The sequence below is a fragment of the Streptomyces sp. NPDC001443 genome, from assembly GCF_053597355.1.
Map to the genome: position 1 here is coordinate 193037 of NZ_JBSFIA010000002.1, position 57671 is coordinate 250707.

The 57671-nt window shown below is 71.7% G+C and carries 44 protein-coding genes and 1 tRNA gene (1 of these 45 cut by a window edge); 31 read left to right on the top strand and 14 right to left on the bottom strand.

Going from position 1 to position 57671, the window contains the following annotated elements; genetic code table 11:
* The first annotated feature begins 101 nt into the window (after positions 1 to 101).
* The 8 genes from ACWC24_RS03730 (at position 102) to pstB (ending at position 16278) form a co-directional block, all read left to right on the top strand.
* The gene (locus ACWC24_RS03730; protein ID WP_450661418.1) at positions 102 to 4976 is read left to right on the top strand and encodes a DNA repair ATPase; all 4875 of its coding nucleotides are present in this window, start codon (positions 102 to 104) and stop codon (positions 4974 to 4976) included.
* 261 nt (positions 4977 to 5237) lie between these two features.
* Positions 5238 to 6284: a phosphate ABC transporter permease subunit PstC gene (gene pstC, locus ACWC24_RS03735; RefSeq protein ID WP_450661200.1), complete on the top strand. Its 1047-nt coding sequence runs from the start codon at positions 5238 to 5240 to the stop codon at positions 6282 to 6284.
* A 10-nt stretch (positions 6285 to 6294) separates the two neighbouring features.
* Positions 6295 to 7788 carry a phosphate ABC transporter permease PstA gene (gene pstA, locus ACWC24_RS03740; protein WP_450661201.1) on the top strand — a complete coding sequence of 498 codons (1494 nt, stop codon included), beginning with the start codon at positions 6295 to 6297 and terminating at the stop codon, positions 7786 to 7788.
* A complete protein-coding gene (gene pstS / locus ACWC24_RS03745; protein ID WP_450661202.1) occupies positions 7788 to 9560 on the top strand; it encodes a phosphate ABC transporter substrate-binding protein PstS in 1773 nt (590 codons plus the stop codon). Before pstA ends, pstS begins: the two co-directional genes overlap by 1 nt.
* The gene (locus tag ACWC24_RS03750; protein WP_450661203.1) at positions 9557 to 12196 is read left to right on the top strand and encodes a hypothetical protein; all 2640 of its coding nucleotides are present in this window, start codon (positions 9557 to 9559) and stop codon (positions 12194 to 12196) included. Before pstS ends, ACWC24_RS03750 begins: the two co-directional genes overlap by 4 nt.
* Before the next feature lie 122 nt (positions 12197 to 12318).
* Positions 12319 to 14310 (top strand): Ig-like domain repeat protein, encoded by a 1992-nt coding sequence (locus ACWC24_RS03755; RefSeq protein ID WP_450661204.1) that lies wholly within the window; start codon positions 12319 to 12321, stop codon positions 14308 to 14310.
* A gap of 163 nt (positions 14311 to 14473) precedes the next feature.
* Positions 14474 to 15382 carry a sortase gene (locus ACWC24_RS03760; protein WP_450661205.1) on the top strand — a complete coding sequence of 303 codons (909 nt, stop codon included), beginning with the start codon at positions 14474 to 14476 and terminating at the stop codon, positions 15380 to 15382.
* Between the two features lie 89 nt (positions 15383 to 15471).
* Positions 15472 to 16278 carry a phosphate ABC transporter ATP-binding protein PstB gene (gene pstB, locus ACWC24_RS03765; protein ID WP_450661419.1) on the top strand — a complete coding sequence of 269 codons (807 nt, stop codon included), beginning with the start codon at positions 15472 to 15474 and terminating at the stop codon, positions 16276 to 16278.
* Positions 16279 to 16338: 60 nt separating this feature from the next.
* Here pstB and ACWC24_RS03770 read toward each other — a convergent pair whose 3' ends face one another.
* Complete coding sequence (locus ACWC24_RS03770) at positions 16339 to 16914, bottom strand: TerD family protein (protein WP_450661206.1); 576 nt, start codon at positions 16912 to 16914, stop codon at positions 16339 to 16341.
* A gap of 204 nt (positions 16915 to 17118) precedes the next feature.
* On the opposite strand from ACWC24_RS03770, the gene ACWC24_RS03775 reads away from it, so the two are divergent.
* A complete protein-coding gene (locus ACWC24_RS03775; RefSeq protein WP_450661207.1) occupies positions 17119 to 17589 on the top strand; it encodes a BlaI/MecI/CopY family transcriptional regulator in 471 nt (156 codons plus the stop codon).
* Between the two features lie 3 nt (positions 17590 to 17592).
* The gene (locus ACWC24_RS03780; protein WP_450661208.1) at positions 17593 to 18579 is read left to right on the top strand and encodes a M48 family metalloprotease; all 987 of its coding nucleotides are present in this window, start codon (positions 17593 to 17595) and stop codon (positions 18577 to 18579) included.
* An 18-nt stretch (positions 18580 to 18597) separates the two neighbouring features.
* On the opposite strand, the gene ACWC24_RS03785 is transcribed toward ACWC24_RS03780, so the two are convergent.
* Positions 18598 to 19671, bottom strand: coding sequence for a sporulation protein (locus ACWC24_RS03785; protein ID WP_450661209.1), 1074 nt, complete (start codon positions 19669 to 19671; stop codon positions 18598 to 18600).
* 360 nt (positions 19672 to 20031) lie between these two features.
* Here ACWC24_RS03785 and ACWC24_RS03790 point away from each other — a divergent pair, with 360 nt between their 5' ends.
* The 3 genes from ACWC24_RS03790 (at position 20032) to ACWC24_RS03800 (ending at position 24711) form a co-directional block, all read left to right on the top strand.
* Positions 20032 to 22416, top strand: coding sequence for an ATP-binding cassette domain-containing protein (locus ACWC24_RS03790; protein ID WP_450661210.1), 2385 nt, complete (start codon positions 20032 to 20034; stop codon positions 22414 to 22416).
* A gap of 175 nt (positions 22417 to 22591) precedes the next feature.
* Complete coding sequence (locus tag ACWC24_RS03795) at positions 22592 to 23212, top strand: hypothetical protein (protein ID WP_450661211.1); 621 nt, start codon at positions 22592 to 22594, stop codon at positions 23210 to 23212.
* Between the two features lie 149 nt (positions 23213 to 23361).
* Positions 23362 to 24711 carry a hypothetical protein gene (locus ACWC24_RS03800; RefSeq protein WP_450661212.1) on the top strand — a complete coding sequence of 450 codons (1350 nt, stop codon included), beginning with the start codon at positions 23362 to 23364 and terminating at the stop codon, positions 24709 to 24711.
* A 117-nt stretch (positions 24712 to 24828) separates the two neighbouring features.
* Here the strand turns inward: ACWC24_RS03800 and ACWC24_RS03805 are convergent, their stop codons facing one another.
* Positions 24829 to 25602, bottom strand: coding sequence for a polysaccharide deacetylase family protein (locus ACWC24_RS03805; RefSeq protein ID WP_450661213.1), 774 nt, complete (start codon positions 25600 to 25602; stop codon positions 24829 to 24831).
* Between the two features lie 448 nt (positions 25603 to 26050).
* On the opposite strand from ACWC24_RS03805, the gene ACWC24_RS03810 reads away from it, so the two are divergent.
* A complete protein-coding gene (locus ACWC24_RS03810) occupies positions 26051 to 26944 on the top strand; it encodes a hypothetical protein (protein ID WP_450661214.1) in 894 nt (297 codons plus the stop codon).
* An 88-nt stretch (positions 26945 to 27032) separates the two neighbouring features.
* Here the strand turns inward: ACWC24_RS03810 and ACWC24_RS03815 are convergent, their stop codons facing one another.
* Positions 27033 to 30083, bottom strand: a complete 3051-nt coding sequence (locus ACWC24_RS03815) for an FG-GAP-like repeat-containing protein (RefSeq protein WP_450661215.1) — start codon at positions 30081 to 30083, stop codon at positions 27033 to 27035.
* A 252-nt stretch (positions 30084 to 30335) separates the two neighbouring features.
* Here ACWC24_RS03815 and ACWC24_RS03820 point away from each other — a divergent pair, with 252 nt between their 5' ends.
* Positions 30336 to 30806, top strand: a complete 471-nt coding sequence (locus tag ACWC24_RS03820) for a hypothetical protein (RefSeq protein ID WP_450661216.1) — start codon at positions 30336 to 30338, stop codon at positions 30804 to 30806.
* 261 nt (positions 30807 to 31067) lie between these two features.
* On the top strand, positions 31068 to 32534 hold the full coding sequence (locus ACWC24_RS03825; protein WP_450661217.1) for an ATP-binding SpoIIE family protein phosphatase: 1467 nt from the start codon (positions 31068 to 31070) through the stop codon (positions 32532 to 32534).
* A 796-nt stretch (positions 32535 to 33330) separates the two neighbouring features.
* Here the strand turns inward: ACWC24_RS03825 and ACWC24_RS03830 are convergent.
* Positions 33331 to 33404 (bottom strand) — tRNA-Gly (locus ACWC24_RS03830).
* A 248-nt stretch (positions 33405 to 33652) separates the two neighbouring features.
* On the opposite strand from ACWC24_RS03830, the gene ACWC24_RS03835 reads away from it, so the two are divergent.
* The 3 genes from ACWC24_RS03835 to ACWC24_RS03845 all read left to right on the top strand — a co-directional run bounded on the left by ACWC24_RS03835 (position 33653) and on the right by ACWC24_RS03845 (position 35080).
* Positions 33653 to 33841, top strand: coding sequence for a hypothetical protein (locus ACWC24_RS03835; RefSeq protein WP_450661218.1), 189 nt, complete (start codon positions 33653 to 33655; stop codon positions 33839 to 33841).
* Between the two features lie 151 nt (positions 33842 to 33992).
* Positions 33993 to 34568, top strand: coding sequence for a dCTP deaminase (gene dcd, locus ACWC24_RS03840; protein ID WP_450661219.1), 576 nt, complete (start codon positions 33993 to 33995; stop codon positions 34566 to 34568).
* Positions 34565 to 35080 (top strand): phosphoribosyltransferase, encoded by a 516-nt coding sequence (locus ACWC24_RS03845; RefSeq protein ID WP_450661220.1) that lies wholly within the window; start codon positions 34565 to 34567, stop codon positions 35078 to 35080. The genes dcd and ACWC24_RS03845 overlap by 4 nt, the downstream gene beginning before the upstream one ends.
* A 70-nt stretch (positions 35081 to 35150) precedes the next feature.
* On the opposite strand, the gene ACWC24_RS03850 is transcribed toward ACWC24_RS03845, so the two are convergent.
* The 3 genes from ACWC24_RS03850 to ACWC24_RS03860 form a co-directional block, all read right to left on the bottom strand.
* Entirely contained in the window at positions 35151 to 35684 is a 534-nt protein-coding gene (locus ACWC24_RS03850) for a hypothetical protein (protein ID WP_450661221.1), read from the bottom strand.
* Positions 35685 to 35824: 140 nt separating this feature from the next.
* Positions 35825 to 36763 (bottom strand): Yip1 family protein, encoded by a 939-nt coding sequence (locus ACWC24_RS03855; protein ID WP_450661222.1) that lies wholly within the window; start codon positions 36761 to 36763, stop codon positions 35825 to 35827.
* A gap of 286 nt (positions 36764 to 37049) precedes the next feature.
* Positions 37050 to 39341, bottom strand: coding sequence for a heterodisulfide reductase-related iron-sulfur binding cluster (locus ACWC24_RS03860; RefSeq protein ID WP_450661223.1), 2292 nt, complete (start codon positions 39339 to 39341; stop codon positions 37050 to 37052).
* Between the two features lie 283 nt (positions 39342 to 39624).
* Between ACWC24_RS03860 and ACWC24_RS03865 the strand changes: the two genes are divergently transcribed.
* The 6 genes from ACWC24_RS03865 to ACWC24_RS03890 all read left to right on the top strand — a co-directional run bounded on the left by ACWC24_RS03865 (position 39625) and on the right by ACWC24_RS03890 (position 46457).
* Positions 39625 to 40644 carry an MraY family glycosyltransferase gene (locus tag ACWC24_RS03865; protein WP_450661224.1) on the top strand — a complete coding sequence of 340 codons (1020 nt, stop codon included), beginning with the start codon at positions 39625 to 39627 and terminating at the stop codon, positions 40642 to 40644.
* Between the two features lie 94 nt (positions 40645 to 40738).
* The gene (gene dnaK / locus ACWC24_RS03870) at positions 40739 to 42583 is read left to right on the top strand and encodes a molecular chaperone DnaK (protein WP_450661225.1); all 1845 of its coding nucleotides are present in this window, start codon (positions 40739 to 40741) and stop codon (positions 42581 to 42583) included.
* Positions 42580 to 43236, top strand: a complete 657-nt coding sequence (grpE, locus tag ACWC24_RS03875; RefSeq protein WP_450661226.1) for a nucleotide exchange factor GrpE — start codon at positions 42580 to 42582, stop codon at positions 43234 to 43236. Before dnaK ends, grpE begins: the two co-directional genes overlap by 4 nt.
* A gap of 36 nt (positions 43237 to 43272) precedes the next feature.
* A complete protein-coding gene (dnaJ, locus tag ACWC24_RS03880; RefSeq protein WP_450661227.1) occupies positions 43273 to 44454 on the top strand; it encodes a molecular chaperone DnaJ in 1182 nt (393 codons plus the stop codon).
* A 5-nt stretch (positions 44455 to 44459) separates the two neighbouring features.
* Positions 44460 to 44912: a heat shock protein transcriptional repressor HspR gene (locus tag ACWC24_RS03885; RefSeq protein ID WP_450661420.1), complete on the top strand. Its 453-nt coding sequence runs from the start codon at positions 44460 to 44462 to the stop codon at positions 44910 to 44912.
* Positions 44913 to 45359: 447 nt separating this feature from the next.
* On the top strand, positions 45360 to 46457 hold the full coding sequence (locus ACWC24_RS03890) for a sugar ABC transporter substrate-binding protein (RefSeq protein ID WP_450661228.1): 1098 nt from the start codon (positions 45360 to 45362) through the stop codon (positions 46455 to 46457).
* A 65-nt stretch (positions 46458 to 46522) separates the two neighbouring features.
* Here ACWC24_RS03890 and ACWC24_RS03895 read toward each other — a convergent pair whose 3' ends face one another.
* On the bottom strand, positions 46523 to 47086 hold the full coding sequence (locus ACWC24_RS03895) for a DUF4352 domain-containing protein (protein WP_450661229.1): 564 nt from the start codon (positions 47084 to 47086) through the stop codon (positions 46523 to 46525).
* Positions 47087 to 47370: 284 nt separating this feature from the next.
* Between ACWC24_RS03895 and ACWC24_RS03900 the strand changes: the two genes are divergently transcribed.
* Positions 47371 to 48408, top strand: coding sequence for a LuxR C-terminal-related transcriptional regulator (locus tag ACWC24_RS03900; RefSeq protein ID WP_450661230.1), 1038 nt, complete (start codon positions 47371 to 47373; stop codon positions 48406 to 48408).
* 24 nt (positions 48409 to 48432) lie between these two features.
* Here ACWC24_RS03900 and ACWC24_RS03905 read toward each other — a convergent pair whose 3' ends face one another.
* Positions 48433 to 49470: a helix-turn-helix transcriptional regulator gene (locus ACWC24_RS03905; protein WP_450661231.1), complete on the bottom strand. Its 1038-nt coding sequence runs from the start codon at positions 49468 to 49470 to the stop codon at positions 48433 to 48435.
* Between the two features lie 86 nt (positions 49471 to 49556).
* Between ACWC24_RS03905 and ACWC24_RS03910 the strand changes: the two genes are divergently transcribed.
* Together ACWC24_RS03910 and ACWC24_RS03915 are read left to right on the top strand one after the other, a co-directional pair.
* Entirely contained in the window at positions 49557 to 49766 is a 210-nt protein-coding gene (locus ACWC24_RS03910) for a hypothetical protein (RefSeq protein ID WP_450661232.1), read from the top strand.
* 40 nt (positions 49767 to 49806) lie between these two features.
* A complete protein-coding gene (locus ACWC24_RS03915) occupies positions 49807 to 50103 on the top strand; it encodes a Rieske (2Fe-2S) protein (protein ID WP_152886910.1) in 297 nt (98 codons plus the stop codon).
* A gap of 176 nt (positions 50104 to 50279) precedes the next feature.
* Here ACWC24_RS03915 and ACWC24_RS03920 read toward each other — a convergent pair whose 3' ends face one another.
* Positions 50280 to 50693, bottom strand: a complete 414-nt coding sequence (locus ACWC24_RS03920) for a pyridoxamine 5'-phosphate oxidase family protein (protein WP_450661233.1) — start codon at positions 50691 to 50693, stop codon at positions 50280 to 50282.
* Positions 50694 to 50823: 130 nt separating this feature from the next.
* On the opposite strand from ACWC24_RS03920, the gene clpB reads away from it, so the two are divergent.
* Complete coding sequence (gene clpB, locus ACWC24_RS03925; protein ID WP_450661234.1) at positions 50824 to 53421, top strand: ATP-dependent chaperone ClpB; 2598 nt, start codon at positions 50824 to 50826, stop codon at positions 53419 to 53421.
* 34 nt (positions 53422 to 53455) lie between these two features.
* Here clpB and ACWC24_RS03930 read toward each other — a convergent pair whose 3' ends face one another.
* Complete coding sequence (locus tag ACWC24_RS03930; RefSeq protein ID WP_450661235.1) at positions 53456 to 53905, bottom strand: hypothetical protein; 450 nt, start codon at positions 53903 to 53905, stop codon at positions 53456 to 53458.
* Positions 53906 to 54028: 123 nt separating this feature from the next.
* On the opposite strand from ACWC24_RS03930, the gene ACWC24_RS03935 reads away from it, so the two are divergent.
* Positions 54029 to 54565 carry a YbjN domain-containing protein gene (locus ACWC24_RS03935; RefSeq protein ID WP_450661236.1) on the top strand — a complete coding sequence of 179 codons (537 nt, stop codon included), beginning with the start codon at positions 54029 to 54031 and terminating at the stop codon, positions 54563 to 54565.
* Positions 54566 to 54607: 42 nt separating this feature from the next.
* On the opposite strand, the gene ACWC24_RS03940 is transcribed toward ACWC24_RS03935, so the two are convergent.
* Positions 54608 to 55843, bottom strand: a complete 1236-nt coding sequence (locus ACWC24_RS03940; RefSeq protein ID WP_450661237.1) for a hypothetical protein — start codon at positions 55841 to 55843, stop codon at positions 54608 to 54610.
* A gap of 374 nt (positions 55844 to 56217) precedes the next feature.
* The gene (locus tag ACWC24_RS03945; RefSeq protein WP_450661238.1) at positions 56218 to 57408 is read right to left on the bottom strand and encodes a pyridoxal phosphate-dependent aminotransferase; all 1191 of its coding nucleotides are present in this window, start codon (positions 57406 to 57408) and stop codon (positions 56218 to 56220) included.
* 181 nt (positions 57409 to 57589) lie between these two features.
* On the opposite strand from ACWC24_RS03945, the gene ACWC24_RS03950 reads away from it, so the two are divergent.
* A protein-coding gene (locus ACWC24_RS03950) for a hypothetical protein (protein WP_450661239.1) crosses the window boundary here: on the top strand, positions 57590 to 57671 show its beginning. It continues 791 nt past the right edge of the window; 82 of the gene's 873 nt are visible here — the first part of the coding sequence; its start codon is at positions 57590 to 57592; its stop codon lies beyond the right edge, outside the window.

Genomic DNA, 57671 nt, shown 5'->3' on the forward strand with positions numbered 1-57671 from the left:
CCGCTTCTGACTCCGTCGCGGACTCCGGCTCGAGGACGGCTTCTGACTCCGCCGCGGGCCTCGGTCCGAAGAGCGCTCCGGACTCCGCCGCGGGCCCCGGCCTGGACGCCGGCACGTACGAGGTGCTGCGCGACCGGCTGGCCGCGCAGGCCGAGGACCTGGCCCGCCGAGCGCGGGCGCTCGACTCCCGCCGGGTGGAGGAGTTCGGCGCGACCCGGCTCGCGCTCGCCGGGACCGGACAGCTGCGCACCGGACGGGCCTGTCTGCCCGCCGACGTCGTGGCCGTCGGGGACCGGCTGCTGTTCGGTGCCCACTCCGTCCTCGGACTGCGGGCCGAGGCGTCCGTCGGCGACGTCCTCACCCTGCGCGACCGCGACCTGAACCGGCTGCCCGAGGACGCGGTGCCCGGGCTGCTGGACGACCCCGGCTTCGTCCGCGAGTTCGCCGCCCTGCACCGCTACTACCGCGACACCCGTCTGCTGCGGCTGCGCCAGGTCGACGGCCGGCTGCTCGCCGTCTTCCGCACCGGGGAGAAGCCGGACGACATCCGGGTGCTGCGCTGGGCGCTCGCCGACGACGGCCGGGTCTCGTTCCTCGACGCGCGCGGCGAGCGCGACCACGTCTTCCCGCCGTCCCACGACTTCACCTGGACCGCGACCACCCGCGAGGACCACGTCCCGGGCCGCCGCCCGCACGTGTCCGTCGAGGGCGAGGTCTTCGTCGCGACCGTCGGCGGCAGCCTCACCGTCAAGACCGAGGACGACACGGAGACGGACCGGGCGATCCACACCGAGCCGGTCGACGAACCCCTCCAGTCGCTCGCCGACGCGGACATCCGGTACGCGCGGGTGGGCGCCCTGCTCCTGCTGCGGGTGCGCCCCTACAAGGAGACCGCCTGGCGCCACTTCGTCTTCCACACCCTGACGAGGACGGTGGTCCGGCTCGACGCCGTCGGGCAGTCCTGCCGTCGGCTGCCCGAGGACCAGGGCATCGTCTTCCCCGGCGGCTACTGCCTCGCGGCGACGGGCGCGCACCGGACCTTCGACCTCGACACCGAGGGCCTGGAGTTCGAGCGCGAGGTGCGCTCGCCCAACGGCGAGGACGTGCTGTACGCGTACCACGCGCCCGGCGCCGGACGCAGCCTCCTGCTGCCGTACAACCTGATCCGCAAGGAGATCTCCACCCCGCTGGCCTGCCAGGGCTGGGCGCTCTTCGACGACGGATCGCTGACGGTGCTGCGCACGGACCCGGCCGGCGCGGAACCGGCCCGGGTGCACCCGCTCCAGGTGTGGACGTCGCCGTACGAGTCCGACACCCGCGCCGCCGCCCGCCCGGCCGGTTCCGGGCCGCTGTCCCGGATCGGCAACGCCGACCTCGTGCGGGGCGTCTCCGACTGTCTGACCCTCGCCGCGTCCGTCGCCGGGACGCCTCCCACGACCGAGGTGTACGAGGCCCTGCGCGCCGCCTGCGTCCGGGCCGCCGACACCCACCACTGGCTGGCCGAGCCCGAACTCGGCGATCTGCGCACCCCGTTGGACGCGGTCCGGGACACGGCCGAGCAGGTCGTCACCGAGTTCGAGACGGTCCGGACGCTGACCCGCCGGGCCGCCGACGCCCTCGACGAGTCCGCCGAGCGGATCACCTCGCTCGTCCGGCGGCTGCGCGGCGAGGCACCCCGCGACGCCGCCTCCTGGGTCACGGGACTGACCGAACTGCGGCGCGCCCAGGGCAGGTTGCTGAACCTGAAGGAGCTGAGGTACGCCGACACCGCCCGTATCGACGAGCTCGCCGCCGGGGTCGGCGCCGACCTCGCCTCCTTCGGGCAGCGCGCGGTGGCCTTCCTGGCCCGCGAGGACGCCCTGGCCGGTCACCACCAGGAGATCGAACGGCTGCTCGCGGCCGCCGAGGCGATCCCGACGGCCGCCGAGGCCGCACCCCTGACCGGCCGGCTCGACGAGCTCGACGACGGCCTGCGCACGGTCACCGAGGTGGTCGCCGGACTCGACATCGGCGACGCCACCGTGCGCACCTCGATCCTGGAGCGCGTCGCCGAGGTGCTGGGCGGCGTCAACCGCGTCCGCGCCACGCTCGACGCCCGCCGCCGCGAACTGCGCGAGCACGAGGGGCGCGCCGAGTTCGCCGCCGAGTTCGCGCTGCTGGGGCAGTCGGTCGTCGGCGCCCTCGCGGCGGCCGACACCGAGGAGGCGTGCGACACCGGGCTCGCCGCGCTGCTCGTACAACTGGAGAACCTCGAAGCCCGCTTCTCCGGGTTCGACGACTTCCTCGGCGAACTCGCGGACCGGCACACCGAGGTGTACGAGGCGTTCTCCGCCCGCAAGCAGACCCTCGCCGACGCCCGCGCCCGCCGCACCGAACAGCTCGCGGCCGCCGCCGCACGCGTCCTCGCGACGCTCGCCCGCCGCGCCGCCGCACTGGACACCGCCGACGCGATCAGCACGTTCTTCACCTCCGACCCGCTGGTCGAGAAGGTCCGGCGCACCGCCGACGAACTGCGCGCACTCGGCGACCCGAGCAGGGCGGAAGAACTGGCGGGGCGCCTGAAGGCGGCCCGCCAGGAGGCGGTGCGGGCGCTGCGCGACCGTGCCGACCTGTACACCGACGGCGGCCGCACCCTGCGCCTCGGACGGCACACCTTCGCCGTCAACACCCAGCCCCTCGACCTCGCGCTAGTCCCCCACGGCGACGGTCTCGCCCTCGCGCTCACGGGCACCGACTACCGCGCCCCGGTCACCGACCCGGACTTCGCCGCCACCCGCCCCTACTGGGGCCGGCCGCTGCCCTCCGAGTCCGCGACCGTCTACCGCGGCGAGCACCTCGCGGCCCGGCTGCTGGCCGAGCACGGCCCCGCCGCCCTGGCCGACGCCGACCTGCCCGCACTGGTCCGCCGCGCGGCGCAGGCGGCGTACGACGAGGGCTACGAGCGCGGGGTGCACGACCACGACGCCACCGCGATCCTCACCGCGCTGCTGCGGCTGCACGCGGGCGCGGGCGTGCTGCGCCACGAGAGCGCCGCCCGCGCCGCCGCCCAGCTGTTCTGGGCGCACGGCGTCGGCGCCGCCCGGCGCCAGAGTCTGACCCGGCGGGCGGTGTCGCTGGCCCGGGCCGGGGAGGTGTTCGGGACCGTGCCCGCGATCGCGGACCTCAAGGCGGAGCTGGCGGCCGAGATCGGCGCGCCGGCGGCCGCGTACCTCTTCGAGGAGCTGACGACCGGCCCCGAGGGCTTCGTCATCGGCGCGGCCGCCCGCACCCTCCTCGACAAGTTCCGCCGCGCGGCCGGCACCTCGGCCTACGAGCAGGACCTCGCCGCCCTGGACGCGCTCGACGACCGCCGGCAGCTCGTCGAGGGGTGGCTGTCGGCGTACACCGCCGCCACCGGCGCGGACACCGGCCCGGGGGACCTCGCCGAGGCCGTCGCCGCCGAACTCTGCCCGGGGCTGGTGCGCCACGACAGCGAGGCACCGCTGACCGCGGCCGTGACCGGACTGCTCGGCACCCACCCGCGCATCACCCGCCGCACCCTCGCGCTGCGCCTCGACGAGTTCCTCGCCCGCACCGACGACTTCCGCGCCCACGCCGTCCCCGGCCACCGCGCCTACACCGCCCGGCGCACCGCGCTGCTCGCCGCCGAGCGCGCCCGGCTGCGGATCGACGAGCTACGGCCGCGGGTGATGACCACGTTCGTGCGCAACCGTCTCGTCGACGAGGTCTACCTGCCGCTCGTCGGCGACAGCCTCGCCCGGCAGATCGGCACCTCGGACGAGTCCAGGCGCACCGACACCGGCGGTCTGCTGCTGCTCGTCTCCCCGCCCGGCTACGGCAAGACGACCCTCATGGAGTACGTCGCCGACCGCCTCGGCCTCGTCCTGGTCAAGGTCGACGGCCCCGCGCTCGGTCACGGCGTCACCTCGCTCGACCCGGCCGAGGCCCCGAACGCGACCGCCCGCCGCGAGGTCGAGCGGATCAACTTCGCGCTGGCGGCGGGCGGCAACACCCTGCTCTACCTCGACGACATCCAGCACACCTCGCCCGAACTGCTCCAGCGGTTCATCCCGTTGTGCGACGCCACCCGCCGGATGGAGGGCGTACACGACGGCGAGCCCCGCACCTACGACCTGCGCGGCAAGCGCTTCGCCGTCTGCATGGCGGGCAACCCCTACACCGAGTCCGGCAGCCGCTTCCGGGTGCCCGACATGCTCGCCAGCCGGGCCGACGTGTGGAACCTCGGCGACGTGCTGACCGGCAAGGCGGACGCTTTCGCCGTCAGTTTCGTGGAGAACGCCCTCATCGCGAACCCGGTGCTGGCCCCGCTGGCCGGCCGCGACCGTGCCGACCTCGACCTGCTGCTGCGGCTGGCCGCCGACGACCCCACGGCCCGCGCGGACGGCCTCGTCCATCCCTGCGCCCCGGCCGAACTCGACCGGATCCGCGCCGTCCTGCGCCATCTGCTCGCCGCGCGCGAGACGGTCCTCGCCGTCAACTCCGCCTACATCGCCTCCGCCGCGCAGAGCGAGGACGCCCGCACCGAGCCGCCGTTCCGGCTCCAGGGCTCCTACCGCGACATGAACAAGATCGCCCAGGCGATCCGGCCGGTCATGAACGACGCCGAACTCGACGCCGTCGTCCAGGACCACTACCGCGCCGAGGCCCAGACCCTGACCACCGGCGCCGAGGCCAATCTGCTGAAACTGGCAGAGCTGCGCGGCACCTTGTCCGGTGCGCAGGCCGCGCGCTGGGCCGAGGTGAAGGCGTCGTACCTGCGTGCCCGGGGGCTCGGCGGCGGCCCGCTCCCCGGGACGGAGGCCGGGACGGCGGCCGAGGCGACGGCAGGGGCGAGGGCCGGGGCACTGACCGGTGCGCTGACGGAGGCGGTGGCCGCTCTCGGGCTGCTCGCCGAGCGGGTCGCCGCCGTCGAATCGGCCATCACCCGGACCGGCACGCCCCGCCCGCCCGTGTGACCTGCGGAGTCCGGCAGGTCGCCCGGGAGCCACGGGATCTGTCGGGCGATGTCCGTCAGGACTCGTTCTGTCAGGGGGAGTTCACGTCCGGCGTGATGTGAGTCCGCGCGCACAACTAGCCCACTGAAATGACATGAACGATTCACTCTGTATCCACAATTGACGCGTCGGGACGACAGGATCCGGCCATTGACTCTCCCCGCGCAGCCGTCTTCCGGCACCGCGCGGGGAGAGTCGTTTCCGGGTGAGGGGCGTACATACGTGGAGTCCGAGCAGGAAGAACCCGACAGACCCGGGGGAGACATACCCGGAGATGCCGAGCCGGACGGGAAAGAATCGTTTCCCCGGCGTCCCCACGCAGGGCGGGGCCTCGGTGACCGGATCTTCCGGGTCCAACTGACGGCCACCGGGGTCACGGTTCTGGCCATCATGGCGGCCGTGGGCCTGTTCCTGCTGATGAGAGCCGGTCAGGCGCTGCGTGCCACCGGCCTCTCGTTCCTCACCACCCCCGAATGGCAGCCGGACGTCCACCGGTTCGGCATCGCGGCCGTGCTGACCGGGACGCTGCTGATCGCCGCCGTGGCCGTGACCATCTCCGTGCCGCTGGCCCTCGGGACCGCGCTGTTCATCTCCGACGTGGCTCCGCGCCGGCTGCGCCGCACCCTCGTCACCCTGGTCGACCTGATGGCCGCCGTGCCCTCGGTGGTCTACGGGCTCTGGGGGCTGTTCTTCCTCCAGCAGCACGTGATCGGCCTGTCGCGCTGGCTGTCCGACTGGTTCGGCTGGATCCCCCTGTTCACGGTGGACGGCACCCAGCCCGGCGATCCGCTCGCCACCGAGAGCGTCTACACCGCCTCCACCTTCGTCGCCGGGATCGTCGTCGCGCTGATGGTCGCGCCGATCCAGTGCTCGGTGATGCGCGAGGTGTTCGCACAGGCCCCGGCGGGCGAGCGCGAGGGCGCGTACGCGCTGGGCGCCACCCGCTGGGGAATGATCCGCGCGGTGATCCTGCCGTACGGCAAGGGCGGCATCATCGGCGGCACGATGCTGGGCCTCGGCCGGGCGCTCGGCGAGACGATCGCCGTGTACCTGATCATCTCGCCGGTCTTCACCGTCCAGCCGCACATCCTCCAGACCGGCTCGAACTCGGTGTCCTCGCTGATCGCCCTGCACTACGGCGACGCGTCCCCCTTCGGCATGTCGGCGCTGATGGCCGCGGGCCTGGCCCTGTTCCTGCTGACGCTGGCGGTCAACTTCACCGCCTCCTCCATCGCCACCCGCTCGCGCTCCGGCGCGCAGAGCGACTGAGAGGCCCGACATGACCGTCGTAGAAGACAACGTCGTAGAAGACACCAGGCCGCTGCCCGCCGCGGTCCCGGAAGCGGCCGGAGCCGGTGCCGCCGCCGACGCCGTGGAGTTCCCCGACCGGCCCCGGCCCATCGGCGGAGTCACCCGCTCGGGTGTGCTGTCGCTGGTCGGCGCCGCCGCCTCCGGGCTGTGCACGACCGTGTTGCTGTTCGGCGAACTCGCCCCGCTCTCCGGAGGGTTGGGCTTCACCGTCACGGCGTACCTGTCCTTCCTGCTGATCTACGCCGTGCTCACCGGCCTGGAGGAGGACCGCCAGGCCGTACGGGACCGGGTGATGACCGTCGTGCTGTGGACGGCGGCGCTGCTGATGCTCTCGGCGCTCGTCCTCGTCGTCGGGTTCACCGCCTGGCGCGGGCGCGAGGCGCTGCTGCACGGCAACTTCTTCACCCAGGACATGCAGGCGGCGGGACCGCTCGACCCGCTCACCAACGGCGGTATCGCGCACGCGATGCTCGGCACCCTGATCATGATCGCCATCGCGCTCACGATCACCGTGCCGCTCGGTATCGCCTGCGCGATCTACCTCAACCAGATCCCGGGACGCTTCTCCCGGTTCGTGCGGACCATCGTCGAGGCGATGACCGCGCTGCCCTCGATCGTGGCCGGTCTGACCGTGTACGCGACCTGGATCCTCTACCTCGGTATGCAGAAGTCCGGTCTGGCGGCGGGCTTCGCGATCAGCGTGATGATGCTGCCGATCGTGATCCGGGCGTCGGACGTGGTGCTGCGACTGGTGCCGGGCACGCTGACCGAGGCCGCGGAGGCGCTGGGCGCGCCACGCTGGCGGACCGTGTGGCACGTGGTGCTGCCGACGGCCCGTTCCGGGCTCGCCACCGCCGTCATCCTCGGCACCGCGCGGGGTATCGGCGAGACCTCGCCGGTCCTGCTCACCGCGGGCTTCACCGCCGCGCTGAACGCCGACCCGACGAGCGGGCCGATGATCTCGCTGCCCCTCGCCGTCTTCAACTTCGTGAAGTCGCCGGAACCGACCATGATCGCCCGCGGCTTCGGCTCGGCGGCGGTGCTGATGGCGCTGGTACTGGTGCTGTTCGTGGTCGCCCGGGTCATCGGCGGGCGCGGCCCCGGCCACCAGAGCCGCCGCCAGGCCCGCCGGTCCGCCCGCGTCTCCCGCCGGGACGCGGCCCGCTTCGAGGAACTGCACGCGCCCCCGCTGTCGCTGTTCAAGGACACGGACGGGTCCGAGGACGTCGAGTACGCCGCCGCGGTACAGGACACCGCGGACGCGTCGGTCGCCGAGGACCCCACGGACACGGCACCCGCCGAGCGCACCGAGTACGTCACGACCACCCCGGCCGGGACGGCCGGCCCGGTCGCCACCGCGACCGACGCCGGCGCCGTCCCCGCCCCCGAGGCGCACCGCACCACCCCCGCCGCCGAAGTCCAGTGCAACGCTCCCGTCGAGGACACCGGAGAGACCGACTGATGTTCAGCCACCTCATCTCTCGTCTGAGTCGCCTGCGGGCGCCGGCCACCCTCGGCGCGGTGTTCGGCGTGCTCGTGACGCTGCTGGCCGGCCCGCTCGCCGCGCCCGCCGCCGCCGAGAGCTACACGCCGATCGCCGGAGCCGGCTCCACCTGGGCGGAGAACGCCGTCGACGAATGGCGCCGGGCCGTCAACCAGTACGGCATGCGGATCAGCTACGCCGGTACGGGATCCTCCGACGGCCGTCGTCAGTTCCTCAGCGGCACCGTCGACTTCGCCGTCTCGGACATCCCGTTCCAGACCCACCCGACGGACGGCTCCGCGGCCGAGCGGCCGGGCGCCGGATCGTACGCGTACATGCCGATCGTGGCGGGCGGCACCGTCTTCATGTACCACCTGACGGTCAACGGCAAGCGGGTCACCAACCTGCGGCTCTCCGGGGACGTCGTCACCAAGATCTTCACCGGGGTCGTCAAGAGCTGGGACGACCCGGTGATCAAGGCCGACAACCCCGGGGTGCAGCTCCCGCACCGCACCATCGTCCCGGTGGTCCGCTCGGACGGCTCGGGCTCCACCGCGCAGTTCACGATGTGGATGGCGAACCAGCACAAGTCGCTGTGGCAGGCGTACTGCGGGCGCGTCGGACGGTCCGGGGCCTGCGGGCAGACCTCGTACTACCCGACCGTCACCGGCATGATCGCCCAGTCCGGCGACCTCGGCGTGGCGGGCTACGTGGCCCAGAACTACGGCGAGGGCGCGATCGGGTACGTCAACTACTCGTACGCGCTCAACGCGCACTACCCGGTCGCCAAGGTCCTCAACCACGCGGGCTACTACACCGAACCGACCCCGCAGAACGTCGCGGTGTCGCTGCTCAAGGCGAAGATCAACACCGACAAGGGCTCCGCGGACTACCTCACCCAGCAGCTCGACGGCGTCTACAACGACTCCGACAAGCGCAACTACCCGCTGTCCAGCTACTCGTACATGATCCTGCCGCTGAAGGTGCAGGGCACCTTCACCAAGGCCAAGGGCAAGACGCTGGGCGCGTTCTCGTACTACTTCATGTGCCAGGGCCAGCAGTCGGCTCCCCAGCTCGGCTACTCGCCGCTGCCGATCAACCTGGTGAAGGCGGGCTTCGAGCAGATCCGCCGGATCCCCGGGGTGACGGCGAAGAACATCAACGTCCAGGGCTGCAACAACCCGACCTTCACCGCGAACGGCCGTAACAAGCTCGCGGAGACGGCCCCCTACCCGGCGGCCTGCGACAAGAAGGGCGCCGCGCCCTGCGGGACCGGCAGCGGAGGTGCCACGACCAACGGCAGCGGCGGCGGTTCCGGCGGCACCTCCGGGAGCTCGGCCGTCGGCGGCACCTCGGGCGGCTCCGCCGGCACGGGCACGGGCGGCACCGCGACGAGCGGCGGTACGACGGGCTCGGCCACCTCGGCGGGCGGCGCGTCCGGCGGAGCGCAGCCGTCCGTCGACCCCGACACCGGGCAGACCATCGCGGCGGCGAACACCGGCTCCGGCGGCTCCGGCGGCTCCGGCGGCGGGGCCGGCGACGACACCGTCGCCCTCGCCCAGCCGATCACCGTGGCCGCGCAGCACGGCTGGACCGGCACGCAGACGCTGATGGTTCTGGCCGCGCTCCTGGTGCTCGGGCTGGTGCTGCTGCCCTCCCTGGTGTCGCGGCTGATCACCGGCGGCGCCGACACCCGCGCCGCCTCCTCGGCCTCCTCCGGTTCCTCCGGCACGGACGGGGGTTCGCGATGAAGCGTCTGCGCGACACCCTCGTCCGGCTGGTGGCCGGCGCCGCGGTCGGCGCCCTGGCCGGTCTCGCCGTCGCCCAGGCGGCGCCGAGCGCCACCGCGGCGGCCGCCACCGGCTCCGCCGTCACCGTCTCCGGGCGCGGCGAGTTCAAGGACATGAGGTTCACGGTGAGCCAGACGAAGCGGCTCACCAGCCAGGCCATCACGGTGAGTTGGTCGGGCGGCACGCCGACCACGTTCGCCGGCACCTTCTTCAACACCGACTTCGTGCAGATCATGCAGTGCTGGGGCGACGACGACGGCACCGTGCCGTCCAACCCCGGCCCGGCCCGCACCCAGTGCCAGTACGGCGCCTCCCCGACCACCGACCGGGGCAGCTGGCCCGGCAACGAGTACGACGACACCCGCAAGGTCTTCTACAACGCCGACCCGGCCAACTACGGGCAGGACGACCGGTACGGGGCGGCCGGCGCCAACGGTCTGGGCGAGGTGCCCTTCAAGTCCGTCGACGGCACGGTGATCACCAGCGGCACCCAGAACAACGCCTTCTTCAACCGCAACACCACCAACGAGGTCGACTTCGCCCGCACCGGCGCCGACGGCAGCGGCAAGGAGTACTTCGAGGTCCAGACCGCCAACGAGGCACCGCACCTCGGCTGCGGCACGCCGGTCAGGACCGGCTCCGGCACCAAGCCCCGCTCCTGCTGGCTGGTGATCGTCCCGCAGGGCCGGCTCGACCTCGACGGCAAGCCCTACGCGGACACCAGCACGGTCAACGCGGGCTCCCCGGTCTCCTCCACCAACTGGAAGAACCGCGTCGCCGTCAGGCTCGACTTCAACTCGGTCGGCACCAACTGCGCGCTCGGCTCCGACGAGCGCCCCACCACCGGCAGCGAGCTCGTCGCCGACGCCATGACCAGCTGGCAGGCGGCCCTGTGCCCGACCGGCAAGGTCTACGGCTACACCGAACTCGGCGAGCCCGACACCCGGGCCCGGCTGATCGCGGACGGAACCGCCGGGCTGGCCTTCACCACCCGTGCCCTGGGCGCCGACGAGGGCAGCACCGCCCCGTCCGACACCACCACGTACGCGCCGGTGGCGCTCTCCGGGACCGTCATCGGCTTCACGATCGAGCGCAGACCCAGGTCCGGAGCGCCGGACGACATCCGCAGACAGGCCGGCACCAAGGTCGAGTCGATCGACCTCACCCCCCGGCTGGTCGCCAAGCTGCTCACCGAGTCGTACCGCAACTCCGCCTGGGGCGCGGTGCTCGGCGGCACCGCCGCCAAGGGCTACGAGTGGGCGAGGACCAACCCGGCGGGCCTGGCCAGCGACCCCGAGTTCATCGCGCTCAACCCCGAGTTCGCCTATCTGTCGGTCGCCGAGACCCCGGCCACCGACACCGACCTGATCACCTCGCTCGGGCACACCGACACCGCTCGCGCCCTGTGGCAGTGGGTCCTGTCCGACGCCGACGCGCGCAGGTTCCTGTCCGGGCTGCCGGACGGCTCGGGCATGGTGGTCAACCCGTACTACTCCACCAACCCGGACCTGAACCCCACCGGCTCCGCCTTCGAGGCGGCCCGCGCCGACGACTACCCCAAGAGCGACCCCTGGTGCACGGTCCCGCCGGGCACCGACGCCACCCTCAAGCAGTGCATGACCGACTTCCACCCGTACGTGGACGACCTGCACTCCGGCGCGCTGCACACCCGGCGCGCGGACACGCTGTGGAAGTCGACCTGGGACCCGCTGGGCAACCCGCCCGCGTTCAAGAGCCCCGGCCCGCAGACGGTCGGCTCCCGGTTCGTGATCACGGTGACCGACGCGGCGTCCGCCGCCCGCTACGGGCTCCAGACCGCCCGGCTGCGCAACGCGGCGGGCAACTTCGTCGCCCCCGACGACGCGTCGCTGAGCGCCGCGGCCACGAGCGCGACCGGCACGGACGCCCCCGAGATCGACCCGGCCAAGGTCACCGACGCGGGCGCCTACCCGCTGGCCCAGCTCGTCCACGCGGTCGTACGGCCCGGCTCGCTGAGCGCCGCGGCCCGCAAGGACTACGCGGCACTGCTGCGGTACGCGGCCGGTGCCGGCCAGGTCAGCGGCGCCGACCCGGGCCGGCTGCCGGCCGGTTACGCCCCGCTGTCCAAGTCGCTGCGCGAGCGCGCCGTGCGGGCCGCCGACGCCCTGGCGAAGTACACCGGCCCGTCCGGTTCGGGCGACGGTTCCGGGTCCGGCTCCGGCGGGACGGACGGGGGCAGCGGCCAGGTCGGTTCCGGCAGTGACCTGGGCGGCGCGGGCGGCGCGGCCTCCGACGGCACGCCGAACAACCTCGGCCAGTCGCCCGCGGCGGCCGGCGGCACGGGCGGCACGCCCACCGTCAAGGCGTCGTACGACGGCGGCAAGGCCGTGCAGACCACGGCCGCCGGCACCACCCCCGCCGACCCGGCGAACTCGCTGCGCTACGCCGTCCCGGTCGGGGCCGCGCTCGGCGCCGTCGCCGCCCTGGGCGCGCCCTTCGCGGGCGGCAGCAGGCCGCGGCTGCCGCTGCGCATGCCGCTACCGGGAGGCCGCACCGTGACCGTCCTGCCGCAGCTCAGGCTGCCGGAGCGACTGCGCCGGCCGCTGCCGCCGCGGTGACACCCCGGAGCCCCCTGCGGGGAGCTCCCCACAGACGGCCGTCCGCCCCGAAAGGCAGTCGGGGCGGACGGCCGGTACCACCCTGCCAGATCCACCCGCGCACGATCCTCAGGAGAACCTCCATGCGCTCTTCGCGCTCTACGGCCGCGCTCGTCGCCGCCGCTGTGGTGGCCGGCGGCCTGGCTCTCGCCAGCCCTGCGTACGCCGACCCGACCCCCGCCGGGACCTACCGCTCGCTCGTGGGCGTCGGCTCCGACACCACGCAGGACGTGCTCAACGCCCTCGCGGGCGACTCGGTGAACGGCACCACCTACGCCGCCGTGAAGGCGGCGAGCGGGGCGGGCATCGCCTCCTACGACGCGATCGAGCCTCTCACCGGCTCCACCACCTCCAGCATCCAGACCCGCTCGGCCGGGCCCTCCTTCCTGCGCCCGAACGGCTCCGGCAAGGGCCGTCTGGCGCTGAGCCAGGCGCTGACCGGCGACAAGTACCCGGACAGCTCCGGCGTCGCCATCAAGGGCCAGGTCGACTTCGCGCGCTCCTCCAGCGGTCCGAGCACCTCCGGCACCGCGCTGACGTACATTCCGTTCGCGCGCGACGCGGTCGGTGTCGCGGTCAAGGGCTCCGCCCTGGACAGCCTGACGGTCGACGACCTGCACGACATCTACGCCGGCACGACCACCGTGGTGAACGGCCAGACCGTCCACCCGAAGATCCCGCAGTCCGGCTCGGGCACCCGCAAGTTCTTCCTGAGCGCGATCGGCCTCACCGACGCCACGCTCTCCCCGAACATCCCGACCGTCCAGGAGAACCAGGCGAACGACGGCCTCACCGAGGACGGCGCGCTGGAGCCGTTCTCCGTGGGCAGCTGGATCGCCCAGATCAACGGGGTCGCCCCCGACCACAGCAAGGACGCCGCGGCGGCCGGCGGTCACCTGGCGAGCGTGCAGCTCCCCGGCGACACGGGCGGCGCCACCACCCCGGTCGCCACGGCCAACGGCAAGCTGGTGCCGGTCAACTACTACTACGAGAACGCCACCTTCGGCCGCGACGTCTACAACGTCGTCCCGACCCGGGCGATCGACCCGACGAGCGTCTTCTTCGACAAGGACCTCTACGACGTCTTCGTCACCAGCGGCAGCCACACCGCCGCCCTGGCGTCCGACACCGCCGAGCAGACCATCGCGGCCTTCGGCTTCGTGAACGAGTCCTACAACGGCTCGGTCAACCCGGCCAAGCACGCCAAGCTCGGCGGCCTGGAGGAGTCGGGCATCGACCTCTCGACGCCCGCCGCGCCCGTGCTGAAGGCCGCCCTCGGCGACGCGGGCGTCAAGCTCACCTGGACCGCGCCCGCGCCCACCGGCCTGCCGCTCACCGACTACCGGGTCACGCTGACCGGCTCGGACGGCGCCGTCGTGGCGACCAAGGACGTCCCGGCCGGCACCACCTCGTACTCCTTCACCGGCCTGGCCGTCGGCACCTACACGGCCACCGTCTCCGGCGCCAACCTCAACGGCACGGGCGCCGGAGCCACCTGGACCGGCGCGGTCAAGTACGCCAGCACCACGAAGGCGGCCGTGGCGACCGCCGCCTACGGCCAGACGCCCAAGGTCGCCGTCACCGTCACCGGCACGCACGGCGTCGTCGCCTCCGGCAAGGTCACGGTGAAGGAGGGCAGCACCGTCCTCGGCACCGCCACCCTGAGCAGCACCGGCAAGGCCACCGTCGCCCTCTCGAACCACCTCAAGGTCGCCACCCACGCCCTGTCCGTCTCCTACGGCGGCGCCGCCAAGCTCAACACCTCCGCGGCGACCGTCTCGCTGAAGGTCGTCAAGGCGACCCCGGCCGTCAGCGTCAGCGCGCCCACCTCGGTCAAGCACACCGCCCGGGGCAAGGTCACCGTCAAGGTCACCGCGACCGGCACCACGCCGACCGGCACCGTGCGCATCTACGAGGGCAGCAAGATCATCGCCACCGGCACGCTGAGCGCCGGCAAGGTGACCGTCACCCTGCCGAAGCTGCGTGCCGGCCGGCACACGCTGCACGCGTACTACGCGGGCTCGACGACCGTGAACACCCGCAACGGGGTGAACTTCGTCGTCAAGTCGGTCTGATCCGGCACCCGTTGTCCCGCCCCGCCGGGACGGCCGCCCGCCGCGGCCGCCCCGGCGGGCCCGGGCGCCGGGGCGGCCGCCATCCGCGCCGGCACCGCCCACCGCGTCGGCCACCCCGTCCGGCACCACCCTCAGTACCCATCCAGCGAAGGAGGCGGGCCCCGTGACGGTCGCCGTACAGACACCCCTCGCGCCGACCGCGGTCCTGCCGCGCGTGCGGAGCATCACCGCGGTACGCCACCTCGCCCGGGGCGGTCTGCTGAGCCTCGCCGCCCTGCTGCTCGGCATCACCGCGCAGCTGCTGCTGCTCAGCGGGGCACAGGAACACTCCGCGCAGCAGACCGCGTTCGACGAACTGCGCAATCGACTCGCCCTCGGCACGGCCCCGGTGGCCCAGACCGACCAGCAGGGCGACCTGCTGACGCCGGGCAGCCCGCTCGCCCTGATCAAGGTTCCCTCGCTCGGCCTCCAGCAGGTGGTCCTGGAGGGCACCGACTCCACCGTCCTGACCGGCGGCCCCGGCCACCGCCGTGACACCCCGCTGCCCGGACAGGCCGGCACCAGCGTGCTGATGGGGCGCGCCGCGGCGTACGGCGCACCGTTCGGACGGCTGGCCGAGCTCGCCGAGGGCGACCGGATCACGGTGATCACCGGGCAGGGCAAGGCCACCTACGAGGTCCTCGACGTCCGGCGGGCCGGCGACCCGGCGCCCGCCCAGGTCGCCGCGGGCGAGGGCCGTCTCGTCCTGGTCACCGCCACCGGCCCCCGCTTCATGCCGGGCGGGCTGCTGCGGGTGGACGCCGACCTGGTCTCCGCGGCCTTCCCGACCCCGGCGGCCGTCGTCCGCCCCGGCACGCTGCCCGAGGCCGAGCAGCCGCTGGCCCGCCCGGCCGGCGTGCCCTGGCCGCTGGTGCTGTGGCTCCAGGCGCTGCTGGCCGCCGCCGTCGCCGCCGTATGGGCGTGGCACCGCTGGGGCCGGCACCAGACCTGGATCGTGTTCGCGCCGGTCGTCGCCGTGCTGGGCCTCCAGGTCGCCACGCGCACCACCGAACTCCTGCCCAACCTGCTGTGACCGACCTCCGCCCGAGCCCCGCAGTGAACCCGCGAACCGAGGTACCCGACGTGACCGACACGACCCTCTCACCCACCGACACCGTCGTCCTGCCCTCACCGGCCGACGCCGCCGCCGTCGGCCCCGCGACCCTCCAGGCGCGTGCCGTGTCGGCCTGGTTCGGCAACCACAAGGTCCTCGAACGGGTCTCCCTCACCATGCCCGCCGGGCAGGTCACCGCCCTGATCGGCCCGTCCGGCTGCGGCAAGTCGACGTTCCTGCGCACCCTGAACCGGATGCACGAGCTGATCCCGGCGGCGCAGTTCGCGGGCGAGGTCCTCTTCGAGGGCGAGGACATCTACGGCCCCGCGCGGCGGCTGACGGACGCCCGGCGGCGCATCGGCATGGTCTTCCAGAAGCCGAACCCGTTCCCGGCCATGTCGATCTACGACAACGTGGTGGCGGGCCTGAAGCTGACGGGCACGCGTGCGAACCGCCGGGAGAAGGACGTACTGGTGGAGGAGTCCCTGACCCGGGCCGGCCTGTGGAAGGAGGTCCGCGACCGGCTGCGGCAGCCCGGCGGCGCGCTCTCCGGCGGCCAGCAGCAGCGGCTGTGCATCGCCCGCGCCCTCGCCGTACGGCCGCGTGTGCTGCTGATGGACGAGCCCTGTTCGGCGCTGGACCCGACCTCCACCCGGCGGGTCGAGGAGACCATCCACGAGCTCGCGGGCGAGGTGACCATCGTGATCGTCACCCACAACATGCAGCAGGCGGCCCGCGTCTCCGACCAGTGCGCGTTCTTCCTCGCCGAGCAGGGCACGCCGGGCGGGATCGTCGAACAGGGCCCCACCGAGCGCATCTTCGGCACCCCCGAGGACCCGCGCACCGCGGACTACGTGGCGGGCCGCTTCGGCTGACCCGCGCGGCCCCCCGGCCCCGGGCGCGACGCCGGGGCCGGACCGGACACGGGCGTCGGGTCAGACGTTGACGCCGAAGTCGGAGGCGATGCCGGCGAGCCCGGAGGCGTAACCCTGGCCCACGGCGCGGAACTTCCACTCCGTGCCGTTGCGGTACAGCTCGCCGAAGACCATCGCGGTCTCGGTCGACGCGTCCTCCGACAGGTCGTAGCGGGCGATCTCCTGGCCGCCGGTCTGGTTGACCACGCGGATGAAGGCGTTGCGGACCTGGCCGAAGCTCTGTCCGCGGTTCTCGGCGTCGTGGATGGACACCGGGAAGACGATCCGGTCGACCCCGGCCGGCACCGCCGCGAGGTTCACCTTGACGGACTCGTCGTCGCCCTCGCCCTCGCCGGTGAGGTTGTCGCCGGTGTGCTCGACCGAACCGTCCGGGCTGCGGAGGTTGTTGTAGAAGACGAAGTGCTGGTCGGACAGGACCTTGCCGGACGCGTCCAGCAGCAGGGCCGAGGCGTCGAGGTCGTAGTCCGTGCCCGTGGTCGTGCGGACGTCCCAGCCCAGGCCGACCAGGACCGCGGTCAGCCCCGGCGCCTCCTTGCTGAGCGAGACGTTGCCGCCTTTGGAAAGGGAAACTCCCACGCTGCTCTCCTCTGCTCCGCCGGTGGCCGGGCGGTCCGGACCGGCGCCGGATGGACTGCGATGCGAATCTACAGCACTGTAGAAGATGTGGGGAGGCCGCTCACCGCTCAATACGATGGGCCCTCGTCGTCGACGACGACGAGGCGCACGACGGGCGGGAGGCGTACGGCGCGTCGGACGAACCCCAGGGCCCAGGGAGGCAGCGTGACGGAGCGGTACGAGGACAGGGCGCGGCCGGACGCCCCCGGGCGCAGGCGCGGCCAGGGCGAGTTGGAGGCCCAGGTGCTGTCCGCTCTGAAGTCGGCGCCGGAACCGGTACCGGCGGGCTGGGTGCGCGAACGCCTCGGCGGCACCCTCGCCTACACCACCGTCATGACGATCCTCACCCGGCTCCAGGCCAAGGGCGCGGTCACCCGGGAGCGGGCGGGCCGGTCGTTCGCCTGGACGGCGGCCGCGGACGCGGCGGGGCTCGCCGCCCACCGGATGCGCCGGGTCCTGGACGGCGAGAGCGACCGGGAGGCGGTGCTGGCCAGCTTCGTCTCCAGCCTCCCGCCCGGCGACGAGGAGCTGCTGCGCAGGCTGCTGCACGAGACCGACGAGACCGACGAGACCCACGAGGGCGACGAGGGCGACGAGGGCGACCGGGGCGCGCCGGGAGAGGGCCGGGCGGGCTGAACCGTGGGCGTGTTCGTCTTCCTCCCGCTCGTCCTGCCGCTGACCGCCTGGCCCGTCGCGCGGCTCGCCGAGCACCGGCTGCATCCGCGCGCGGCCACGCTGCTGCTCGCCGGTGCCGCCGCCGTCCTGGGCCTGTGCAGCACCCTGTGCCTGGGTCTGCTCGCGATCGTCGGCACGGCCCAGCTCCCCGGCAACCCGCTGCCGGACGGCTGGGCCGATCCGGAGGTCCGCGCGGCGGTGCCGCACGACGAGGTGGTGGGCAAGGCCGCGGTGGGCGCGCTCGCCTTGGCGTGCACCGCCTGCGTGGGTCTGCTGCTGCGACATCACCGCGTGCGGCGCCGTGCCGTACGCGCCCTGCGCGGGCTGCCGCCCACCGAGGTCGCCGTCCTCCCGGACGCCCTCCCCTACGCCTACGCACTGCCCGGCCGCGGGCCCGGACGCGGGTACGGGCGTACGTACGGGTACGGACGCCGTCCCCGACGGCCGGGCCGGGTCGTGGTCTCCACCGGGATGCTCGCCGCGCTCACCTCCCGGGAGCGGCGCGTGCTGTTCGCCCACGAACGCGCCCACCTGGCCGGCCACCACCACCGCTGGCTGCTGCTGGCGGGTCTGGCAGCCCGCGCGAACCCTTTCCTGCGCCCGCTGGGCACCGCCGTCGGCTACACCGCGGAGCGCTGGGCGGACGAGGAGGCGGCCGGGGCGGTCGGCGACCGCCGGGTGACGGCCCGGGCAGTCGCCAAGGCGGCCCTCGTCTCCCGCCCGGCGCCCGCCCCGACCCTGGCCGCCCTCGCCGCGGCACCGGGACCCGTGCCGCGCCGCGTGGCCGCGCTGCTCGGTCCGCCACCGGCCGCCCGGGCCTGGCCGCCCCTGTTCACGAGCGCGGGCATGGCCGCCTGGACCGCGGCCGGGGGAGCCGCCCTGTCCGCGATGTCCTCGGCGAACTCGGCGGTCACGATGTTCATGATCCTCAAGGCGGCCACACCGCTGTAGCGCGCCGCCCGCCGGGACTCAGTCCTCGTCCCCGCCCTCGTCGTCATCGTCGCCCTCGAAGAAGTCACCGATCTCGTCGACGACCTCGGCCGCCACCAGCCCGCCGACGACGCCGACGGCCAGCCCCGCCGCACCGGCCGCGACGGCGGTGCCCAGGCCGGGGCCGGAACGGTGGTGCTCGTCGTGACGGCCGTGCTCGCCGTACCCGTGCCCGCCCCCGTACGAGTCGTCCTTGTACCCGCCGGCGTACGGACCCCCGTGCGCGTGCGGATCCCCGTACCCGGCACCGTGCCCGTACCCCGCGCCGGAGCCGTGGGCCGCCCGGTGCTCGACGAGCTGCCGGATCCAGCCGTCGACCTCGGTGTTCCAGTCCCGGTGGAGGGCGTCGTCGTGGCCGACGGTGAAGCGGACCAGCGCGTCGTGTCCTTCGGAGAAGAGACCGCCGCGCCGGTCGGCCTCCAGGATCACCTCCATCCGGTCGTAGCCGGCCAGGAAGGTCACCTCGACCTCGTCGACGGCGTGCGCGTACTGCGGCGCCGGGGTCAGCTCGATCTCCTGGTAGAAGGGCAGCCGCTGGTCCGTGCCGCCGATCCGGCCGTATTCGAGGTCCGCGGACCTGAAGCCGAAGCCGAGCTGCCCGAGCGCCTCGAGGACCGCCTCCTGGACGGGCAACGGCCGTACGGCGAGCGGGTCGAGGTCGCCCTTGTCCCGCGCCCCGGACACCGCGAGCTCGGTGCGCACCCCGAGCACGATCCCGAGCCGCTGCCCGTACAACTCGCTGACCGGTGTCTCCCACGGCAGCGTCACCTGGAACGGGACGCTGTACCGCGCCTCCTCGCCGAGCCGGAACGCACCGCCCACCACGAACCGTTCGAAGACGACGAAGCCCTCGCTCTCGCCCTCCTCGTGCTCGGCCTCGACCCGGGCGACGAGCTCCAGGGCGATGTGCTCGACGTCGACGGCCGAACCGCCGCCCCGCAGGTGCACCTGTCCGGACAGCACCCCGCCGGGCGCCACCGCGCCGTGGTCCAGAACCGTGTCCACCGAGGGGCCGTCCACACCGATGGCCCCGAGCAGCCGTTTGAACACCATGCCGGTGTCGCTCCTTCACTGATCGCCGCGTCGTTCCGCGGCCCGGCGCGGGTCGCGACGGGCCGTCGCCACCAGAACTACCGCACCAGGTAAAGAAGTTCCCAAGGCGCGTCCGCACGGGTGACGCCTTCGCCGCCCGCACGCCGGCACGTGCAGGACGCCCGGGACGGGCAGTTTTCGAGAAGCGCCGGACGGCGGTCCGCGCCTAGCCTGAACGCCGCGGCCGTGGCGGTGGCCACGCGCCCGCGCGGCACGACGGCGCGGGACGTCGTCCCGGATCGTCCCCGCCCGCCCGGGGCGATCAGGTAGACAGGGGGACCGCGAAGGCGGCCCGCACGACAGTATGGAGAGAGGACGAGCATGGCCAGGAGGACGGACGCGCAGTCGTCCGCGCCGCACGGCGCCGACAGCCACGATCTGATCCGCGTGCACGGTGCGCGCGAGAACAACCTCAAGGACGTCAGCGTCGAGATCCCGAAGCGTCGGCTGACGGTGTTCACCGGCGTCTCCGGCTCCGGCAAGAGCTCCTTGGTGTTCGACACGATCGCCGCGGAGTCGCAGCGGCTGATCAACGAGACCTACAGCGCCTTCGTGCAGGGCTTCATGCCGACCCTGGCGCGGCCCGAGGTCGACGTCCTCGACGGGCTGACCACCGCGATCATCGTCGACCAGCAGCGGATGGGCTCCGACCTGCGCTCCACGGTCGGCACCGCCACCGACGCCAACGCCATGCTGCGCATCCTCTTCAGCAGGCTCGGCCGGCCGCACATCGGCTCGCCCAAGGCGTACTCCTTCAACGTCGCCTCGATCAGCGGCGCGGGCGCGGTCACCCTGGAGCGCGCCGGGCAGACCGTGAAGGAACGCCGCTCCTTCAGCATCACCGGCGGGATGTGCCCGCGCTGCGAGGGCCGGGGCTCGGTCACCGACCTCGACCTCACCCAGCTCTACGACGACTCCAAGTCGCTCAACGAGGGCGCGCTCACCATCCCCGGCTACAAGTCGGGCGGCTGGAACTACCGGCTCTACACCGAGTCGGGCCTCGTCGACCCGGACAAGCCGATCCGCAAGTACACCAAGAAGGAACTGCACGCCTTCCTGCACCTCGAACCGACCCGGATGAAGATCGCGGGCATCAACATGACCTACGAGGGGCTGATCCCCCGGGTCCAGAAGTCGATGCTGAGCAAGGACAAGGAGGCGATGCAGCCGCACATCCGGGCGTTCGTGGAGCGCGCGGTCACCTTCACCGCCTGTCCCGACTGCGAGGGCACCCGGCTCACCGAGGCGGCCCGCTCGTCGAAGATCGGGGGCGTCAGCATCGCCGACGCCTGCGCGATGCAGATCAGCGACCTCGCCGAGTGGGTGCGGGGCCTGGACGAGCCGTCGGTGGCACCGCTGCTGGCGTCCTTGCAGCAGACCCTCGACTCCTTCGTGGAGATCGGCCTCGGCTACCTCTCGCTGGAGCGGCCCTCGGGCACCCTGTCCGGCGGCGAGGCGCAGCGCGTCAAGATGATCCGCCACCTCGGCTCCTCGCTCACCGACGTCACCTATGTCTTCGACGAGCCCACCATCGGTCTGCACCCCCATGACATCCAGCGGATGAACGGCCTGCTGCTGCGGCTGCGGGACAAGGGCAACACGGTGCTCGTCGTGGAGCACAAGCCGGAGACGATCGCGATCGCCGACCACGTCGTCGACCTCGGCCCCGGCGCCGGCACGGCGGGCGGCACCGTCTGCTTCGAGGGCACCGTCGAGGGGCTGCGCTCCGGCGGCACCATCACCGGGCGCCACTTCGGCGACCGGGCCTCGCTGAAGAAGACGGTGCGCGAGCCCACCGGCGCGCTGGAGATCCGCGGCGCCTCGGCGCACAACCTGCGCGACGTGGACGTCGACATCCCGCTCGGGGTGCTGTGCGTGGTCACGGGCGTCGCCGGGTCCGGCAAGAGCTCGCTGATCCACGGTTCGGTCCCCGCCTCCGCCGGCGTGGTGTCGGTGGACCAGGCGCCGGTACGCGGCTCCCGGCGCAGCAACCCGGCGACGTACACCGGACTGCTCGACCCGATCCGCAAGGCGTTCGCGACGGCCAACGACGTCAAGCCCGCGCTGTTCAGCGCCAACTCCGAGGGCGCCTGCCCCACCTGCAACGGGGCCGGCGTCGTCTTCACCGACCTGGCGATGATGGCCGGGGTCGCCACCCTCTGCGAGGAGTGCGAGGGCAGGCGGTTCCAGGCCGCGGTGCTGGAGTACCACCTCGGCGGCCGGGACATCAGCGAGGTGCTCGCGATGTCGGTGACGGAGGCCGAGGAGTTCTTCGGTTCCGGTGAGGCGAAGACCCCGGCGGCGCACCGCATCCTCGGTCGGCTCGCCGACGTCGGCCTCGGCTATCTCAGCCTCGGCCAGCCGCTGACCACGCTGTCCGGCGGCGAGCGCCAGCGGCTCAAGCTGGCCACCCACATGGCCGACAAGGGCGGTGTCTACGTCCTCGACGAGCCGACCGCGGGCCTCCACCTCGCCGACGTCGAGCATCTGCTCGGCCTGCTCGACCGGCTCGTCGACTCCGGCAAGTCGGTCATCGTCGTCGAACACCACCAGGCGGTCATGGCGCACGCCGACTGGATCATCGACCTCGGCCCCGGCGCGGGCCACGACGGAGGCCGGATCGTCTTCGAGGGCACCCCGGCCGACCTCGTCGCCGCCCGCTCCACCCTGACCGGCGAGCACCTCTCGGCGTACGTCGGCGGCTGACGGCGCGAGCCGCCGCGTATGTGAAACCGAGACCCTCCCGAGGGGCGGCTCGTGCAACCGCCGAGCCGCCCCCGGTGGTCGTAAGGGTCAGGTCGGCGGCCCTTCCCGCGCCGGCCTCCCACCTCGGTCACACAGGTCGTGAACGTGATGTTCCCGGCCGAAGAAGGGATTCGCCATGCCCGCTCCCAGAGGCACTTCGGTGGCAGCGCTGTTGAGTGGCCTCCTGTTGCTGACGGCATGTCAGGGCGGTTCGGACTCCAGCGCCTCGAGCTCGTCCGCCCCGCACGCCTCGGCCACGAAGGCCACCGCTTCGGGCGCCCCGGCCGCCGGTGCGCCGTCCGGCTCCGCCGCCGCGTCCACCGCACCGGCCGCGTCCACCGCCGAGCCGTCGACCGCTGCCGCCGTCCCGGCCAAGGTCACCGCCCCCGCCTTCACCGGCTGCCGCAACCTGGCGGTGAGCGCCGAGGTGAAGTCCGCGGTGACGGCGGCCTACCGGCGCACCGTCCCCGTCCTCACCCACCTCGAGCCGGTACCCGGGCAGTTCTTCTACGGCCAGTGCGGCTCCGTCCGCTACGCCGCCACCCGCTTCCGGCCCACCGCCGGGGCCACCGACGCCGAACTCGTCAACCTCCAGGACGAGGGCAGCGCAACCAAGTACTTCCGCGCTGCCGCGGGAGGCGGCTGGGCCTACCTCGCCACCGACGGCTTCCCCAGGAGCGCGCACGGCTGCGGCGACATCCCGGAGATCCCGAAGGCCCTGGCCAAGGCCTGGCACAACTGCCCGGACGGCCACTGAGGATCCTCGTGTCCGGTTGATCAGAAAGAGATCGGGAACACACCCGCCACGCGCGCCCCGGCCGCAACCCTCCGTCCCGACAGATCGTCCAACTCCCGTCCGGTGCAAGACAGTTGCCGGAATCTCTTCTGTCCCAGATGGGGGATGACATGAGTTCTGTCTCCGTTCGGCGCGTGCTGCGCCACGGGGTCCGTGCCGGTGCCGTGGGCGCGTTGGTCGTGGCCGGGCTCGGCAGCGGGGCCGCCTTCGCCGACGACGAGTCGCAGCAGACCGACCGGTTGTGGATCGAGGCGCCGTACGAACAGGCGGTCACCGTCGCTCCGCAGGACGGCGCGGCACGGTACCGGTCGCTGGACCTCGGCCTGTACCACGACAACGGCAACTTCGCCGTGACCGACGGGCGGGTGACCGTCGACGTCTCCGGGCTCGCCGGGGTCGCCGAGGTGGCCTGGCCCGACAACTGCGCGCCGGACGAGGCCGGCACGGTCGCCGTGTGCGACACCGGGGACGTGTCCACCCGCCCCGACACCCAGGTGTCGCTGAAGGTGCGGGCCGTCGCCGGCGCCGCCCTCGGAGCGCAGGGGACGATCGGGTACTCCGCGGAGGCCACCGGCGGACCCGACGGCGCACTGGTCAACCCGGGGGGCTTCACGACCTCCGTCACCGTCGGCTCAGGACCGGACCTCGGCTTCGGCGCCCCGAAGAACACCACCGGCGTCGCACCCGGCACCGAGCTCACCGTGCCGACCTCCGTCACCAACACCGGCAACGAGACCGCCCACGGCTTCAGCGTGCGGCTGTGGGCGACGTACGGCCTCGACGTCGTCACCCGCTACCCGCAGTGCACCTACACCGGACCCGACGACAGCGGCAGCGCCCCGCCCGCGACACGGGTGACCTGCTCCTTCGACACCGACGTCGCGCCCGGCGAGACCGTGGAGCTGCCGGAGCCGCTGCGGCTCGCCGTCAACAACCGCGCGCTGACCGAGCGGTTCGACTACGAGGTCGAGCCCGGCGACGGCGCCGGCGACCTCGACACCTCGGACAACTACCGGACCTGGAGCATCGCCGCCGACAACACCGCCGACTTCGCCGCGCGCGGCACCGTGGTGAGCGGCGCGGCCGGCGACACCGTCACCGCGACGGTCGGCTTCGCCGACCTGGGCCCCGCCTGGGTCGGCAACGTCAGCTCCGGCGACCCGGTCGCCGTGGTGCACTTCTACCTCCCGGAGGGCACCACCGCCACGTCCGTGCCCAGGACCTGCCGCAACGGCTGGACGTCCGGCGACGACCCGGCCGCCGTCCACTACGCCTGCACCCTGCCCATCTGGACCCAGCCGGGCCTGGACGTCACCTTCCCGTTCACGCTGCGCGTCGACCGGGTGGTCCCCGGCGCGACGGGCCGCGTCGTCGTCCGGCCCTACTACGGCACGTCCCTGCCCTTCGACCCGAACACCGACAACAACACGGCCGAGGTGGTCCTCAACCCGGTCGCCTGACCGCGGGTATCCGGGTATCCGGGTATCCGGATACCCGGATACCCAAAGACCAGGGGGCGAGCCGCCGGCTCGCCCCCTGGGTCCGTCCGGCACCCGGCCGGTGGTTCAGCGCACCGTTCAGCGCACCGGGAAGCCGAAGGTGTAGCCCTGCTCCTTGAGCCAGGGCAGGACGCGGCGCAGGGCCTCGACGGTCTGGGCGCGGTCGCCGCCCGCGTCGTGGAAGAGGATCGTCGGCCCGTTGGGGATCTCCCGCTGGACGGTGGCGACGATGGCGTCCGCACCCGGGTGTTCGAAGTCCTTGGTGTCCACGTTCCAGCCCAGCGGGCGCATGCCCCGGGAAGCGGCGAGCTTGCGGCTCTCGGGGGTGAACGCGCCGCCGGGAGCGCGGTAGTACATCGGCCGTACGCCCCCGGACGCCTCGGTGATCATGCGTTCGGCGTCGAGTATCTCCTTGGACTGGTAGGCGAAGGGCTTCTTGTCCATGGAGGTGTCGTGCGACACGGTGTGGTCGCACAGCCGGTGCCCGGCCGCGACCACCTTCTTCACCAGGTCGGGGTGGGCCTGCGCCTGCGTCCCCACCATGCAGAACGTGGCCTTCACCCCGTACTCCCTCAGCACGTCGAGCACTTGGGGGGTCCAGGCGGGGTCGGGGCCGTCGTCGATGGTGATGTTGACTCCGTGCGCCCCCTTGTCCGAGGCGTGCGCGATGGTGATCTCGACCGCCTTGACGGCCTCGCTCGGGCTGGCCGAGGCGGTCGCCTTCGGCGAGGGTTCGTGCACGGCGTCGGCCTGCGCGGTCCACAGCGAGGCACCGACGGCGAACATCGTCACCCCGAGTGCCGCCCCGATCATCTTGCCGTACCAGCCGCGCACCCCGCCGTGCCGTGCCATGTCCGCCCCGCTTTCGCCCAGTGCCTCGTCGGATCCCCGGTCGCCGTGCGACCACTTGGCAGGACGAAGAAAGCCGGCCTGGGGATCCGTCCGTTACCGATCACGGACAATCCCGGGAGAGTTCGCGGACAACCGGGCCGGGTCGCCGTGTCGCGCCGCCATGGGGGACCGGGTCGCCGTGCCACGTTGTACGGCCGTCGGGTACCGGCTGCTCACCTCGACCGCCGTCGGCCGCAGCTCACAGGGCGCCGGCTGTCGGCCATCGACGTTCGACCGTCGGCCGTCGGGTGGAAACGGCTGCACCGTCCGAGGGGACCACGCGCCCGAATCCTCCACCGCGGGGGTCGGCGCGGGCAGCATCGGCCCTGCCCCCCGAGCCACGGCGCCGTCGACCTCGGCGCCGGGAGCACCCCGTGAGATCCGGGACTTCCGAAGGAGCCACCTGCTCATGTCCATCCGCAAGCCGTCGGCACGTTCCGTACAGGCGATGTGTGTCGCAGCGGCGGCCACGCTGCTGGCCACCGCGTCCCCCGCCGTACTGGCCACGGCCGCCCCCGCCGCGCCGAAGCCCAATGTCCCGTGCAGTGAGAGCGCCCTGTTCGACGCGATCACCGACGCCAACACGGGAGGCGGAACCCTGGTGCTGTCGCCGGGCTGCACCTACGCGCTCACCGCGCCCCTGCCGGAGATCACCAACACGATCGTCATCAACGCCCGCAACAGCACCATCACCCGCGAATCCGCGGCCAGTTTCGGCATCCTCTCCGTCGGCTCCAGCGGAAATCTCATGCTGAGCGACGCCACCATCACCAACGGCGACGCGCCCGACTTCGGCGGCGGCATCGCGAACCACGGCAGGCTGACCGTCACCGGCAGCGCCATCCGCGACAACCGTGCCAACTTCTCGGGCGGGATCGGCGGCGGACAGAATTCCGTCACCCGGATCGATCGCACCAACATCATGGACAACATGGCCACCGTGAACGGCGGCGGCGTCGCCAACGACGGCGACATGACCATCACCGACAGCCGCATCATCGACAACCACGCCGGCGCCATCGGCGGCGGCGCGGCCAACGACGGCACCCTGCGGATCCTGCGGACCAACGTCAACGAGAACACCGCCGGACGGGCCGGAGGCGTCGCCAACTTCTCCGCTTCCTTCGGAACCAGTTCGACGACCGTCACCGACAGCAACATCAACAGCAACTCGTCCACCCTCGCCCCCGGCGGGGTCCTCAACACCGGCGGCACCGTCGCCCTGATCAACTCCCGGGTCCGCGGCAACGCCCCCACCAACTGCGCGGGCAGCGACGTCCCCGTCCCGAACTGCTCGGGCTGAGCCACGGCCGAACCGCCCCGGTACAGGGAACGGGCCCGGACGCACTCGGCGTCCGGGCCCGTCGGGGCAGTCGAGGGGAAGCGCCGGCTCAGAACACGCCCTTGTACCCCTGCCAGCCGGTGGCGATCCTCGTCCGGCCGCCGAAGGAGCCCTTGCCGGTGCCCGCGTAGCGCCAGACGGCACCGGAGGTGTCGCGGGCGACGAGGTCGGCGCGGCCGTCCCCGGTGATGTCGCCGACGCCCACGACCACGTTGTACGACGAGCCCCAGTTGTCGAAGACCTTCACGCGGCTCTTGAGCTTGCCGGTCCCGGTGCCGTCGTAGCGCCACACGTCGTTCGACCTGTCCTGCGCCAGCAGGTCGCCGCGGCCGTCGCCGTTGAGGTCGCCCGCGCCCACGATCTTCTTGTAGGCCGTCCACTTGGACCCGATCTTCATCCTGGCGGCGAGCTTGCCCGTGCTGGTCGCCGTGTACAGGTAGAGGTCGCCGGTCGAGGCCTGGCGGGCGATCAGGTCGGCCCGGCCGTCACCGCTGAGGTCCCCGGGCGAGGTCAGCACGTCGTACTGGTTCCAGCCCGTGCCCAGCGAGGTGTACGCGGTGGAAGGCGTCGGCGCCGCCCCGCACGCGGGCCGGTAGGCGCGCAGGGTGCCGTTGCCGAACCGCACCAGCACGTCGTTGCAGCGGTCGCCGTTCAGGTCGCCGAAGGGCACCGCCTTCACGGTCGTCGGCCACCCGGAGCCCGTCAGCTTCCCGGTGAACGTGCCCTTCCCCGCCCCGTACTGGTACGTCAGCCCGCCCGAGCCGTTCAGCGTCAGCAGCTCGCCGAAGCCGTCCGACCCGACGAAGTCGCGGTGGACCGCGGCGGCGCCGGTGACCTTGACCGCGCCCGTCCTGGTCAGCGCCGCGCCCTGCCCGTCCGCGGGGGTGACGGTCAGCTTCCAGCTGTAGGCGCCGTTGGCCACCAGCCGGCCGGAGCCGTCCTTGCCGTTCCAGGCCGGGCTCACCACACCGCGTGCCAGGCCGCCGGAGAGCGTGCGCACGGCCTTGCCGGACCGGTCGCCGATCACCAGGGTCCAGGAACCCGCGGGCTTGTTCAGCCACCACTTCGGGCTCCATGACGCGGCGCCGCCCTTGACGTCCGCCGAGGCGGCGACGGTGGCGTCACGCTGGACCAGGGCGGAGACGGGGACGTCGCTCGCGGTCAGCCGGACGGAGTTGTCGGAACGGAGCTGGGCGATCACACCGGTGTACGGGTCGACGTCCCAGGCGTTGCCCTCGAAGACACCGGCGGTGTGCGCCACGGGCGTCCCGCCGCGCACGTCGATCACCTTGAGCTGCCCGCCCTCGGCCGTCGCGACGAAGCCGTCGCCGAGCTGCGCCGGTGCCGGGAACGAGCCGTCCGCGAGCTTCAGATTCCGCTTGGTGACGGTGTCGTAGACCCCCGTGCCCTCCGAGTCGCGGACGCAGTTCCACAGCAGCCACCGGCCGACCGCCTGGAAGTCGTTCAGCAGACAGCCGCGCCCGAACCACACGGACTCGCCCTGCTTCCCGGTGAGCAGGTCGTACGCGTCCACTCCGTCATGGCCGGACATCACCCACACGGTGGTGCCCCAGATCGCCGCCACACTCTCCGTCGTCGTGAACACCGTGCGCCCGGAGTCGACGTCGACGACCCGGGTCTCCGACGTGCCCGTGCTGTCGTACGGCCTGGCCAGGGCGGCGAAGCGGCCGTCCGCCGCGACCGCGGTCTGATAGGTGCGGGAGCCGTCGATCCGGGTACCGGGCAGGGACCGGCCCGTCTCGAGGAGCTGGGGCTGGTCGCCGGGTTCCGTGCCGAAGCCGTGGAGGACCGTCCGGCCGTCGCCGGTGTCGAGGAGATAAGGACGGCCCGCCGTGTAGTTCTCCGTCACGATGCGGCCGCGGGTGACGGCGGCCCCCGCCGTGGGGGAGTCGGCCACTCCGGTCTCCCGGGTGCGCAGATACGTCCAGTCACCCACGGGGTCCTGCTCGACGGTCGTCAGCCGGCCCTGCGAGAGCGTCAGACGGGAGACCGTGTGGGCGGCCCGCTGGGGGTAGGCGTCCGCGATCCGGCGCACGGTGACCCCGCCGCCCGCGGCGGCCTCGACGAGGGAGACGCCCCAGTGGTCCGGGTCGCTGCCGCCCGTCACCAGGAGCCCGCCGTCCGGAGTCGCCACGGCCTCCCGCGACGTGCGGGCCAGCAGCGTCTGCGGCGCGGAGCCGTCGAGCGGGACGGCCTCGACGCGCGAGACCGCGCGGTAGGTGTCCCTGCGGCCCAGGGAGGAGTCGTACCGCGACACGATCACGTTGTCGCCGACCATGCCCAGCACCTGCATGATGTCGCCGACCGCGACCTTCCGCAGGGCGGCGGCCGGGTTCTGGCGGGAGGCGACGTACAGGGTGCCGTCGTAGTACCAGACCAGATGGGTGGGGCTGAGCGCGACCAGGTAGTACCACGCCTGCACGGTGTACGGCAGGGCGGTGAAGCGCGCCCGCTCGATGTCGAGCCACCCGATGACGTAGTCGTCGCCCTTGCGGTACTGCACCACCTGTCCGCGCGCGTCGCCCAGCCCGGCGGCGGACTGCGTGTAGACGCCGGAGGGCACGCCCTCCACCGTGCGGTCCGAGACGGAGCCGTCGTCCCGGGCGTCCAGCAGATGCCACTGGGAGTCGCCCGGGGTCCCCGTCGTGGTGACGACCGTCGACCCGAGCGTGCTGAAGTAGAAGTACCCCTCGGGCAGCGCGACCGTACTGGTCCGATCGGACGCCATGTTCCGCAGCGTCACGACCCTGGCCGAGCTGTCGAAGTGCGCGACGACGTCCGAACCCGCGCCCGCGCTCGTGACGCCGTACGCGTCCGTGCCCGAGGCGTCGACGACCGTGTCGGCCCCGTCGTACGTCGTCCACAGCTGGCCGCGGCCCTCCTCGTACCGGAGGAACCCCGAGGGCCCCGCGCTCAGCAGACCCGTCCGAGGGACCGGGGACGTGGTGGCCGGCACGACCGCCTCTCCGGTGACCGTCGCCGCGTGCGCACCGGCGACGGTCAGCACGTCGAGACCGACGGCCAGGGTGAAGGAGACAGCGGCGGCGGTGGCGCCTCGTACGAGCGCACGTCTGCCCATGCGGGATCTCTCCGGACGGTAGGCGAAGCCATGGAAGGCATGGAAGGCATGGAGAGACGCGTGCGCGGGCCGGCGCACCGCAGGTCACGGACATGCGGTACGGATGACGCTCGGGCACCCCCCAGGCGAGTGGCCGGAGCATAGCATTTTACCTGTGCATGACCTGTCTTTGGCCTGTGCTGGGCAAGGGGGCGCTGTCAGTCCCCGCCGCTAGCGTTCCGGCCGTACACAGCCGTCAGGGAGGGGAGCTCGATGGGTGCCAGCGGGTGGGACTACGTGACCGAGTACGACGGGGATGCCGCGGCGGCCCTGGACGCCTTGCACGCCAGGGTCTTCCAGGAGAAGTACGGCGACGGCTCGGAGTACCGGAGCCTTGCGGAGCTTTGGGAGGACGAGGAGTTCATGGGGGAGGAGGGCACCCACACGATCCTCGACATCGACAGGGTCGTCGCCACGGACGACCCGCCGACGGAGCTCCGCGTCTCCGACTACAACACCCTGCGCCCGCTGGCGTCCGACCGCGTGGTCCACCACTTCGGTACGGACCGGCCCACGGTCGAGCAGTACGAGAGGCTCGTCGCCGCCGCCGCGCCCGCGAGCCACGAGGAGCACGAACGCAGCCTGCTCGGCGAGTGCCGGATGCGCTGGACCGGCTACTACGTAGTCCTCCACTCCGACGACGAGCCCACCCACCTGGGAATCTTCGGCTTCTCGGGCGACTAGGGCGGGCCGGGCGTCGCGACGGCGGACCTGGCCGTCCCGCTCGTCGAGGAAGTGCTGCGCCACGAGCCTCCGGCCCGGTTCGTCCCGTGGATCACTCCAGGCGCCCTCGTGGCGCACGAGGGGACGGCGCGCGGCGCTCCGGGCTCACGCCGCATCCCGGGGAAAGGTCGGATCCACGGGATGCCGAGACCGTCCGCGAACTCCCGTATCGGCTGGCCGCGCCACGTGACCCCTGCTACACCAGAGGGGAAGGAGGTGTACATGCCTCGTGGTCCAGTCAAGGGGTTGGCCGCGCTCCTCGTGGCAATAGCAGTCCCACTCGCCGTGTGCGCGCTCCTGGCAACCGACCGAGCCACCTTGTCCCAGACGAACGTGGCCCTGATCCTGATGTTCGTCGTCGCGGCGGTGGCCGCCCTCGGCCACCGGTGGGTCGCGGTCCTCACGGCCCTTTCCGCCGCCTTGTGGTTCGTCTATTTCTTCACGACTCCGTACAAAAGCTTCATCCATTTCAACAACGCGGACGACGTCGTCACCGCCGGACTGCTGCTCGTCGTCGGCCTCGCGGTCTCGCAACTGGCCCGCCGCTACACCCGCGAGCACGCCATCGCCACCACGCTGCAGCGCAGCTTGCTGCCTCGTGCGCTGCCGGACACCGGCACGGTCCGGCCGGCGTTCCGGTACGTGCCCGCCGAGGCCGAGGTCGGCGGGGACTGGTTCGACGTGATCCCTCTCCCGGGATTCCGCACCGCCCTGGTGGTCGGGGACGTGGTCGGCCACGGTCTGAGCTCCGCGGTCACGATGGGGCGACTGCGTACCGCGGTCCGCAGTTTCTCCACCCTCGACCTGCCGCCCGACGAGCTGCTGGCCCGCCTCGACGACGTGGTCAGTCAGCTGGACGCGGAGGCGGGCGACAGCGAGGAGGGAACCGTCGCGGCCACGTGTCTGTATGTGATCTACGACCCGGTCTCCTGTAGCTGCACGATGGCAAGAGCCGGTCATCTTCCACCCGCCGTCGTCTATCCGGACGGCCGCGTGGAGATCGTCGATCTGCCCGCAGGCCCCCTGCTCGGCGTAGGCGGCCTGCGCTTCGAGGCCGTCGATCGGAGGCTGCCGGAGGACACGCAGCTCGTGCTCTACACCGACGGGCTCATCCACAACCGTTACCGTGACATCGGGGCCGGTTTGAAGCTGCTGTGCGACACGCTCTCCGGCGTGGGGACCGAGCCGGAGAAGACGTGCGAGAGGATCCTGGAGGCGGTACTGCCCGCCCGTTCGGTCGATGACGCCGCTCTCCTGGTCGCCCGAACCCGCGCGTTGCCCCGGGACCGTATCGCCGAATGGGACGTCCCGGCCGTTCCCTCCGCGGTGGCCGACGTGCGCGCCGAGGTGCTTGCGAAGCTGGCCGACTGGAACCTGGAGGAGACGGCATTCGCCACCGAGCTGATCCTCAGCGAGCTGGTCACCAACGCCATCCGTTACGGGGCACCCCCTTTGCGCCTTCGCCTTCTGCGCGATACGAGCCTGGTGGTGGAGGTCGGCGACAGCAGCAGTACCACCCCGCATCTGCGCTACGCGACGGCCACGGACGAAGGGGGTCGCGGGATCTTCATCGTCGCCCAGCTCGCCGACCGGTGGGGAACCCGCTTCACCCCCACCGGGAAGATCGTCTGGGCCGAACAGTCGACCCCATCGGTTCCCGTCGGCCCGGTCCTGGCTCCGGTTGTGTGACCGGGCTCGAATTGCTCTGCTCGAAGTGGCCGATCAGCTCTGCCGGCTGGCGGAACTTGGGTTTTGTCTGGTTCTGGCCGGCGCCTGACATGTCGATCCCCGGCGGTGACCCTTCCTCGGCCGGAGCGCCGCGTCCGATGGTTACGGACCAGTGGACGGCTGAAGGGGCTGTGACGGATACGGTGCCGCTGCGGTCCACACCGCTGACTGCCACCTGGTTGTAGGTGGTGCCGACTTGGCCTGCGACGCACTCCAGGGAGAAGGAGACGTGGACGGACGGCACCGCCACCTTGATCTTCCCCTGGCCCTGGCAGCGCACTGCGACGATGAGGGCGTCGCCTCTTCCGCCCTTGCTGAACTCGAGGGTGGCGTTGCCGTTGGTCGCGCTCTGACGGCCGGCGAGTGTTTCGCCGTCGTCGAGTTCAGGGGGCTGTTGCACAGAGGGCTGTGTCGTGCTGGGGGATGCTGCAGCAGAGGTCTGAGCAAGACGTGAGGTAGGGGATTGCAGGCCCACTCGCGGCCACTATCGTCAATTCATCAACAGACTTGGCTCGCCGAACCCGATTCGGGACTTGCGGCAGGTAGGGCTTCTCTCAGCACTCCGACGACGAGCGACAGGAAGAGGTCGCTGCCGGCCTCGACGCGACCGTCCGCAAGGCTCGCCGGAAGGCTGCCGCCGTGCCGGTGGAAGACACCGGTGATCCAGACGATCGGCGTTCTGGCACGGATCTGGCACGCGGCAACTGATCACGATGGAAAGCAAAAAGGCCCGGGTCGATGACCTGGGCCTTCTTCGTGGAGCGGGTGACGAGAATCGAACTCGCGCTCTCAGCTTGGGAAGCTGATGTTCTACCATTAAACTACACCCGCGTAAGACGCCGATTGATCCGGTGTCCGAATGCTCGCTCACTGTACCTCATGCCAGGCCCCCGGCGCTGAAGCCGCGGGGCCTCCGTGCGCTTCAGGGGAGTGACGGGGCTGTGTGGGGCGGGAGTTGAGGGCGTACCGTGGAGGGGCGGGATGGGGGCCCGGTGTGTGAGATGGTTCCTGGAGAGTCACCCGCTTCATCCCGTAATGTGGCTTTTGGCGTCAGGGCATCCCGGCCGGACGCGCCTCTTATGGGGAAGGGACCTCAGGACTTGATGGAGCGCACCGTCGTCCGTTGTGCCGATGGGCACGTGTTCAACACCACTTCGTTCCCGATGCAGCAGGCCGGGCGGCTCGGTCCCGGGCGGCTCGTCCGGTGCCCGCGCTGCGCGCGGCTGCGCAGCTCCGTGCCCGTCGGCCTCGCGCCTCAGCGGCAGTAGTGGCAGCGGCCGTTGCCGCGTGCGTGAGGCCGTGTCGGCGGCAGGTGTCGGCGGCCGGCCGACGACGTGACGGCCGGAACGGACCGTGAGGGCAGGCGCGCGGGGACGCCACGATGGTGGTGGGTCCGCGCGCCTTGCGTATCCTCGGGACGTGCTTCTCTCAGACAAGGACATCCGGGCCGAGATCGACGCCGGGCGGGTGCGGATCGATCCCTACGACGAATCCATGGTGCAGCCGTCCAGCATCGACGTGCGCCTCGACCGGTTCTTCCGGGTGTTCGAGAACCACCGGTACCCCCACATCGACCCCTCCGTCGAGCAGGCCGACCTGACCCGGCTGGTGGAGCCCGAGGGCGACGAGCCGTTCATCCTCCACCCCGGGGAGTTCGTGCTCGCCAGCACGTACGAGGTCATCACGCTTCCCGACGATCTCGCCTCCCGGCTCGAGGGCAAGAGCTCGCTGGGACGGCTCGGGCTCGTCACGCACTCCACCGCGGGGTTCATCGACCCCGGGTTCTCGGGACACGTGACGCTGGAGCTGTCCAACCTCGCGACCCTTCCCATCAAGCTGTGGCCGGGAATGAAGATCGGGCAGCTCTGCATGTTCCGGCTCAGCTCGCCCGCCGAGGCCCCGTACGGCAGTGAGCGCTACGGCTCGCGGTACCAGGGGCAGCGCGGTCCGACCGCCTCCCGCTCCTTCATCGACTTCCACCGGACGCAGGTATGAGCGCCGAGGGCGAGCGGGAGAACCTGACCTACGAGCGGTTCGGCGTCGCCGTCCGCGAGCTCGCGCAGACGGTCGCCGACGACGGGTTCGAGCCGGACATCGTGCTCTCCATCGCCCGCGGGGGCGTCTTCGTGGCCGGCGGGCTCGCCTACGCCCTCGACTGCAAGAACCTCCACCTCGTGTCCGTCGAGTTCTATACGGGCGTGGGCGAGACGCTGGAGATGCCGGTCATGCTGGCGCCCGTACCGAACGCGATCGACTTCACCGACAAGAAGGTGCTGATCGCCGACGACGTCGCCGACACCGGCAAGACCCTCAAGCTCGTGCACGACTTCTGCGTCGAGCACGTCGCCGAGGTCCGCTCCGCGGTGATCTACGAGAAGCCGCACTCCCTCGTCAAGTGCGAGTACGTGTGGAAGCGCACGGGCGCGTGGATCAACTTTCCCTGGAGCGTTCTGCCGCCCGTCCACAGGTCGGGAGAGGCCGCCCGGCCGAACCGGGAAGCGCTCTGACCCGAGTCGCCGGGGCGGGCCGTACGGTTTGTGGCGCCGCCCGTCGTGCCCGTGGCTTCTCCGCAGGCCGCTACCGGCCTGCCAGGGCCGCGTTCGCCCCGTCCCGGAGGTCGTCGAAGCCCTGGGCGATCACGGCTGCCGGGCCGAGGCACGCGTGACGGGTGTCCGCCGCGGTCGGACCCGTCGCGCAGCCCAGGCGGTCGTAGGTGTCGACGGCTGTCCGCAGCTTGCGCGCGACGGAGTCCAGCGTCGTGAATCCCTTGCGTCCGTCGATCCGGTCCAGGGCCAGGTCGGCGGCCTTCGCCGTGGCCCGGGCCGCCGCCTCGCACTTCGCGGTGAACAACTGGGGCGATGCTGCCGCGCAGGGCGACTGCGTGCCGGAACCGAACGTCGCCTCGTCCGCGGATATGCGGTCCTCGACGGCGAGTTTGACCGCTTCGGCGGCCCGGGCCTTCGCCGGGACCGGCTCGGCCGCCACGGAAGCCGACGCCGAAGTCGCCGAGAGCGGAGTGGACTTGGCCGCGGGGCTGCCGCAGCCCGTGAGCAGGACGGCCGACAGGGCAAGTGCGGTTGATGCGGGCGGTCCCGGCGACTTCCATTTCATGATCGGTTCTCCCTCGGGCGGTTGCGTCACCGTATCCGAAGCAAGATCGCTGACGGGGCGGGACGACCGAGGTGACAGAAGGGGCTCACCGTCCGTGCGGACGGTGAGCCCCTTCTGTCGGGTGCGGGCCGGACAGGTCCTCAGAACGTGCCCAGCTTCACGATCGACAGCAGCGCGATCAGCTGGATCGCCGACGCGCCCAGCGCCTTGGGCCAGGGCAGGTCGTGGGAGCGGCGGACCATCATGGTCAGCAGCGCTCCGGCGGCCACCCAGGTCGCCCAGCCCACGGCCTGGACGAAGGTCGCGTTGCCGCCGAAGAACATGGCCAGCAGCAGTCGCGGCGCGTCCGTGAGGGACATGATCAGCATCGACAGGCCCACGGTGGGCTGCCAGGCGCCGTCGCCGCCGAGCTGGCGGGCCAGGGTGTGGGTGACCACGCCGAGGACGAAGGCGCTGATCACCATCGCGACCGACGTCATCAGGACGATCGGGACGGCGTTGGAGAGGGTGGCGTTGATCGCGTCCTCGCGGGCGCCGTCGAAGCCGAAGACCGCGAGCAGGCCGTAGAGGAACGTCACGATCAGGGCCGGGGCCCACATCGTGTAGTCGCGCATCCGCAGGAAGGTCTGGTCGGGGGCGGTCACGATGCCCCTCAGCAGCGCCTTCCAGTGCAGCGGCGGGCCGACCGGGGCCGAGGGCTGCGCGGCGCCCGCGTGGTAGGTGCCGCCCTGGTTGTAGGAGGCGTGCTCGTCGATGGAGAACGCCTGGGTGTGCCCCGGCTGGTTCGCCGCGTACGGGTCGTGCGGGGCGCCGTACGGGTCGGCCGCGCCGAAGTACTCCGGCTCGCCGCTGCCCTGTCCGCCCTGTCCGCCTTGCGGCCACTGGGCCCCGCCGGAGCCGCCGTGCGGCGGCTGCTGGCCGCCCCGGTACTGCGGTTGCTGCGGGTACGGCTGCGGAGCCGACGGGTAGCCGTAGGACGGCGGTCCCTGGGGGGCCTGCTGTCCGTACGGAGGGTTGTGCGGTCGCGCTTGCGGGGCGCGGTCGTCCCGGCCGCCGCGTCCGTTCCTGAATCCAGCCACGCCTTCGAACGTACCTGGTCCCGGAGGGTGAGGGGCCAGGACGGGGGTTCAGGGCCGGGCTTTGCTGCCGAGCTGTGACATCCCCTAAGGGGGGTCCCGGGGGTTTTTCCGAGGGGCCGGGGGCTTGCGCGCGGGATCGGTGAGGCGCGGCGGCGGTGTCCTCCGTCCGCGTGACGGCAACTGCGGTGCGTACGGCGGGAGGAGCGCGTGCGGCCCGGAGAGCGCGTACGCCGACGCCCCCTGCCCGGCAGGCGGGTCAGGGGGCGTCGGCGGGTGGGAACGGCGGTTACTTCACCGGCTCCGGCTCCGGCTCGCTCTCCGACTGCGACTCGCCCGCCGGGGGCTCGTCCGCGACCGGCGTCCTGACGGACTCGAGCAGCAGCTGGGCGACGTCCACGACCTGGACGGACTCCTTGGCCTTGCCCTCGTTCTTCTTGCCGTTGACCGAGTCGGTCAGCATGACGAGGCAGAACGGGCAGGCGGTGGAGACGATGTCCGGGTTCAGCGAAAGGGCCTCGTCGACGCGCTCGTTGTTGATGCGCTTGCCGATCCGCTCCTCCATCCACATCCGCGCGCCGCCGGCGCCGCAGCAGAAGCCGCGCTCCTTGTGGCGGTGCATCTCCTGCTGGCGCAGGCCCGGGACGGCGGTCATGATCTCGCGCGGCGGCGTGTAGATCTTGTTGTGGCGGCCCAGGTAGCAGGGGTCGTGGTAGGTGATGATGCCCTCGACCGGGGTGACCGGGACCAGCTTGCCCTCGTCCACCAGGTGCTGGAGCAGCTGGGTGTGGTGGATGACCTCGTAGTCGCCGCCGAGCTGCGGGTACTCGTTGCCGATGGTGTTGAGGCAGTGCGGGCAGGTGGCGACGATCTTCTTCGCCGACCTGGGCTTGCGCGACTCCTCGGTGACGTTGCCCTCGTCGTCCGTCTCCTCGCCGAACGCCATGTTCAGCGCGGCGACGTTCTCCATGCCGAGCTCCTGGAACAGGGGCTCGTTGCCGAGGCGGCGGGCGGAGTCACCGGTGCACTTCTCGTCGCCGCCCATGATCGCGAACTTGACGCCCGCGATGTTGAGGAGTTCGGCGAACGCCTTCGTGGTCTTCTTGGCCCGGTCCTCCAGAGCGCCCGCGCAGCCGACCCAGTACAGGTACTCGACCTCGGTGAGGTCCTCGATGTCGCGGCCGACGACCGGCACCTCGAAGTCGAGTTCCTTCGTCCACTCCAGGCGCTGCTTCTTGGCCAGGCCCCAGGGGTTGCCCTTCTTCTCCAGGTTCTTGAGCATCGTGCCCGCCTCGGAGGGGAAGCTGGACTCGATCATGACCTGGTAGCGGCGCATGTCGACGATGTGGTCGACGTGCTCGATGTCCACCGGGCACTGCTCGACGCAGGCGCCGCAGGTGGTGCAGGACCACAGGACGTCCGGGTCGATGACGCCGTTCTCTTCCGCGGTGCCGATCAGCGGGCGCTCGGCCTCGGCGAGGGCGGCCGCGGGCACGCCCGCAAGCTGCTCCTCGGACGCCTTCTCCTCGCCCTCCATCGTCTTGCCGCCGCCGGCCAGCAGGTAGGGGGCCTTGGCGTGCGCGTGGTCGCGCAGCGACATGATCAGCAGCTTCGGGGAGAGCGGCTTGCCGGTGTTCCAGGCGGGGCACTGCGACTGGCAGCGTCCGCACTCGGTGCAGGTGGAGAAGTCGAGCAGGCCCTTCCAGGAGAACTGCTCGACCTGGGAGACGCCGAAGACGTCGTCGTCGCCGGGGTCGGTGAAGTCGATCGGCTTGCCGCCGGAGGTCATCGGCTGGAGTGCGCCGAGGGCCGTGCCGCCGGTCGCGTCGCGCTTGAACCAGATGTTCGGGAAGCCCAGGAAGCGGTGCCAGGCGACGCCCATGTTGGTGTTCAGCGACACCACGATCATCCAGATGAAGGAGACGCTGATCTTGATCATGGCGACCAGGTAGACCAGGTTCTGGAGCGTGCCGACGCTCAGGCCCTTGAAGGCCAGCACCAGCGGGTACGAGGCGAAGTAGCCGGCCTCGTAGCCGTCGACGTGGTGGATGGCGCCCTCGAGGCCGCGCAGGGTGTAGATGGCCAGGCCGATGGTGAGGATGACGTACTCGACGAAGTACGCCTGGCCGGACTTGGAACCCGTGAAGCGGGACTTGCGGCCCGGTCGCGAGGGCAGGTTCAGCAGCCGGATCGCCATCAGGACGACGATGCCGAGGACGGTCATCACGCCGATGAACTCGGTGTACATCTCGAACGGCAGGAAGTCGCCGATGACCGGCAGCATCCAGTCGGCCTGGAAGAGCTGTCCGAAGGCCTGCGCCAGGGTCGGCGGCAGCGTCAGGAAGCCGACGGCCACGAACCAGTGCGCGAAGCCCACGATGCCCCACCGGTTCATCCGGGTGTGGCCGAGGAACTCCCGGACCAGCGTCACGCTGCGCTGGTAGGGGTTGTCCGTCCGGCTCCCGGCGGGCACGGGCTGTCCCAGCTTGAAGTACCGGACGAACTGGCCGACGGCGCGTGCGAGCAGCGCCACGCCGACCACGGTCAGGACCAGCGACACGATGATCGCGGCGAGTTGCATTTCGGGGCTCCTCGGGCCTGCGAGGGATTCTCGATCGAGATTACTAAGCGGTAACTTATGCAGTCCGTCTGAGACTACCCGCATCCTCCGCCGCACTGTAGTCAGCCGCTCGGTGATCTGTGTCGCTGAGGCTTGCCTCACGATCCGGGTCGCGGGGCCGGTCCGGGGCTGATCCAGGGCCGGTCCGGGGCTGATCCAGGGGCGATTCGAGGTGGTCCGGAGTGCTCGCGATCCGATCGTGTTATTCGTACCAAATTGGTACATTTACCTCTAACTTATATCCGTGCTCTACGGGATCACCGCCGCCACCGCCGCCCTCCTCCTCGCCGCCGTCCTCGCGGCGCTGCTCCGGGCGCCCGCCCGTCGGCTCGGGGTGGTCGACCGACGACGGCAGCGGCCGTTGCCGCTGTTCGGGGGAGTGGCCGTGGTGGCGGCCACCTGCGCCGTCGCGGCGGCGGGCGACTGGACGGGGGTCGCGCCGCTCGGCACCGGGATCGGGCAGCTGCTCGGCGCGGGCGCCGCGGTCGCCGCGCTCGGGCTGGTCGCCGACGTGTGGCGGCTCAAGACGCGGTTCCTCGCCGTCGGTACGGCCGTGGCGGCGGCCTGCGTCGTGCCGTACACGGAGACGGGGGTGGCCGCCGGGCTGCCGGCCGTGGCCTGGATCGTCTGCGTGACGGTCGCCTTCAAGGGGCTCGACCACGCCGACGGGCTCGTGGGCACCGTCGGGGTCGTCACCGCCTTCGGGGCGGGCGCCTGCGCCGCCGCCGAGGTCATGGACGGGCTCGCGGTGCTGCTCAGTGTGCTGGCCGCCGCGCTGACCGGCTTCCTCATGCACAACTGGCATCCCGCGCGGGTCGGTCTCGGTGCCTGCGGGTCGCTGTTCACCGGTTTCGTGCTCGCCTCGGCCGCCGTGCAGGTCCGCGCCGGGTACGGGTTCGGCTCCAGCGTGGGCGTGCTGTTCGCGCTCACCGCGGTCGCGGCCGCCGACGCCGTCCTCGTGGTCCTGGCGCGGCGGATCGCCGGCCGTCCGCTGCTGCGCCGCGGGCCCGACCATCTCGGCCACCGGCTGCGCCGGCTCGGGCTCACCCCGCAGGGGGCGACGGTGGTGCTCGGTGCCGCGGCGGTCCCGGCGGTGCTCGTCGGGGTGCTGGTGCACACCGGGTGGATCGGTGCTCAAGCCGCGCTCTGGGTGGCCGTGGTGGTGCTGATCGCCCTGTGGGGGGTGCTTCGATTTCCGGTGAACGGGTCGCGACGCCCCGCATCTACGCAGGTCAGAGCCCAGTTGCGTGTAAGGAACGGATAAGAGTTGAGTCGCCATGGCTCAGCTCTGTTGACCGCGGGGTGGCCGTCGTGCACACTTGAGTCCGTTCCACTCAAGTCAGCTGGAGGAAATCACCATGGCACGTGCGGTCGGCATCGACCTGGGCACGACTAACTCCGTCGTAAGCGTTCTTGAAGGCGGCGAGCCCACCGTCATCACCAACGCCGAGGGTGCCCGGACCACGCCGTCCGTCGTCGCCTTCGCGAAGAACGGCGAGGTGCTGGTCGGCGAGGTCGCCAAGCGCCAGGCGGTCACGAACGTGGACCGGACCATCCGCTCGGTGAAGCGCCACATGGGCACCGACTGGAAGATCGAGCTCGACGGGAAGCACTTCAACCCGCAGCAGATGAGCGCGTTCATCCTGCAGAAGCTGAAGCGCGACGCCGAGGCGTACCTGGGCGAGAAGGTGGCCGACGCGGTCATCACCGTCCCGGCGTACTTCAACGACTCCGAGCGCCAGGCGACGAAGGAAGCCGGTGAGATCGCCGGTCTCAACGTCCTTCGTATCGTCAACGAGCCCACCGCGGCCGCGCTCGCCTACGGCCTCGACAAGGACGACCAGACGATCCTCGTCTTCGACCTCGGTGGCGGCACCTTCGACGTGTCCCTCCTGGAGATCGGCGACGGCGTCGTCGAGGTGAAGGCCACCAACGGTGACAACCACCTCGGTGGTGACGACTGGGACCAGCGCGTCGTCGACTACCTGGTGCAGCAGTTCCGCTCCGGCCACGGTGTGGACCTCGCCAAGGACAAGATGGCGCTCCAGCGTCTGCGCGAGGCCGCCGAGAAGGCCAAGATCGAGCTGTCCTCGTCCACCGAGACCTCGATCAACCTGCCCTACATCACGGCTTCCGCCGAGGGCCCGCTGCACCTGGACGAGAAGCTCACGCGCGCCCAGTTCCAGCAGCTGACGGCCGACCTGCTGGAGCGCTGCAAGACGCCGTTCCACAACGTGATCAAGGACGCCGGCATCGCGCTGTCCGAGATCGACCACGTCGTCCTCGTCGGCGGCTCGACCCGTATGCCCGCCGTCGCCGAGCTCGTCAAGGAGCTGACCGGCGGCAACGAGGCCAACAAGGGCGTGAACCCGGACGAGGTCGTCGCCATCGGCGCCGCGCTCCAGGCCGGTGTCCTCAAGGGTGAGGTCAAGGACGTCCTGCTCCTCGACGTGACCCCGCTGTCCCTCGGTATCGAGACCAAGGGCGGCATCATGACCAAGCTCATCGAGCGGAACACGACGATCCCGACCAAGCGGTCCGAGATCTTCACCACGGCCGAGGACAACCAGCCGTCCGTGCAGATCCAGGTCTACCAGGGCGAGCGCGAGATCGCGGCGTACAACAAGAAGCTCGGCATGTTCGAGCTGACCGGTCTTCCGCCGGCCCCGCGCAGCGTGCCGCAGATCGAGGTCGCCTTCGACATCGACGCCAACGGCATCATGCACGTCACGGCCAAGGACCTCGGCACCGGCAAGGAGCAGAAGATGACCGTCACCGGCGGCTCCTCGCTGCCGAGGGACGAGGTCGACCGGATGCGCCAGGAGGCCGAGAAGTACGCGGACGAGGACCACGCCCGCCGTGAGGCGGCCGAGGCCCGCAACCAGGGCGAGCAGCTCGTCTACCAGACGGAGAAGTTCCTCAAGGACAACGAGGACAAGGTCCCGGGCGAGATCAAGACCGAGGTCGAGGCCTCCGTCGAGGAGCTGAAGGCCGCGCTCAAGGGCGAGGACTCCGCCCAGATCCGCACCGCCACGGAGAAGGTCGCCGCCGTCTCGCAGAAGCTGGGCCAGGCGATGTACGCCGACGCCCAGGCCGGGCAGGCCGCCGGTGGCGCGTCCGCCGGTGCCGGTGAGGCCCGCGCCGACGACGACGTCGTGGACGCCGAGATCGTCGACGACGAGCGCCGGGACGGTGTCGCGTGACGGAGGAGACCCCGGGCTTTGAAGAGAAGCCCGACGTCCCCTCCGGCGCCACCTCTGACGACGCCGAGCCGACGGCCGCCGCTCCCTCCGCGGAGGAGGCGGCGGCCCCGGCCGGGGACGCGAACCGGACCGCGGCCCTGGTGGCCCAGCTGGACCAGGTGCGCACGGCGCTCGGCGAGCGCACGACGGACCTCCAGCGGCTCCAGGCCGAGTACCAGAACTACCGTCGCCGGGTCGAGCGGGACCGGATCGCGGTCCGGGAGATCGCCATCGCGAACCTCCTGACCGAGCTCCTGCCCGTGCTCGACGACATCGGGCGCGCGCGGGACCACGGCGAGCTGGTCGGCGGGTTCAAGTCCGTCGCGGAGTCGCTGGAGACCGTCGCGGCGAAGATGGGTCTGCAGCAGTTCGGCAAGGAGGGCGAGCCCTTCGACCCGACGATCCACGAGGCCCTGATGCACAGTTACGCACCGGACGTCACCGAGACGACGTGCGTGGCGATTCTGCAGCCCGGGTATCGGTTCGGCGAGCGCACCATCCGCCCCGCGCGGGTGGCGGTGGCCGAGCCCCAGCCGGGGGCGCAGACGGTCAAGGCCGAGGACTCGGCCGAGACGGGTGACGACAAGGAGAGCGGTGGCCCGGACGAGGGCTGACGCTCAGACACGGAAGCGGAAGGAGGGGCGTCGGGGATGAGCACCAAGGACTTCATCGAGAAGGACTACTACAAGGTTCTCGGCGTCCCCAAGGACGCGACCGAGGCCGAGATCAAGAAGGCGTACCGGAAGCTCGCCCGCGAGTTCCACCCGGACGCCAACAAGGGCAACGACAAGGCCGAGGAGCGGTTCAAGGAGATCTCCGAGGCGAACGACGTCCTCGGCGACCCCAAGAAGCGCAAGGAGTACGACGAGGCCCGCGCCCTCTTCGGTGCCGGCGGGTTCCGCCCGGGACCGGGCGCGGGCGGCGGCAACTTCAACTTCGACCTGGGCGACCTCTTCGGCGGCGGCCCGCAGGGCGGCGGTGGTGCCGGCGGCTTCGGCGGCGGCATCGGCGACGTCTTCGGGGGCCTGTTCAACCGGGGTGGCGCGGGCACCGGCACGCGCACCCAGCCCCGGCGCGGCCAGGACATCGACACCGAGGTCACGCTCAGCTTCACGGAGGCGATCGAGGGCGCGACGGTCCCGTTGCGGATGACCTCGCAGCAGGCGTGCAAGGCCTGTTCCGGCACCGGCGACAAGAACGGCACCCCGCGGGTGTGCCCGACCTGCGTCGGCACCGGACAGGTGGCGCGGGGCTCCGGCGGCGGCTTCTCGCTGACGGACCCCTGCCCGGACTGCAAGGGGCGCGGCCTGATCGCCGAGCACCCCTGCATGGAGTGCAAGGGCAGCGGCCGTGCCAAGTCCTCGCGCACCATGCAGGTCCGCATCCCGGCGGGCGTCACCGACGGGCAGCGGATCCGGCTGCGCGGCAAGGGCGCGCCCGGTGAGCGGGGCGGGCCGGCGGGCGACCTGTATGTCGTCGTGCACGTCGACGCGCACCCGGTGTTCGGCCGCAAGGACGACAACCTCACCGTCACCGTCCCGGTGACGTTCACGGAGGCGGCACTCGGCGGCGAGGTGCGGGTCCCGACCCTCGGTGGTCCGCCGGTGACGTTGAAGCTCCCCCCGGGCACCCCCAACGGCCGCACCATGCGCGCCCGTGGCAGGGGGGCGGTCCGCAAGGACGGCACCCGCGGCGACCTGTTGGTCACCGTCGAGGTGAGTGTTCCGAAGGATCTGTCGGGGAATGCTCGTGACGCACTGGAGGCGTATCGCGAGGCGACCGCGGGGGAGGACCCGCGGGCGGAGCTGTTCGAGGCCGCGAAGGGAGCTTGAGCGTGATGGACGGCCGTCGGCGCAACCCGTACGAACTGAACGAGGAGACCCCGGTCTACGTCATCTCGGTGGCGGCCCAGCTCTCCGGTCTGCATCCGCAGACGCTGCGTCAGTACGACCGTCTGGGTCTGGTCTCCCCCGACCGCACGGCCGGACGGGGCCGGCGCTACTCGGCCCGCGACATCGAACTGTTGCGCACCGTCCAGCAGTTGTCGCAGGACGAGGGCATCAACCTGGCCGGTATCAAGCGGATCATCGAACTGGAGAACCAGGTGGCGGCGCTCCAGTCCCGCGTGGCGGAGATGGAGGCGGCGCTGGAGGGTGCGGCGGCCGCGATGCGACAGCGCGAGGCCGCGGTGCACGCCTCCTACCGGCGGGACCTGGTCCCGTACCAGGAGGTCCAGCAGACCAGCGCGCTGGTGGTGTGGCGGCCGAAGCGGCCGGGGTCCTCGGACTGAGGGCCGCGACGCGGCGGTACGACGCGACGGCACGTGTGTGAAGGGGCCCGGGAGATGTCTCCCGGGCCCCTTCGCGTGCGGCCGGTGGCGGGAACCCGGCGGCGGTCGGCGCGGCGCCGCACCGTTCGGCCGGGTTCGTCCCGCCCGCCCCGACCCTGTCGGGGCGGCTGCCGACACCCTTCGTGATCATGGTTCGACCGAGCGGTGATGGACTGTGTGAAACTTTACTTTTCCGTGAACTTCCATTGGGTGAAGGGGCCGTAAAAGGGTGTTTGGCGAAGAATGATCAGGGCGTTCACGACCGACTGTGAGCGAAGCGGAGCATGATGTTGCTATCTCGTTAAGTGCTTCGGCTTGACGCCGACCGTTGTTGACGCGTTGGCTTTTCAGACACCTGGGTCACCATGCCGTACCCATGTCCGGATCGCACTTGAAGTGAGCCCCCGAATGCGTCGTATCGCCATAGCCGTGGCCGCGTCCACCATGACCCTCTCGTTGGCAGGCTGCGGCATGCTCGACGCATCGGGGAGCGCTGCCGAAGCGAGCCCGACGAAGGGCAACGACGTCACGGTGGGCATCCTGATGCCGGAGAAGACGAACACGCGCTACGCGGACTTCGACTACCCCATCATCAAGGCGAAGGTCGCTTCCCTGACCAACAACCAGGGCCGGACCGCGTACGCCAACGCCGGCTCCGACGCGGACGTGCAGGCGACCCAGATGCAGAAGATGATCGACGACAAGGTCGACATCATCCTGCTGGACGCCGTCGACTCGCACGCCATCGCGGCCATGGTGAAGAAGGCCAAGGACGCGGGCATCCCGGTCATCGCCTACGACCGTCTGTCCGAGGGCCCGATCGACGCGTACATCTCCTTCGACAACGAGCTCGTCGGCGAGGTGCAGGGGCGCACCCTGGCCGAGCAGGTGGACAACACCTCCGGCAAGATCGTCATGGTCAACGGTTCGCCCACCGACCCGAACGCCAAGCAGTTCAAGGCGGGCGCGCTCTCCGAGCTCGACGGCAAGGTGGTCATCGCCGACACCTGGGACACCAAGGACTGGAACCCCGACGTGGCCCAGGCCAAGATGACCAAGGCGATCGAGCGGATCGGCAAGAGCAACATCGCCGGCGTTTATGCGGCCAACGACGGCATGGCCGGCGGTGTCATCAAGGCCTTCCAGGCCGCGGGTGTCAGCAACATGCCGCCGATCACCGGCCAGGACGCGGAGCTCGCGGGTGTCCAGCGGATCGTCGCCGGCCAGCAGTACATGAGCGTCTACAAGTCGTACCCGGAGGAGGCCGAGGCCGCCGCGCAGATGGCCGTCGCCCGGATCCAGGGTCACGACATCCAGTTCGACGCCCTGACCCGCGACAAGGTCGACAGCCCCACGAACAAGGACATCCCCTCGCTGCTGGTGAGCGTGGTCGCGCTGACCAAGGACAACATCAAGGACACCGTCATCGCGGACGGCATCTACAAGGCGTCCGACATCTGCACGGCCGACTACAAGGCGGCCTGCTCCGCGCTCGGCCTCAAGTAGGGCCGACCGCCGCACGGGCCGGCCGACGGCCCGCGGGCCGACCGCCTCGGCGGCCCGCTGACGCCTCACCAGCCCACGAGTGGCTTCATCGGGATGAGCACGCCCTCCGGGGCGTGCTCCACCGGACTGCTGTCCATGAAGCCCGCCCGGTCCCGGTCGCCCGAGACGCGCACGCCCGTCACCTTCGCGTCGCGCGGCACGTCGTACCAGATCTCGACCTCGACGAGATCGTGGCCGCCGATCTCGACCTGGTCGTGCTGCCGCCGTACCGCCATCGCGAAGGTGTCCGCCCGTCCGCGCCGGCCGGCGACGCCCTCCAGGCGCTGGCGCGCGACCACGTACGTGTGGAACTCGGGGTCCTTGTTCTCCACCCGCAGCCGGACAGCGCAGAACTGACCGTCCGGCTGCGCCTCACTGTGCGACCCCGAGACAGCCGTAAGGCCACAACGCAGGGACAGCAAGGTGAACGTGAGGTGTCCATCCTTGTAGGCCCTGGAGGGCCGCTGTGCGGCCGCGGAGGGCGACGGGGCGGCCGGAACCCCGCCGCCCGCTTCGCAGCCCGCGACGGGCAGCGTCAGCGCGGCCAGCGTCGTCCACATCAGTGCCCTCGGCAGGCGCCCTCTCGGCATACGGGAAGTGTCGGGCCGTCGGAGCCGAAAAGGGAGAGGGCGGACACGACGGGAAGGCGTCGACGGCCGCGGCCGTCGCCCGGGGGAGTGGGTTCCGCCGAGTACCGGCCGGGTACGGAACATCACCGTCAGCTTGTGGCGATGCCATGAGCGGTGGTGGGCGGAAAGCGGGGCGAACCGGCTGTTTCCCACGGTCGGACCGAGGGAAGCCGTGTTGCGGAGCAGGTAGGGTCCGCGCATAGTGGCGCCTGCGGAAGAGGCTGGAACCGGGGGTGGGACGGGCGATGGCCGGGCACGGGACGGAGCAGCATCCACACGGTGCCGACCGACTGTGCGACGCCGGGGATCGGGTGTATTCCCGGGCCGTACGGCGCGGGCGGGTGCGCCGTCGGGACGCCGACCCGGTGCCCTGTCTCCTGGAACTGGCCCTGCTGCACCCGGACCCCGACGACATGGACTGGCTGGTGCCGACCGCACCGCAGGAGGTCATGACCCGGCTGCTGCGCGCGGTACACGACGAGGTCAGCGCGAGCCGGCGCCGGGTGGGCGCGGCGGTCGCGGCCGTCGAGTGGTACGCGGGCCTGGGCGGCCGGCTGCCGTCCTCCGGCACCGAGGGCAGCTCGATCCGGGTCCTGGAGGGCCTGTCCCGGATCCAGACGGCGATGGACGAGGCGACCGAGGCCTGCACGACGGAGGTGCTGACGGTGCAGCCGGGCGGCATCCGTCGCGAGGCCGAGCTGTCCGAGGGGCTGCACCGGGCGCTGACGCTGCGCGGGCGCGGGGTGCGGATGCGGGACCTGTACAACCATGTGGCCCGGCACGGGCAGGGGTTGCTCAACTACCTCGAGCTGATGGGCGACACGGTCGAGGCGCGCACCCTCGACGAGGTCGTCGACCGGCTCATCCTGTTCGACCGCACGGTCGCCTTCATTCCCGCCAACGCCGATCACACGATGGCCCTGGAGCTCAGGCACCCGGCCCTGGTCAACTACTTCGCCACGGTCTTCGAACGCTTCTGGCGGCTGGCGATCCCGCTCACCGCCCCGCTGCCCGACACCGGCATCGAGGGCATCTCGCACCGCGAGCAGTCCATCGCGGCGCTGCTCGCGGAGGGGCACCAGGACGCGGTGATCGCGGAGCGCCTCGGCATCAGCGTGCGCACCTGCCGGGCGCACATCGCACGGCTGTCGGAGACGCTGGGCGCGGCGAGCCGCACCCAACTGGGGGTCAGGATCGCCCAGGTCGGCCTGGACAGCTCCGTGCCCACCCCCGGTGTGCCGCAGGTCGCCCTGCCCGATCAGGGGTCCCCGACCGCCCTGTGAGGGGCCGGGCGAGGGCGCCCCGGGTCACGCCCCGCCGTCGTCGGCGGTGTCGGCGTGGTCCTGGTTGAGGATTCCCGACTGGGCTATCAGATAGCCGAGTTGGGCGCGGCTGCCGCTGCCCAGGGCGGTGGCCAGTTTGGCTATGTGGGCCCGGCAGGTGCGTACGTTCATGCCCAGCCGGCGTGCGATGGCCTCGTCCACGTGGCCCTCCACGAGAAGCTTGGCGATGGAGTGCTGGATGTCGGTGATGCCGTCCGGGGCGGTCTCGTAGGGGGCTCCGGCGCTCAGCGGCACCGCGCGGTTCCACATGAACTCGAACACCTTGACCAGGTAGCTGACCAGACCGGGGTGGCGCAGTTCCAGGGCGACCTGGCGGTCCTCGCGGACCGGGATGAAGGCGACGGTCTCGTCGCAGATGATCAGCCGCTCGACGAGTTCGTCGATGGTGCGGTACTCGGCCTTGCCGTCGGCGAACTGGTCGACGTAGGCGAGTCGTTCGGGGCTGTAGCGCGCGGTGTGCTGGTACAGGGTGCGGATGCGCACCCCGCGTTCGATCAGCGGCCGGTCGCGCTCGAGTCCCTCGATGAGTCTGCGTTCCGGGTGGCGGGCGCTCGGCTGGACCGTGAGCACCTCGTGCTGGCACTGGGCGGTGGCCAGGTCGAGTGCCGCGTTGATCCGGTCGAGTCCCTCCAGCACCCGGACGGAGTCCGTGGCCGCGGTCACCCGGGCGCTCAGCGCCATGAACGGCTCGAAGGCCCCGGCCAGATCGGTGGACAGCCGCCGCCGCTCGCTGATCTCGCGCTCTATGGCGTTGAGGCGCTGGGCCAGGACGACCGAGGGGGGGACCGGGAGCAGCCGGTCCGGCTCGTCCGGGTCGGGGTGCAGCAGGGCGAACTCCATCAGACACGGAGCGGCCTCCGCCTCGACGCGGTCGATACGCCCCGTGCGCAGGGCGTTCGCGTAGAGGCGCTCGCCGTCCTCGCACCATTCCGTCAAGGCGTGGGGATGCGTCTCGTTAGTCCGATTCGTTGCCAAATCTCCACCCCCCAGGGTCCTGAACATGCAGGAACATGATGCATTGATTGTGTGGCCATGACGTGCCCGAATGAGCCATCGTCTTACTCGACGGGGGAAGAGGGGACCTTCAAGTGAGGACGAAGCCGACTATGCGTAAGAGAATGCTTCGCTCGGTGCTCGTCGCCGCCTTCTCCGCCGTTGTGGCCTTCGGAACGCTGAGTGGCCTCTCCGGTACGAAGGGTGACGTGCGCGCGGACACCGTCTGGTCAGTGCCGGGCGCCGACGCCGCGACCGGCGACGACGGCGCCGTCGTCACACCGAATGACACCGTGTGGAGTTGACGTGACCACCCCACCCGACGACCGCTCCTTCCGGCGCGAGATGGCCACCGCCTACCGCTCCGGCTGGCACTTCATCGACCTGGTCACCGCCATCCCCCATAGCGGCGACTCGCTGATGGTGACCGTCTTCGGTGAGCCGGTCGTCGTCACGCGGGACGAGGACGAGGACGTACGGGCGTACCGGTGCCTGCGACGGCCTCGCGGGGCGCCGCAGCCCGTGCGGTGTGCCATCCGGTACGGAATGATCTTTGTGAACCTGGATCGGCGGGACCACCGGCTTGCGGAGCCGGACGTTCCTGACATCAGGACCATCTCGGCCACCCCCCGCAGTGCCTGACGCGATTCCCCCGTCGTAAAAGATCGCGCAGGTACTTCCCCCCGCAGCGGCGTCACCGTGACCTGAACACGGTGACGCCGCTGCAGTTTTACGGGACATTTCCGGGAATGGGCGCGTTCCACGGGTGACCGAAAAAGGATCGTCCGCCGCTGTTCCCCCGGGGCTCGCCCGTCTCCTCAGCCCCGCCCCATCGCCCGGGTCAGCTCGATCTCGATCACGACCCGGGCCGGGTTGGGTGCGGGCACCCGCTGGTAGCGCTCGGCGTAGCGCCGCTCCGCCTCCGCGATCCGCTCCGGCTCGGTGCGTACGAAGGCCCGGCCCTCCAGCGTGGCCCAGCGGCGGCCGTCGACCTGGCACACCGCCACGGGCGCGCCCGCCGGCCCCGCGGCGCTCACGTTCGTCACCTTCGCGCTCGCCTTGTTCGTGATCACCCGAGCCAATCGCGCCTCGGGGTCGTATGTCACTCCGACGGGTACGACGTGCGGGGTGCCGTCCTGGCGCGTCGTCGTCAGTGTGCACAGGTGCCGTTCCCGCCAGAAGGCGAGATACGGCTGGTCCGGGCTGCCCGGGTTCTGTGGATATGCGGCCATGCCCGGGAATTTAGTCCCTCACCACCTCCCCGGCTCTCCTTGAGTGGAATAGACTCAACTTTGTGTACGTTGGTTGAGTCAGGACCGGGAGACGTGGGCAGTACGCCGACGCTGGGAGGAGAACGCGAACGTGGACGCCGAGCTGACCAACAGGAGCCGGGACGCGATCAACGCGGCAGGCAGCCGGGCCGTGTCCGAGGGCCATCCGGACCTCACCCCCGCCCATCTGCTGCTCGCGCTGCTCGCGGGGCAGGACAACGAGAACATCATCGACCTGCTGGCCGCCGTCGGCGCGGACCAGGCAGCCGTGCGCGCCGACGCCGAGCGGGCGCTGGCCCAGCTGCCCAGCGTGACCGGCTCCACCGTCGCGCCCCCGCAGCCCAACCGCGAGCTGCTCGCCGTCCTCGCCGACGCCCAGCGGCGCGCCAAGGACCTCGGCGACGACTACGTCTCCACCGAGCACCTGCTGATCGGCACCGCCGCGAAGGGCGGCGCGGCCGGCGAGGTGCTCTCCCGGCGGGGGGCCGGGGCGGACCAGCTCCAGGAGGCCTTCCGCAAGTCGAGAGGAGGGCGCCGGGTGACCACCGCGGACCCCGAGGGGCAGTACAAGGCGCTGGAGAAGTTCGGGACCGACTTCACCGCCGCCGCGCGGGAGGGCAGGCTCGACCCCGTCATCGGACGCGACCACGAGATCCGGCGGGTCGTGCAGGTGCTGTCCCGCCGCACCAAGAACAACCCGGTGCTCATCGGCGAGCCCGGCGTCGGCAAGACCGCCGTCGTGGAGGGGCTCGCGCAGCGGATCGTGAAGGGGGACGTGCCCGAGTCCCTGAAGAACAAGCGGCTGGTCGCGCTGGACCTCGGGGCCATGGTGGCCGGGGCGAAGTACCGGGGCGAGTTCGAGGAGCGGCTGAAGACCGTCCTCGCCGAGATCAAGGACTCCGACGGGCAGGTCATCACCTTCATCGACGAGCTGCACACCGTCGTGGGCGCGGGCGCCGGCGGCGACTCGGCCATGGACGCGGGCAACATGCTCAAGCCCATGCTCGCGCGCGGTGAGCTGCGCATGGTGGGCGCCACCACCCTGGACGAGTACCGGGAGCGGATCGAGAAGGACCCGGCCCTGGAGCGGCGGTTCCAGCAGGTGCTGGTCGCCGAGCCGACCGTCGAGGACACCATCGCCATCCTGCGCGGGCTCAAGGGCCGCTACGAGGCCCACCACAAGGTCCAGATCGCCGACAGCGCGCTGGTCGCGGCGGCCACCCTGTCCGACCGGTACATCACCTCCCGCTTCCTGCCCGACAAGGCCATCGACCTGGTCGACGAGGCGGCCTCCCGGCTGCGCATGGAGATCGACTCCTCCCCGGTCGAGATCGACGAGCTCCAGCGGGTCGTGGACCGGCTGAAGATGGAGGAGCTGGCGATCGGCAAGGAGACCGACGCCGCCAGCCGGGAACGGCTGGACAAGCTGCGCCGCGACCTCGCCGACAAGGAGGAGGAGCTGCGGGGTCTCACCGCCCGCTGGGAGAAGGAGAAGCAGTCCCTCAACCGGGTCGGCGAGCTGAAGGAGCGGCTCGACGGCCTGCGCGGCCAGGCCGAACGGGCCCAGCGCGACGGCGACTTCGACACCGCCTCCAAGCTGCTGTACGGCGAGATCCCGGCCCTGGAGCGCGACCTGGAGGCCGCGTCCGAGGCCGAGGAGGAGGCCTCCCGGGACACCATGGTCAAGGAGGAGGTCGGCTCCGACGACATCGCGGACGTCGTCGCCTCCTGGACCGGGATCCCGGCGGGCCGTCTGCTGGAGGGCGAGACGCAGAAGCTGCTGCGCATGGAGGACGAGCTCGGCAAGCGTCTCATCGGCCAGTCCGAGGCCGTACGGGCCGTCTCCGACGCGGTGCGGCGCAGCCGCGCGGGCATCTCCGACCCGGACCGGCCCACCGGCTCCTTCCTCTTCCTCGGCCCGACCGGTGTCGGCAAGACCGAGCTGGCCAAGGCGCTCGCGGACTTCCTCTTCGACGACGAGCGGGCGATGATCCGCATCGACATGTCGGAGTACGGCGAGAAGCACAGCGTGGCCCGGCTGGTCGGCGCCCCGCCCGGCTACGTCGGCTACGAGGAGGGCGGCCAGCTCACCGAGGCGGTCCGCCGCCGCCCATACAGCGTCGTCCTGCTGGACGAGGTGGAGAAGGCGCACCCCGAGGTCTTCGACGTCCTGCTCCAGGTGATGGACGACGGCAGGCTGACCGACGGCCAGGGCCGCACGGTCGACTTCCGCAACGTCATCCTGGTGCTCACCTCGAACCTGGGCAGTCAGTTCCTGGTGGACCCGACGGTGGGCGAGGCGGAGAAGAAGCAGCAGGTGCTGGAGGTGGTCCGGGCGTCCTTCAAGCCGGAGTTCCTCAACCGGCTCGACGACCTGGTCGTCTTCTCGGCCCTGTCCAAGGAGGAGCTGGGCCGCATCGCCCGCCTCCAGATCGACCGGCTCGCCCGGCGGCTGGCCGAGCGGCGGCTGACCCTGGAGATCACCGACGAGGCCCTGGCCTGGCTCGCCGACGAGGGCAACGACCCGGCCTACGGCGCCCGGCCGCTGCGCCGGCTGGTCCAGACGGCCATCGGCGACCGGCTGGCCAGGGAGATCCTGTCCGGCGAGGTCAAGGACGGCGACACGGTCCGGGTGGACGCCTTCGGCGACGGACTGATCGTGGGTCCGGCGACCGGCAAGACGCTGTGACGCACGGGCGGCACCGCGCCCGACGCGGTGCCGCTCAGTAGGTGGAGGCCTCGAACGTGACGAGGGCGGTGTTCCCCGCGGACCCGCCCTCGTAGCGCACGCTGACGTCCACGTCGTACGCGCCTGTCGTGTTCTTGTCGTCAGGGGCGTTGCGAACGAACACACACAGGTCCCCGTCGCACATCTCCGGGCGCTGACCGCGGGGAAACGCCGCGGTCAGCCACTGCGGCACCGTGGACCGCGGCATCCGGAACGAGCCGTCGTAGGCCTGGTCCGGCCAGCTGTACGAGGTGCAGTCCTGCGCGCTCGCCCCCGCGGGCAGCGAGGCGCCCGCGAACCGCAGGGCCCTGTCGCAGGAGACCCGGCCGACGGTGCCGGGGGGGCCGTCGCTCGACGCGAAGCTGAGGACCCACACGAACCGCCCGACGACGGCGACCGCGAACACCAGACTCAGCCACCACAAACCCCACCCCAGCTTGCGCACGTGTGCCACCCCTTGTCGACGTTGACCGGATCATGTCAGTCGCCGCGACAGGCCCGCCCGGGGTTGCCACTCCCCGTGCCGGATGGGAGAGGATGGCAGCATCCGTACGAAGGGAAATTCACGGTGACCATCGACCCGTCCTCGATTCCGAACTTCGGGGGCCAGCCCGAGCCGCAGCCGCAGGGACCGGCGGGCCCCGTCGTCCCGGATCAGGACCTCGTGAAGCAGCTCCTCGACCAGATGGAGCTGAAGTACGTCGTGGACGAGGAGGGCGACCTCGCGGCGCCCTGGGAGCAGTTCCGTACGTACTTCATGTTCCGTGGCGAGGCCGACCAGCAGGTGTTCTCGGTGCGGACCTTCTACGACCGTCCGCACAAGATCGACGAGAAGCCCCAGCTGCTGGAGTCCATCGACGACTGGAACCGTCGCACGCTGTGGCCCAAGGTCTACACGCACACGCACGACGACGGCACCGTCCGTCTCATCGGCGAGGCCCAGATGCTGATCGGCACCGGGGTCGCCCTCGAGCACTTCGTGTCGTCGACGGTGAGCTGGGTGCGGGCCGCCATCGAATTCGACAAGTGGCTCGTCGAGCAGCTCGGCCTGGAGCAGGAAGTCAACGACTCGGAGGAGCCCGAGGAGGGCGAAGGCGAGGAGTAGTCCACCTCCCGGGTCCCAGGGCGGGCAGCCCGTCCCCGGGTCCTACAGCGGTGCGTGCGCGATCGCTACCAGGTACGCGCCGTAGACGAACGAGAGCCCGGCCAGGGCGCCGACCACCGCGGTCGCGTGCCAGGGCCGGGCTCTCGCCGTGCGTACCAGCGCCCGCGCGGGCGGCAGCAGCAGCGGGAAGGCGGGCAGCAGGAAGCGCGGCTTGCACTCGAAGAAGCCCGCGCCGCCGAGGGCGACCACCATCAGGGCGCTGGTGTAGACGACCAGTGGGAGCGGGGGGCGGTCCAGGAGCAGCAGGACGTACAGGAGCACCGCCGCCGCGACGATCACCAGTGACATCGGGAAGACGAACCGGGCCTTGTACAGCAGGAGGATCCGGGTGAACCGGAGCGCGTCGTGGCCGAGGTCGAAGCGCGACCCCCAGCCCGCCTGCACCGCGAAGTAGCCGCCGAGCAGGTCCCCGGTCCGCCGGCCCACCCACAGGAGGTACGCGCCCCAGCCGAGCGGGGCGAGCACCGCGCCCGCCCACAGCCCGGGGGAGACCCGGCCGAGCCGGCGGCGCTCGTGCCAGACCTCGCAGACGGCCGCCGCCACGACGGCCGCCGCCACCGCGCAGCCGTTGGGCCGGGACAGTCCCGCGAGCGCGGCCAGCGCGCCGGCCCACAGCCAGCGGCGGGTGAGGACCGCGTACAGCGACCAGGCGGCGAACGCCGTGAGCAGCGGCTCGGTGTACGCCATCGACAGCACGACCGAGTGCGGGAGCAGCCCCCACAGCAGCACCAGGGTGCAGGCGACGGCCCGGCCGTGCAGCAGGGCGCCGCACCGGTAGATCCCGCAGGCCGCGGCCACGGCCGCCAGCCACGACACCAGCAGGGCCGCCCCGCCCCCGCCGAGCGGGCTGAGCGCCGTCACCCCGCGCACGAGTGCCGGGTAGAGCGGGAAGAACGCCAGGTCGCTCTGGACGACGCCCGGCTGCGGATGCAGGACGCGGCCGTAGCCGTGCGCGGCGATGCCCAGGTACCACAGGGAGTCCCAGGACCGCCCGAGCAGGGCGAGCGGCTGCTTGTCCCAGGTCCAGGCGGTCGTGGCGAGCACGGCGGCACCGGCCAGCCGCGCGGCCACGAACAGGCCCACCGCGGTGCCGACTCCCGGCGGCCGGAGCGTCCGGGGGTCGGGCAGCCGGGGGCGGGGCAGCCGCGGACGGGCCCGGCCCCGTCGTTCGGGCTCCGGTACCGCGATGCGGAGCGTGGTGGCGCTGGTGTGAGTCACACCCGCACCTTGCAAGAGCGCCGCCGGGGTGCGCGAGCAGGGCGCGGCCGGACGGGTGCGGTCACCCGCCGCCCGGCGCGGCGACGTGACCCGGAGCTCCGGACATGCTGCCGCCCGACCCACCGACACCCCGTCAGGCGGGCGGGCCGTCGAGCGGGTCGGCGGCCCCGGCGGACGTGCGGTCCGGCGGACCGGCGGACCGGCGGACCGCCGGACCGTCAGGGCGTCGGAGCGGCGGGCGGGCAGACCGGTGGACGGGCAGAGCGGCGCGGTGGGGCGGCGGAGGGGTAGACCCCGGCGGAGCGGCAGACCGGTGGGCGTCGGACCGGTGGGCCGACTCGCGGGGTGTCCGGCCGGTCGACCCGCGGGACGCGTCAGGCCGGCAGGGACTTCAGGCGGCGCACCGCCTCCTCCAACACCTCGGTCTTCTTGCAGAACGCGAAGCGGACGAAGGGGGCGCCGGCCTCGCGGTGGTCGTAGAAGACCGCGTTCGGGATGGCGACCACGCCGGCCCGTTCCGGCAGGGCGCGGCAGAAGGCGAAGCCGTCGCTCTCGCCGAGGGGGCGGATGTCGGTGGTGACGAAGTAGGTGCCGGCCGGCCGGAAGACCCCGAAGCCCGCCTCGGCGAGACCGGACGCCAGCAGGTCGCGCTTGGCCAGCAGGTCCGCGCGCAGGGTGTCGAAGTAGGAGTCGGGCAGCGACAGCGCCTCGGCGACCGCGTACTGGAACGGTCCGGCCGACACGTACGTCAGGAACTGCTTCGCCGAGCGCACCGCCGTGACCAGGCCGGGCGGCGCGGTGATCCAGCCGACCTTCCAGCCGGTGAAGGAGAAGGTCTTGCCGGCCGAGCCGATCGTGACCGTGCGCTCGCGCATCCCGGGGAAGGAGGCGAGCGGCAGGTGCTCGGCCCCGTCGAAGACGAGGTGCTCGTACACCTCGTCGGTGACCACCAGCAGATCGCGCTCCACGGCCAGCTCGGCGATCGCCGTCAGCTCCTCGCGGGTGAGGACCGTGCCGGTCGGGTTGTGCGGGGTGTTGACCAGCAGCAGACGGGTGCGGTCGGTGACCGCGGCGCGCAGCTCGTCGAGGTCCAGGCGGAACGCGCCGTCGTGCGGGCGCAGGGTGACCGGCACCCGGGTGCCGCCCGCCATCGCGACGCAGGCCGCGTAGGAGTCGTAGTAGGGCTCCAGGGCGATCACCTCGTCGCCCGGCTCCAGCAGGGCGAGCAGGGCCGCGGCGATGGCCTCCGTGGCGCCGGCCGTGACCAGGACCTCGGTGTCGGGGTCGTAGGACAGGCCGTAGCGGCGCTGCTGGTGCGCGGCGACGGCGGTGCGCAGCTCGGGGATGCCGGGGCCCGGCGGGTACTGGTTGCCGAGGCCGTCGCGCAGCGCGCGCACCGCGGCCTCCCTGACCTCCTCGGGTCCGTCCGTGTCGGGGAAGCCCTGGCCCAGGTTGATCGATCCGGTCCGCACGGCCAGCGCCGACATCTCGGCGAAGATCGTCGTCCCGAACTCGGCGAGCCGGCGGTTGAGGAAGGGGCGTGCGCTGGAGGTCATGCCGGCCATCCTGCGCCGAAGCTCCGGAGTTGTTCAACCCGCCTTCGCCGAAGGTCTCCTGTGTCGGCGGCCGGTCGGCTGTCACATGCCTGTGACACAAGCCCGACGGGTCCGGCACGAGTGATCCCTAACGTTGTTCTCGCCGGTCAGAGAGGTCGGCACGGCCGAAGCGACATCGCCAGGAGCAGCCATGCGCACCGCACTCCGCACCACCCTCGCCACCCTCGCCCTCGTCGGGACGGCCGCCGCTTCCGTCGTCTCGGCCGGTGCCA

Coding starts and splice junctions, on each gene's coding strand:
- ACWC24_RS03815 (WP_450661215.1), bottom strand. CDS start 30,083: ATGGGCAGACGTGCGCTCGTACGAGGCGCCACCGCCGCCGCTGTCTCC.
- ACWC24_RS03790 (WP_450661210.1), top strand. CDS start 20,032: ATGGCCAGGAGGACGGACGCGCAGTCGTCCGCGCCGCACGGCGCCGAC.
- ACWC24_RS03835 (WP_450661218.1), top strand. CDS start 33,653: ATGGGGAAGGGACCTCAGGACTTGATGGAGCGCACCGTCGTCCGTTGT.
- ACWC24_RS03850 (WP_450661221.1), bottom strand. CDS start 35,684: ATGAAATGGAAGTCGCCGGGACCGCCCGCATCAACCGCACTTGCCCTG.
- ACWC24_RS03810 (WP_450661214.1), top strand. CDS start 26,051: ATGTCCATCCGCAAGCCGTCGGCACGTTCCGTACAGGCGATGTGTGTC.
- ACWC24_RS03905 (WP_450661231.1), bottom strand. CDS start 49,470: ATGTTCAGGACCCTGGGGGGTGGAGATTTGGCAACGAATCGGACTAAC.
- ACWC24_RS03915 (WP_152886910.1), top strand. CDS start 49,807: ATGGCCACCGCCTACCGCTCCGGCTGGCACTTCATCGACCTGGTCACC.
- ACWC24_RS03785 (WP_450661209.1), bottom strand. CDS start 19,671: ATGGTGTTCAAACGGCTGCTCGGGGCCATCGGTGTGGACGGCCCCTCG.
- ACWC24_RS03755 (WP_450661204.1), top strand. CDS start 12,319: ATGCGCTCTTCGCGCTCTACGGCCGCGCTCGTCGCCGCCGCTGTGGTG.
- dnaK (WP_450661225.1), top strand. CDS start 40,739: ATGGCACGTGCGGTCGGCATCGACCTGGGCACGACTAACTCCGTCGTA.
- ACWC24_RS03920 (WP_450661233.1), bottom strand. CDS start 50,693: ATGGCCGCATATCCACAGAACCCGGGCAGCCCGGACCAGCCGTATCTC.
- ACWC24_RS03885 (WP_450661420.1), top strand. CDS start 44,460: ATGGACGGCCGTCGGCGCAACCCGTACGAACTGAACGAGGAGACCCCG.
- ACWC24_RS03800 (WP_450661212.1), top strand. CDS start 23,362: ATGAGTTCTGTCTCCGTTCGGCGCGTGCTGCGCCACGGGGTCCGTGCC.
- dnaJ (WP_450661227.1), top strand. CDS start 43,273: ATGAGCACCAAGGACTTCATCGAGAAGGACTACTACAAGGTTCTCGGC.
- ACWC24_RS03750 (WP_450661203.1), top strand. CDS start 9,557: ATGAAGCGTCTGCGCGACACCCTCGTCCGGCTGGTGGCCGGCGCCGCG.
- ACWC24_RS03820 (WP_450661216.1), top strand. CDS start 30,336: ATGGGTGCCAGCGGGTGGGACTACGTGACCGAGTACGACGGGGATGCC.
- pstS (WP_450661202.1), top strand. CDS start 7,788: ATGTTCAGCCACCTCATCTCTCGTCTGAGTCGCCTGCGGGCGCCGGCC.
- ACWC24_RS03900 (WP_450661230.1), top strand. CDS start 47,371: ATGGCCGGGCACGGGACGGAGCAGCATCCACACGGTGCCGACCGACTG.
- pstA (WP_450661201.1), top strand. CDS start 6,295: ATGACCGTCGTAGAAGACAACGTCGTAGAAGACACCAGGCCGCTGCCC.
- ACWC24_RS03825 (WP_450661217.1), top strand. CDS start 31,068: ATGCCTCGTGGTCCAGTCAAGGGGTTGGCCGCGCTCCTCGTGGCAATA.
- ACWC24_RS03890 (WP_450661228.1), top strand. CDS start 45,360: ATGCGTCGTATCGCCATAGCCGTGGCCGCGTCCACCATGACCCTCTCG.
- ACWC24_RS03845 (WP_450661220.1), top strand. CDS start 34,565: ATGAGCGCCGAGGGCGAGCGGGAGAACCTGACCTACGAGCGGTTCGGC.
- ACWC24_RS03945 (WP_450661238.1), bottom strand. CDS start 57,408: ATGGCCGGCATGACCTCCAGCGCACGCCCCTTCCTCAACCGCCGGCTC.
- ACWC24_RS03860 (WP_450661223.1), bottom strand. CDS start 39,341: ATGCAACTCGCCGCGATCATCGTGTCGCTGGTCCTGACCGTGGTCGGC.
- ACWC24_RS03795 (WP_450661211.1), top strand. CDS start 22,592: ATGCCCGCTCCCAGAGGCACTTCGGTGGCAGCGCTGTTGAGTGGCCTC.
- ACWC24_RS03805 (WP_450661213.1), bottom strand. CDS start 25,602: ATGGCACGGCACGGCGGGGTGCGCGGCTGGTACGGCAAGATGATCGGG.
- ACWC24_RS03895 (WP_450661229.1), bottom strand. CDS start 47,086: ATGCCGAGAGGGCGCCTGCCGAGGGCACTGATGTGGACGACGCTGGCC.